The organism is Caballeronia sp. dw_19, from assembly GCF_018449515.1.
In the GTDB taxonomy this organism is placed as follows: Bacteria; Pseudomonadota; Gammaproteobacteria; order Burkholderiales; family Burkholderiaceae; genus Caballeronia.
The window spans coordinates 115,344-173,014 of sequence record NZ_JAAVUQ010000011.1 but is presented as its reverse complement, the minus strand read 5'-3'; the positions used below and the strand labels follow the sequence as shown (position 1 = coordinate 173,014).

Below are 57,671 nucleotides of genomic sequence, written 5' to 3'. Positions count from 1 at the left end.
GCATCCAGAGCCAAAGAATTTCGAGGCGGATCTTAGTCGACAAGCGATTGTTCGTCTTGAGCAATGAGACTATTCGCTTTACCCGACTTTATCTTCTTCCTAGCATCTCTTAAAGTCAGCGAACATTGCCGGTCAAGGCCAGCTAGCTGGATTGGTGCCCGGCACGTCTGCGAACTTCGTTTCTGGATATCCGACAAACATGCGCGCCTTCATACCAACGTCTCTCGTGGTTTTGTTGTTTTTTACCTGCTTGGCCCATGCTGAAGCCGTCGGGACCGCATCGGCCAAAGCCGGTACCACTCCCCTCACTGTCCAGAGCAACGCAGATCAAGCAGATGCGCGTGTCGCTCTCGAATCCAAAGCAACACATGTTTCGGACTACAGTTGGTTAGCCGAACAAAAAAACCGAAAGATTGTTGAGTATGCGACAGCACTTCCCACACGCTTGCCTGAATCCAGTGCGCGATAAGTCGACCATCCGCTTCAACAGTCATCTATCAAACATGGGCTATGCGTAGAATGAGCGTAATTGCCGACGACACATTTGAGGCACACTATGTCAACCCAGATGATCTCCGATAACGCCGCGTTGCTTGCTAAAGCCAAGTTGTTGAGCGTTGCACACGTAGCAGCTCAGCGAGCAATGAGGGCGGCTACCAGTCGCCTTAGCTCTGCACTTAAACCAGCAAAGATAACGCCAGCACAATTTTGTCTTCTTAGCCTTCTTTACAGGGACGAGCCGCCAACAGTAAAAGACGTCGCCGATGAGATCGGGATAGACCATCCGCAGGTCTCGGCCCAATACAGTATTCTCGCTCGAAAGTCGCTGATCACCGGTAGTTATGAATCAAGCGACCGAAAGCGCCGCTTGTCGCTGACTCAAAACGGTCGGCAAGTCTTGGACGCCGCCCTTCCGCTTTGGCTCGACGCCACAGCAGGAGAGCCACGGCTCGATGTTCTTAATGCAATCGTGGACCAATTCGCGCATGCCGCAAATCACTCCACGGAATCAGCTTAAGAAATTTACGCGACCGAAAACGCTCCTTAGAAGCTTGGCGGCGACCCATGCTAACGATGCATGTGCTTCCTGCCTGCATCACTCAAGCCAGAGTGACAAAGTGACGTTTGCAGCTAACGTTTAGCCTGCCGTTCCAATTGATAACGGTATGTTGCAACACAGCCACAAGTCATTAAAAACCTGCGACGTCCCCCCGTTCATCTGGAGTTTATATATAATCCACCGTGTCCTAACTCCTTGCAGTACGTTAACTATTTCGGCAACGGTATGTCTTCCCATCGCATAAGGTGAAGTTGCGATATAGAGAAACGTGCAAGTGTTAGGACGCCAAACTTGTATGTAAAACGAGATGTTAATTTGGACTAGTGCGAGTACTCGACCCGAGCGCGAACATAATTCCGCCGTTGAGTCTCGTCTCACAAAGGTGAATGGAGGAGACTTGAAAAAACATATCTTAGCTGGCGTAACCGCGCTCCTGGCCGGCACAGTGGCCCATGCTCAAAGTAGCGTAACCTTGTACGGCCGGATCGACGCTGGCTTGGAATACCTAAACGGCGCACCAACTGGCCCCAACAACGGAGCGCCGACAGGTTCAAGCAGCAGGTTTCGTGCTGAAAGTGGAGACTGGGGAACCAGTCTTTGGGGCATGAAAGGCGTCGAGGATATTGGTGGTGGCAACAAAGTTCTCTTTCATCTCGAGGGGTCCTTCAACACCGTGAACGGACAAGGGCCGTCCAACAACGGGCTGTTCGACCGATTCGCCACCATCGGGATATCTAACGACGTCTTCGGTACAGCCTTGTTAGGCAAAGAGCTGTTTATATCAAATGGTGTTTGGGATTTTGATCCCTTTGGCCAAAGCAATTGGTCGTCTGCATCACTCGTTCGCGGGCGTAACTGGAACCATTCGAGCAACAACATTTCGTATCAGTCGCCCAACATTGCTGGCTTTGATGTCTTTGGCCAATATGCGCTCTCCAACGCAACAAGTTGGAACGGCAATGGCACCACGGCCCAGGGTCGCGCAGACGGTATCCAACTGACCTATACGAATCCTTTTTTCCAGCTTCGCGGAATCTATGACGAGTGGAGAGATGCCGCAAATGGAACGTTAGACGACGTGTTTAACTATTCACGCGAATACTTTGGCGGCATCAACGTGTTCCTGGGACAGTTTAAACTGCAAGCGACCTACCAACAGGCGCATTCAAGCAGCGGCGCGAATTCCGGCGGCATAACAACGACGAAACAGGAATGGGGCGGAGTAACCTGGCAAGCGACGCCAGCGGCGGCGCTCATTGCAGCCGCGTACCACGTGAACGCAAACAACGGTGGTGGCAATGCCACCATCTACACGGTTGGCGGCACTTACAATCTTTCGAAGCGGACATTGCTCGATTTGCAGATTGCGACTGCACGAAACAGCTCGCACGCTAACTTTGGACTCAACTCGAACTCCTACGGGTCAACCACCGGCACAGACAACCCGTTGCCTGGACACTCTCAGTCAGGGGCCTATGCTGGTATCCAACATTTGTTCTAAAACCGAAGCGTTCTGACGGCAAAGGGGGCCTTTATAAGGGCCCCTTTTTTTCGCTGGTGGTCTGCTCCATTCGCAAGATGCCAGTACGCTCGAGATTTGTGAAAAGATCAGTTTCCCAGGCGTGATTCAAAGCGCATGGTGCCGGGAGCGACAAGAATAAAATTTTGAATAGTCCATGTCGCATTGCGACAAACCCGCTCGGCGAAATCGCGGATTCCACGGCAATGCCGGGTGCCGCGTCATCCGAAAATTCGCGCAAGGCTTCTTTGTTCGTGAAGGGTCTCTCGCTGACGGCGCGGCCGAACAAATTTTCTTTCCGTCTCACGTAGGGTTGTTTTGCGCCACATCTCTGAACTGCGCCTTAAAATTTATCGTCCAGTCTGGGCTTACGATGGACTCGATGCCAGCAGGTGACGTATCTCTTTACGGCGTTATGGATTATTCATTTTATCCAGAATGCCAATTTGACTTCCACGCCGTATCTCCTCGTTTGCGGTCCTTTGACGCGCTGTGACATTGTCGAGACGCAGTTGGGATCCCTGACTACGGATAGAACGTTCCGGCGCGACAACGCCGAGAAGAAATGACGGCCGTCACCGCTATTCGCCAGTGCCGAGAATACAAACAAATTTCCAGAGCTTGATCATTGGTTCAGCAACCCGAGACTTCGGGATCTCGGGGGAAACTATCTAGTCGATAGCTATCTTTTCCTTGACAACAGGATTATGATAATGATTTAGATTTTCAGGAACTACGGCGAAAGACATGGGACATTCTCAGGCTGAGAAACTTGCAACACATGCGAAAATCGTAGATGTGGCCGCTCGTCGCTTTCGGGAATTAGGTATTGAAGGCATCAGCGTGGCCGACATCATGAAAGAGGCAGGCCTGACGGTCGGCGGCTTCTACAAACATTTTGCTTCGCGGGATGACCTCGTCATTGAGGCACTGTCCCTCGCGTTCAAAGACCTTGACACGTGGGAGGGCGCCGCGACTGTCAGTCTGAGCAGATGTATCAGCGGATATCTTTCCGAAAGTCATCGTAACAATGTGTCGAGAAGCTGCCCGCTGTCCTCCCTTGTGAACGATGTAGCAAGAAGCAACGTTGCGACGCGTGAGGCCTACACAGCCCGCGTGAGCCGGGTGTTCGACGTTTTGGAAAAAATGCTCCCCCCGGCCCTCGCTGCTCGCCGCAGAGCAAAAGCGATGGTTCTTTTCAGCGCTTGCATGGGCGCCATCTCGGTATCACGTGCGATTTCGGATGAAAACCTATCCGCAGAGATACTCGAAGGCGTAGCGAGTGAGCTCATTGACCTTTATTCATTGCCAAAAGTAAATTTGCGCCAAATGGCCGAAGCATCGTAGCCACATTTTCCGCCACGAGCGTGAGGGCAGCCGCCTGAGAGCTTAGCGCGTGCTACAGGTCAGCGCGTCACCCTTCCAAGAATACGGCTGAGCGGCGCCTCGATGGACGCCGCGCCTCATCTGCTTAGCGGCTCAGTTGAGTGTGCGATAAGAGAGCGCAGTCCCTCGTTTGGGCGTTACGCTTCGCCGCTTGGATCTCACTGCTGCTTGGCAGCCACGCCGCGACGCCGGCACACGAAAATCAAGACTTAAGAACTAGTGTTGTAAGCCGCTTGCGAAAGAACATGCCAATATCGGTTAGCGCCCCAGGGTGGCTAGCCAAGGAATCGTGCGACGCGCTCTTATACCTCGTCACCTCTGTCGGCACACCCGCTGCAATGAGCTCGCTTCCATACTTCTCTGCCTCGACACGTAAGCGGTCATTTTCGGCGCTTGCAATTAATGCAGGGGGGAGACCCGAAAGCCGAAGAGATTCAATGGGTGCCGCGTACGGATGCATCAGTAACGATACGTACGGCAAGTAAGCGCGATAGCACCGTGAATACTCTTGTGCTGCAAAGTCCGCCCCCGCGAGGTCTTGGCTGCGAGCGATCCTGGTCATGCTTGGATCGAGAAGAGGCGCAATAAGTGCCTGCGCGAGAAACTCTATTGATTCGCGATCGCGCGCCATGGCAGCAATGCAGGTTGCCAGATTACCGCCAGCGTCATGCCCACAAATCCCGATGCGCCGCCCGTTGGCCCCCATCGCGCGAGCATTGGCAACGGCCCAGCGAGCCGCTCGGATGCCGTCTTCCAGCGCTGCCGGAAATGGAAACGCGGGTGACAAGGAATAGCCGACCGAGACTACCCAGGCAGGTGTGGTCCGGGCGATATGAGAAGCTGCTGCGTCGCCATCTTCAAGCGTTCCGCGTACGAACCCTCCACCGTGAAAATAGAGGATAACGGGAAGCTGTCTGCCATTGGACGAAGGCCGATAGCTTCTAAGCGTTACGGTTTGAACATGACCCGCAATGACTTCTTCCTCGACACATAGCGCGCCGTCCAGCTTCGACTTCATAAGTTTTGAGAGACGCGGCGCGCCGGCCCTCCGGGATTTCAACGTGCCTATTTTGCCCGAATACGCGAATCTGATAAATGGTTATAATCCAGATTATAATTCGGCTGCGTCGAACAATTGCCGAGCTTCGAGGCCGTTGACGTGCAGCAAGGATGCCGGAGCAACTCTCCAGCGTTGAGGAAACAGATATGGACCGCTTACAAGCGATGCAGGTTTTTACCAAGGTGGTAGAGCTTAACGGATTCTCGCGAGCGGCTGACGCGCTTGAACTGCCGCATGCGTCTGCGACAACCATCATCAAGAATTTGGAAGCACATCTCCAGGTTCGACTCATGCACCGGACAACCAGGCGCCTCAGTCTCACCCCGGAAGGAGCCGATTACTATGAACGCTGTCTTCGCATTTTGGCTGACATCAGCGAGACGGAAGAAGCGTTGGCTCATTCGGGTAAAGGCCCGCGTGGCAAGTTGCGCGTTGATATGCCCGGCTCGATCGGGAAGCTAATCGTAATTCCGAAGATAGCAGCGTTCCGCGAAAAATATCCGGACATTGATTTGATGATCGGATTCGGTGACAGACAGGTCGATCTCATTCAAGAAGGCGTAGACTGCGCCGTCCGCGTAGGACAACTCCAAGATTCCAGTCTTGTCTCGCGGCGCTTAGGAAACCTTCAGACCGTAACCGTTGCGAGTCCGGCGTACATTGGCCAATTTGGGTTACCAATCAAGCTGGCCGAAGCCGAAAAACACCACGGAATCCAGTACTTCTCCAGCCTTACAGGTCGAGTCTCACATATGAACTTCACGATCGATCGCGAGACGATCGAAGTCAAGGTTCCTGGCACTCTATATGTGAACGATGCGGAAGCGGCCGTGCTTTGCTGCCTGGAAGGTTGCGGCTTGATTCAAGCCCCACGCTTTATGGTCGCAACGCATTTGCTTTCCGGTGCGTTAGTTGAAGTGCTGCCGCGATGGAAGCCGCGTTCAATGCCAATTGCAGTGGTTTATCCCCACAATCGGCATTTAGCAGGAAAGGTACGTGTCTTCGTTGAGTGGCTCGCAGCCCTCTTTGAGCAGTGTCCACTGATGGCCGAGGGGAATGGCGATTCGCGCAACGTGGTTTCTCAAAGCGGACGCGCAGGCTCACGTAGCAAATCCCCATCGCTGACCGCCTTACCTTTGCGAAGGCAGGAACTCGTCGATGCGATTGATTTCGTGGTCAGCGATGTGAGTTAGCGCATAGTCCCGGTAAGCACGCAGATCGATGTCATTCAGATACAAGGCCTGTACGAATGCCGGCACCAAGAGACCAGCGAGATAAAAAAACGGCCTCGTGTGTCGAACCAATCCTGGGGCCGGATGCTCTGCTGAATCATTGAACATCACACTGGCACGCCAAGGGGTCCGGCACTTTGCAGCACGGCCTGCAGCAACACATTCGCCCCGGACGGCGTAATTGACTCGGCTTCGTTATGACTGATTCCGTCCACGCAGGGAATGAAAATCATCCCCGTGGGGACGATGCGAGCAAGATGGCAGGCATCATGTCCGGCACCCGAAACAATGTCGGCATGAGGAAGATCAAGCGCCCTCGCCGCGCGTCGCACGAAGCTGACGCATGTCGGCGTGAAACTCACCACTCGTCTGATGAAGCCTCACAACTCCGACACGCACCGCCAGCGTCATTGGAACCTTCGTGACCGTAGCATCAGACTCGACGCGCGTGATCCTGAATTGGCCGTGAGCAACTCCGTCACCCACGTCCGGAAGTTCTACCGATTTTCCGACACGGATTTTCTCAAGCGGCTCGGGAAGAACAACCTCACGAAAAGGAATTTCGGAAGAAATGCCGTGTGTGTCTGATAGATAAAACTTGTAGACGTATTCCATCGATTTGTTCTCTCTGATAAATCATTGAGATGCAATGGACAATGAGACCATTCGTACCTGCTCGTAATCAGTACGCCGGTCGCGCAAGGCGACGATGGTTGGCCATACCTGATGAACAGAGCTACTCGACAAACGGCGGTGTCTCCAAGGTATGTGCCGACTGGGCTCGGAAGGACGCTCTGTGTCATCACATGACATGCCGGTTCGCCCTCACGCTTCCCGTGCATTTCGTAGAGCCAAGATCCCATCCGAAGAACAGCGACCCGCACCCGGTACATCGTGGAAATGCGCAACCACGTAATAGGAACATCGCATCTATATACGGGCGCTATGATAACGATATTATCATGGTATCAACATGGCAATTTGTCGATTGCCGACGTTCCTCACCTTGTCCCTTGACGACGAAGGTAACTGCGGCCGATCAAGTTGAAGAGTCGCAAATGAATGCGTCAATATAGGCGCCGTAGTCACCGAAACGTCATGGGATGGTGTTATAGCCACAGAGGTAGAAGTTGCTGCGCAGTGAGACACACCGGCTGCGGCGCTTATCGGAGATGGTTGCTAACTCGTAGACGGATACCTTGTATTCCGTCTTTGATACGTTAGGGGACAAGCCGCGCAATAACAGAAAGGACTTGCGCTTGATCGACAAGCGGACCGATCTTGGGTGGGCCCCGAGAAGCGCCGCCAGGCCGAAGCTCAATAGGAACGCCTACGTGCCTTCAGGAACCGGAAAGCCGCACATCTGACGCTCGCGTTCACGCGTGCACTGGCTTTAACGAAGACGTGTAATTTACCTTGCATGCTGCAAAGGTAACCGCATGAAGGAGCACCCTGCGGCATTCAGTACGAACGGACGGTAACTTCTCAACCGGATCGCGTCATAGCCTGACGCCGGTGTACCTCAGGCCGTTTTCCGGCGTGGGCGCGCACCAACGGCGCTCTTTGTCTTGTAGGTGACACCGTGCTGCTCAAGGTATTCGCGAATCAGTTGCCGCACCACCTGTGAGGGCGTCAAATCCTGCGCAGCGCACAGTTTTTCGAATGCTTCCTTCTTCACAGGATCGATCAGAATCGTGAGTCGAGCGCTTTTTGTTTCCATGACAGGGCGAAGTCCAGATATGTTAATCGAATTATAATACATCGCCTGACCCGAGTCATCTTCGTGCCGCCAGAAGCGCTCAGCGGGGATTAATCGCCGTGCGCTTGCTGCGCTCAGCACTCGATCTGCTGGCGCCAACAACACATCGTGGCAGCGCCCTGAAGCTCTGCGCTCGCGTGTAGACATCCTGTCCGGAGTTGGTAATCAGGAGACCACCTCGTCTCCAGACGGATACCAGCCCCCACACGAATGGGTCACGGCACTGCTTTCGTTACCACACCCCGCTGCCCTCTTCCTTGCTCGAGAATGCTGCTGATCAAAAGGCCGGGAACATGCGCGTGCCGATATCCGCGCAATGCAGGCGAATACGATCAACACGTCTGCTCGTATCTGTTCCAGTTAAATCGCTTGCCGTATTCGATGCGCGTGGCCGTGGCATGAAGGTTAACTCCGTGTCCGGTCGCGAGCCCACGCGCCCGATCAAGCATGACTGCAAGCGAAGGAAGTCCGTCGGCGCTACCCTTCCATGCAAAGACGGTGACATTGTGTTGACTGCCCTCCGACGGCGCCAAGGTCACCGCGTTATCGAAGACGTCCTTGAGCGCGCGTAAATAGCGGTGGAAGTCCGGTTCGTCCGTTACCAGATTGGCCACCAGAATACCGTCATCGCTCAACCGTCGACGACAGGCTTCATAGAACGTCTTGCTACCCAGTTCGGCCGGCAAGCCATCGGCATTGAAGCCATCAATCAGCAGCACGTCGGGCTGATGACCGGGAACCAGCACAGTCACGTACTTCGCACCATCGGCACAAACCACCCTGAAGCGTTCATCGTCACGAGGCACATGAAACTGGTCGCGCAGCGCGATTACCTGCGGATTGATTTCGACAGCGGTAATGGCCGTGTCCGGCAAATGACGATAGCAATATTTAGCCAGCGAACCGCCGCCCAGACCGATCATCGAGATACGCCGCGGGGACGGCCGGAACAACAGGAAACCCATCATGGTGCGCGTATAACCCAGCGCAAGGGCATAAGGATCATGCCGCAGCATGGTGCTCTGGACCCCACGCGCATCGAAGTACAGCGAAACAACCTGTTCGTTCTGTATGACCACCGGCTTGTTCAGATTTATCTTTCTTTTCTTGGACATATTTGAGCGCGAGTGGTTGCGAGGCCGATCTACGGACGCGCACGTAGTGTCTTGCCTAGATCAGATCAGGAGGATTCCTGCGCACGCAGAATGGCCGAGAGTGCCTCAAGTGCCTCTACTTCGTCGGGACCCGTTGCCAGGATACGCACATGCGCGCCCGGCTTCGCCCGCAGCGACATGACCGACATAACATCCTTGGCGTTGACGGAACGGCCGTTCGCCATGCAGACGATATCGCTCAAAAACCGGGCGGCAGTCGCAGCAAGCCTTGCTGACCCGCGCCCGTTCAATGCCGATCGACCGCCTACCTGAATCAATGCCTCGACCAACCCGTTCCCCTCGTGCCTGATCCGTGACTCAGGGCGCGGCGCCCCTCCCGGTTGTGCTCAATGCATGGAACGCGCGACAACCTGTGCAAAAAAGGCGCGCAGCAATGGGTCCCACGTTTCGTCCCGCAAGGCGATGTCGGCCGTATCAAGCCGTCGCATTTCCGGATCCAGATACAACGCGCGAAGCGATTTTGGGTGAGGCGGACCGCGAAAGAATAGACCATCATCGTCCAGGAACAGACAGGGCCTTTGCCTGCATCGCGCGCCGAATAACGAAGGCGCATCCTGAACATGGCGCGCCGATTCCTTCCGATAGACAAAAATGACATTGACCCCGCGTTTTTCCAGGCGGTCGCAGATATCGGAGAATCTGTACAGCATCTGGAATCCACGCTCGCCTGTCTTGCCCACGCCAATAACGATCAATCCGCGACGGCCCGTCACCTCCCGTAAAAACAGGTGCGTGTAGTCATGGGACAACAACGGAACACTCGCATCAATCACGTCGATCTTCCCCTCAGGCGCCGGTGAACGCTCTGCTTCGCTCAATCTGATCATTCAGGTTCGATCAACTGGAAGCAGTCCAGTTGATTTCCGTCATTGGTATTGTAGCGTAAGTAAATGATGATCGTATTATCATCGTATGTGCATCACGGACTGTAATCCGCTCTCTCCACCGCGTCAGCGAACCGGCGCGAACGAGGAGTGGATCGGCGCCTGTTCAGTCAGCACTGAACGTGCGCGTTCGCGCATCCAGTTCCTTCATCTGCCCATTTATTTATAACTGCCGTACTAGCGGTCAAGCCGGTAGATCTGGCCGCGCAGATCATCAATCAATGGCACGATCGCCAGCACGGTTAACAGTCCTGCCAGGGGAATCGTTGCCGCGTATCCGATGTGCTTGAACCCCATCGCGCCCGTGACACCCCCGATGAAGAACATGGTCAGCATCGTCCCGAGCACTTTCAGCTTCGCCCGATTCGCGAGTACGGAAGGCGTGGCGGCGTCGACGCTGGAAGAATTCCAGTAGAAGAGCTTGCCGAGTTCGATGCCGATATCCGTCACGATGCCCGTCATGTGGGTGGTACGGATTTCTGCACCGGACAGCTTCGTGATCAGCGCGTTTTGCAACCCCATGATGAAGCAGAGCAGCACGACCGTCGTGGGCACGAACAGAGGTTCCCACAAGGCCAGGTGACTGCCGAGCAGCCCGAAACACAGGAGCAGGCCAGCTTCGATCAACAAGGGTGAAGCGTACTGGCTGTTCAACCGCCTGCGCCCTCCCCAATTGACGAGCACCGCGGAACAGGCGGCACCGAGCAGGAACGAGATCAGCGATCCGGCGCCCGCAAGCACGAGTGAAAGGTCCCCCAGTGCAGTCTGGTCAGCAATTGCAGATACCACGCCGCTCATATGGGACGTGTATTGCTTGACCGCGAGATAGCCGCCAGCATTGGTCGCACCTGCCACGAACGCGAGCGAAAAGCCAAGCTGCCTGTTGGCGTCAGTGCTGCGATGCTTTCCCGTCAAGGTCCGGAAATAGTGTGCTGGCATCAGGTATCGACTCGTGTGTTCGCGGGTCCGAAGCGCGCTTCGGCGCAAACAAGGACCGGTGCAACAAGCTGGTTTTCCAAAATTCCACATGCAGGGTGCAACCCTGCGTTCCCGACGCCTCGAACGAAGCCGGCGAGTTCTTCGCGAATGCCGACAGCTCATCACGTGTGCATCACGCGTGCATCACGTGTGGAATCGGGTCAATAAAGCTGCTAGGATGATAACGCAATTATCATCAACTGGTAACTTGATCCCCCGGGCGAACACCCCCTCCAGACGGTGAGCGGCGCGCGTGCCGCCACGGTTGCATACGCGGCGGCAACAGCGCAGAGTCAACGCGGTTCGTGGTGGCAGGAGGACGAAACCCGGCAGGCGACAGAATCCCGGTCGCCCCGCACGCCATTTTGAGGAGAAGTGCCATGTCGCTTGGCGACACGCTTGAAGAACACTGGATAGCGGGCGTCTCGTTGCGTAACGGAATGGGAATGCACAAGCGCGTGAGGCTTGTCGCGTCCGCATTTGGCAACGAACGATGCTGCGCGCTCGGACGCTGGATTCACGAAGACGCCCAACGGTGGGACGACGCTCCCGAACTTCTGCAACTGAAACTGGCGCACGCGAGCTTCCATACCGTGGCGCTGGTGATTGCCATTGCCATCACGCAAAAGCGCATCGCTGAAGCAGCGGTGATGCTTGAACCGGACGCGCTCTTCGAAAACGCAGCGCGTATGCTCGCTCATGCGGTGTCGTGTTTCGAAAATCGCCGGGTAACGGGGACGCTCCCCACGCCGGTCCGGCATGGGGAAATCCACTAAGACTGTCGCGGCTCACCGGTCGCGGCACCACGCCGGTTCGGGCAACCGGTCGCGCAGTTTCAGGAGAACATTGGATTGTCAGCCGATCACAACCAACTCAGGCATGCCCTCGCCGAGCAGTGGGGAGAAACGTTTGGAAAGCCCGTGGTACGCGATGAACCATGCACGCGGTCGCTGTGTTTCGACGCTTTCAGCATACAAAGCTCAATGCGCAGAGGTAATCCGCTGGAACTCGACCTCGCTTATACGCGGGCCATGATGTCATTCCAGCTTTTTCAGTCCGACCCCAAGGACATCCTGATCGTGGGTCTCGGCGGGGGATCACTGTCCAAATACTGCTTCCATAAGTTTCCGTCGGCACGCGTGACCACCGTTGAAATCGACGAGAGAGTGATTGCGTTACGCGAATCCTTTTTCATTCCGCCTGATTCAGAAAGATTCCAGATCGTGCACGCCGACGCGGTCGAGTACCTCTCGGACAAGGTTGACGTCGCCGATGTGATCCTGCTCGACGGCTTCGACGCGTTTGGCCTGCCCGCCGGCCTGTCGAGCCAGTACTTTTACGATTCCTGCTACAGCGCCCTGCGTAACGAAGGTGTGCTCGTAGCCAACCTGCTGAACAGCGACCCGCAGCTCACCACCTACCTCGGCCGGATACGTGGTGCCTGCAACGGAAAGCTGTTTCGCACCATGGCGCGACGCGAAGGCAACACCATCGCCATAGGCGTCAAGCAGGCAAACGTGCCAGGATGGCTTGACCTCTACGCTCGCGCGGAAGCCATCACGATATCGATGGGACTTGACCTGTACCGGTATGTCAAAAAAATGGAACGCCACCATCGCGGTGAGCCAACCTCACGACACCCTTCGTCCGACAAGGCAGCTGTTAGACAAGACATTTGACGGCACCGGAGAGAACGCCAATGGAACACTTGCTGATCATCCATTATGTGCTGCTGGTAGTCGCGGGCTGGCTGGTCGTTGGGGTGCTGGGGCTGGCCAATCTGCGCCGCACACGTGTGGTGGCGCACGGCCTGTTTCCTGTCGGTGCGGTGTTCGGCCTGCTGCTGTGCGTACTGGGCGTGGCTGGCGTTTTCGCAGGTCCCCAGGAAGCCATCCTGCCGCTCGGGTTGCCGAACCTGCCATTTCATTTAAGGCTTGACGGTCTGTCGTCGTATTTCGTGGCCGTACTAGGCGTGGTGAGCACAGGCGTGAGCGCGTTCTCCGCCGGCTATTTCCGCAAGGGCGAGGGCACTCCGCCCGGGTTGCTGTGTTTTGAGTATCACGTGTGCCTCGCGAGTCTGGCGGTCGTGCTGCTGGCAGACGATGCGTATTGCTTCATGGTTGCGTGGGAGACATTGACGCTGTCGGCCACCTTCCTGGTAATGACCAATCACCGCATAGCCGAGATTCGCCGGGCAGCCTACTTGTATTTCCTGATTTCGCATGTCGGCGCACTGGCATTGCTGTTGTGCTTCGGGCTGCTGCAGGCCAACACGGGCGACTACACGTTCGCCAACATGCGGCTCCAGCATCTGGATGTGTTCTGGGCTTCCGTCGCGTTCCTGCTGGCACTGTTTGGTTTCGGCGCGAAGGCGGGGATTTTTCCGCTCCATGTCTGGTTGCCCGAGGCGCATCCCGCAGCGCCCTCGCCGGTGTCTGCCCTCATGAGCGGCTTCGTGCTGAAGGCCGGCCTCTACGGCCTGCTTCGTACGGTGTTCGATCTGCTGCACGTCCAACTGTGGTGGTGGGGCGCGTTCATGCTGGCGCTCGGCCTCTTCACCGCCTTGTTCGGAGTGGTGTTCAGCACCGTCCAGACAGACATGAAGCGGCTGCTCGCCTACTCGTCCATCGACAACATCGGTCTGATGTTCGTCAGCATGGGACTCGCGATCCTGTTTCGCGCGTATGGCATGAACGCGCTGGCAGCACTGTCGTTGACGGCGCTGCTGTATCAGATCGCCAGCCACGCGACGTTCAAGAGCTTGTTATTCCTCGGGACCGGTTCAGTGCTCCACGCAACGGGCGAACGCAATCTCGGACACCTGGGCGGCCTGATCCGGTTCATGCCGTGGACCGCGTGGGTGGTCCTCGTGGGTGTGTTTGCCAGTGCGGGCCTGCCGCCATTGAGCGGCTTCGTCTCCGAATGGTTGCTGCTGCAAAGCTTTCTGTTTACCCCAGGCTTGCCGAACTCGTTCCTGAACATGGTAGTGCCGCTCGTTGCCGCGCTGATCGCGCTGGTGGCCGCGCTTGCGGGTTATACGATGGTCAAGTTCTTCGGCATCATCTTTCTCGGTCAGCCCCGCGAGGCGAAGCTGAGCGACGCACGGGATGCGAGCCCGTGGGAGCGGGTGGGCTTCGTGTGGCTCGCGGCAATATGCATGCTGCTAGGTCTGCTGCCGGTACAGTTCGTGATCGTTCTCGATCGCGTCACGCAGATGCTGGTCGGCGCCGGCATCGGACAAACTGTCGCGAAAAATGGCTGGCTGCTGCTGGCGCCCACTGGCGTAGACCGGGCCAGTTACATGCCGGTGGTGTTTTTGCTGTTCTTCTTCGCCTGTTGCGGGCTCGCGTGGCTGCTGGTCCGCCGTCTCTACCACGGGCGCCTGCGTCGGGCCATACCCTGGGCGTGCGGCTACCCGTTCGTGAACGCCCGCATGCAGGACACGGCCGAAGGGTTCGGACAGCCGATCCGCGAGATCTTCACGCCGTTGTTCAAGATCGATCGGCAACTCCCCTCGCCGTTCGACACGCACCCCGTATATAGCGTCACCGTGACAGATCGCACGTGGACCCTGATCTATGAGCCTGTGGCGCGGTTGGTCAAGCGCGTTGCTGCACTCGCCGGGTTGCTGCAGGCGGGCCGCATCGCGGTCTATCTGATGCATAGCTTCCTCGTGCTGATTGTCCTGCTGATCCTGGTGAGACGATGATCACGCCCTCCGGACTGCTCTCGCAGGGACTCGAGATCGTGCTTGCACTCGCGGCCGCGCCCTTGCTGACGGGTTGGGTCAACATGTGTCGCGCACGGTTGCAGAACCGGCGGGCGCCGAGCATCTGGCAACCCTACCGGATGCTGCACAAGCTGTTCAACAAGGAGTCCGTCGTGGCGGAGCACGCAAGTCCCGTGTTCCGCGGCGCGCCCTATATCGTGTGGGCGTGCATGACGCTCGCATGCGCGATCGTGCCGACGCTTTCAACGGACCTGCCGCTGTCGCCCGCCGCCGATGCCATCGCCCTGGTGGGCCTTTTCGCGCTGGCGCGGGTCTGGATCTCGCTGGCTGCGATGGACGTCGGCACCGCATTCGGCACGCTCGGCGCGCGCCGGGAGATGCTCGTCGGGTTCCTCGCGGAGCCGGCATTGTTGATGGTGTTGTTTTCGGCGTCCTTGCTCACGCAGTCCACCTTGCTGACCAGCATCGTGGCAACGCTCAGTCACCGCGAGTTGGCGATCTATCCGAGCCTCGCATTCGCGGGGATCGCATTCACGATGGTGTCGCTTGCCGAGAACGCGCGGCTTCCGGTCGATAACCCAACCACGCATCTTGAACTGACGATGATCCACGAGGCGCTGATTCTTGAGTACTCGGGCAGGCACCTCGCGCTGCTGGAATGGGCCGCGAGCCTCAAGTTATTCGCGTATTCCTGCATTGGCCTGGCCTTGTTCATCCCGTGGGGGATTGCCGAAGCGGGCAATCCGCTCGCCCTGCTTCTTGCAATACCGGTGCTTTTCATCAAGCTGTTTGTTGGCGGCATCGTGCTCGCGGTGATCGAGGCGAGCAATGCGAAGATGCGCATTTTCCGCGTGCCGGAATTTCTCACGACGGCTTTCCTCCTGGCGGTGATCGGGATGCTCGTTCACTTTCTGCTGGGGGCATGAATGCACGGCTTCGCCACGCAGATCATCAACTTCCTGGCCGCCATCCTGTTGCTGCTGTCGTTTGCGATGCTCAGCCAGCGCCGGATGCAGTCGTTGATTCACCTCTATACGCTGCAGGGCCTGACGCTTGTTTCAGCCAACCTGATATTGGGGTTCATCACGGCCGATACGCACCTCTATATCTCCGCTGCGCTGACCCTGTTGCTCAAGGTGGGCGTGATTCCCTCGATACTTTACAGGCTGGTGCGGCGTCTGAACGTGAAGACGGACGTCGAGCCGCTCCTCAATATTCCCGCCACCCTGCTGATAGGCATTGTGCTCGTCATCATCGCATTCAACGTGGCGTCGCCCATCAGTCAGCTTGCCTCGTCGGTTGCGCGCGGCACACTTGGCATTGCACTCGCCTGCGTGTTGTTGTCGTTCATGATGATGATTACGCGCGCAAGGGCGATCCCTCAGGTGATCGGTTTCCTGTCGATGGAAAACGGCCTGTTCTTTGCCGCCGCGGCTGCCACCAACGGCATGCCGATGATCGTCGAACTCGGTATCGGGTTAGACGTGCTGGTGGGCATCCTGATCCTCGGCGTATTCATGTTCCAGATTCGCGAGCAATTCGACAGCCTCGACATTCATCACCTCGAAAAACTCAAAGATGACTGATGCCTACGTCCTGCTGCTGGTTCTCGGCATCCCGCTGGTTGCAGGCGGATGTCTCGCGCTTGGCGGACAGCACCATTTCGCGCCGAACCTCAACGTCGGGTTCAGTTTCCTGACATTCACGGCCGCCATGCTGCTCGCCGTGCAAACCGTGGCGCACGGGCCGGCTTTCGCGCTAGGCAAGCTCTTCTTCGTCGATCCACTCAATGTGTTCCTGGTCACGCTGACGGCCTTCGTTGGCTGGACCACCTCGATTTTTTCGAGGCCATACATGCGGATCGAGCGTGACCGCGGCAAGATGACCGGTGGGCGCATGCGGCTCTATCACAGCATGTACCAACTGTTCATCTTCGCGATGCTGCTCGCGCTGCTCACCAACAACATGGGGATACTCTGGGTCGCCATGGAAGCCGCCACGCTCGCGACCGTGCTGCTGGTCAGCGTGTACCGGACTGCAGCAAGCCTGGAAGCCGCGTGGAAATACTTCATCCTGTGCGGCGTCGGCATTGCGCAGGCGTTGTTCGGCACGATCCTTCTCTACCTCGCCGCGAGCCGGCAACTCGGCGGCAACGATGCGCTGCTCTGGACCAGTCTGAACGCGGTCAAGGGAAGCCTCGATCCGACCATCATGTCACTCGCGTTCGTGTTCCTGCTGATCGGCTACGGCACGAAGGTCGGCCTGGTGCCCATGCACAACTGGCTGCCCGATGCGCATGCCGAAGGTCCGACGCCCATTTCAGCCGTGCTGTCCGGTTTGCTGCTCAACGTCGCGCTCTATGCGGTGTTGCGCTGCAAGGTGCTCGCGGATGGCGCGCTTCGGAACGGCTTGCCCGGGCGCCTGCTGATCGGCTTCGGGCTGGTTTCGGTGCTCGTCGCGACCTTTTCCATGTTCCGGCAGAAGGACGTCAAGCGGCTCTTTTCGTATTCATCGATCGAACACATGGGCCTGATGACGTTCGCTTTCGGGCTGGGTGGCCCCATCGCGACCTTCGCGGGTCTGCTGCACATGACGGTTCATTCGCTTGTCAAATCGGCCATTTTCTTCACCGTCGGGCACGCGGTTCAAAAGGCTGGTACGCAGACGATGGACGACATCCGGGGATTGTTGCGCGTGAGCCCAACCGTCGGGTGGGGCATGATGCTGGGCGCGCTCGCCATTTTGGGCATGCCGCCATTCGGCGTGTTCGCGAGCGAGTTCCTGATCCTGACCACCGCGATGAGCACGCTGCCATGGGCCACGCCCTTCCTGCTGCTCGCGCTTGCCGTGGCGTTCGCGGCCATCTTCGTGCGCGTGCAGGGCATGGTGTTCGGGGAAACGACGGCCAAGACGCTTGAACACTCGCCGGCATTGCTGCCGGTGTTCGTCCATCTCGGCATCGCCCTGATGCTGGGGCTCTACATTCCGCCGTATCTTGCGACGTGGTATAGGCAAGCGGCGGCCATGATCGCGGGGTAACACATGCGCATCGAGGCATTCGAGTTTCCCAATCAGGTCCGCCTGTCTGCATTCGCGGGCAAGTCTTCGGCTTTTCTGGCGCGAATCGATGCCGATACGTGGACCCGCACCGCCGGGACGGTGCGCGAGGCGGGCGGGCGGCTGATCTCCGTGTGGGGTGCCGAACAGGCCGCGGGCACATTCGTGATCTCTGCCGCGTACGCGCTGGAAGACGGCGTCCTGTGGCTTCAACTGCCCGTAGGCGACGGGGACGGATACCCGGATCTGTCGACCGTCTTTCCGTGCGCGGCGCGCATGCAACGGGCTGCCTACGATCTGCTGGGGCTGCGGGCGATCGGCGCCGACGATATCCGGCCGTGGCTGAACCATGGCAACTGGCCGGCCGACTACTATCCGCTACAAAAATTGTCCTCCGGTACCGAACGATTTGAGTCGCGGGAAGCGGACTATCCGTTCGTGCCGGTCGCCGGAGACGGTGTCCACGAGATTGCGGTGGGGCCGATCCACGCAGGCGTGATCGAACCGGGGCACTTCCGCTTCTCAGTTGTCGGCGAAAAAGTGCTGCGACTTGAGGAACGGCTGGGCTATGCGCACCGGGGCATCGAGCGGCTGTTCGAGCGCACGCCGCTGCTGCTCGGGCATCGTCTGGCGGGAAGGATCGCTGGAGACACCACAGTCGCCTTCTCATGGGCGTTTTGCATGGCCGTGGAGCAAGCGCTCGACGTCCGCGTTTCTTCGCGCGCGCTGTGGCTGCGGGCGCTGTTGCTTGAGCGTGAGCGCATCGCCAACCATCTGGGTGATCTCGGAGCGCTTGGCAACGACGCCGGGTTTGCGTACGGCCTCGCCCAGTTTTCGCGCCTGAAGGAAGACTGGCTGCGCATGAACGACCGGGCTTTTGGACATCGTTACCTGATGGATCGAATCGTGCCGGGAGGTATTGCAACGGACCTCGATCCGCGCTTCATCACCGCGATGTCGACGCAGTGCGACCAGGTTGACGCGCAGGTTCGTGTCATGCAAACCATTTACGACGACCAGTCGGGACTGCAGGATCGTTTCGCGGGTGCGGGCATTCTCTCTGCGAAGGTAGCGCAGCACTTCGATGTGTGTGGGCTGGTCGGACGTGCAAGCGGCCGGAAGATCGATGTGCGCGTTGATCACCCGTACGCGCCATACCATGAGGTTCAGGTGCAAATGGTCAGCGACGATCGGGGTGATGTGACGGCCCGGGTCGCTGTCCGGTTCAACGAGATCTACGAGTCCATCCGGCTGATCCGGACCCTCCTGAGCAATCTGCCGGACGGCGACATCGTTACACGGATCGAGCACGACGGCTCACCGTCCTGCGGGGTGGGCTGGATCGAAGGCTGGCGTGGCGATGTTTTCGTCGCACTCGAAACCGGCGCGGGCGGCACCATTACGCGCTGCCATTGCCATGACCCGTCGTGGCAGAACTGGCCGGCCCTTGAACATGCGATCATCGGAAATATCGTTCCTGATTTCCCGCTGATCAATAAGTCGTTCAATCTGAACTACGCTGGACACGACCTGTAATGTGGCAACTTCTCAAACAGATCGCCAGGACCGACGCGCCTACTCAACGTGTGCCCGAGGGCGATGACGCATGGCGTACCGAGGGCCATCGGATCCAGCAGGAAATCCTCGACGTGCTAGGCCGCGCGCTGTGCATTCGCGAGATCGACGCGGGCTCCTGCAACGGCTGCGAACTGGAGATCAATGCGCTTAGCAATCCGTACTACAACATCGAAGGCCTGGGAATCAAGTTCGTTGCCAGTCCCCGTCATGCCGACATGCTGCTGGTCACCGGACCGCTCACGCTGAACATGAAGGAAGCGGTGTGGCGGGCATACGAAGCAACGCCGCATCCCAAGCTGGTCGTCGCGGTCGGCGAATGCGCGTGCACGGGCGGCATTTTCACTGAAAGCTACGCGGTGTGCGGACCGCTCTCGAATCTGCTTCCCATCGACGTCACGATCCCAGGCTGCCCCCCGCCTCCCATCGATATCCTGAGGGGCATTCTCACCGCGCTTCGCGTGAAACACCTTTCTCCATGATCTCCACCGGCGATGTGCGCTGACTGTGGTCGTGGGCATGAGCTTCACGCTGGATGGACGACGAAGATTCCGTGCCGCCGCGGTGATGCTTTCGTGGATAAGAATCGAAAGGCCAACGATTGAGCAATCTGAAAGGAATCGGCCATACCCTGATGCGCATGGCATGGCCATACGTGCTGACGATAATCGTCTTCATCGTGACGATCAGCCTGCGCTTTCCGTTGTGGTTTGTCATCCTCTCGACCGCCGTCAACGGCGCGGCGGTGGCATACCTCGCGCAATGCTTGGCATCCCGGCAGTCGGGGGTTGGTGGCTGGGTAGCGGGCGCGTGGAATGAACACAGAGTGTGCTGAGCACAAGCCGGCGCAATGGCGCGATTGACGACATCGAGCGAGATGGCCGAGGCGAATGGGTAAAAGCCTGCCTTCACGGTCGATCATTGCGTTATCCCCCGCGCAGCGACCGCACTATTGCAACAACGCCCTGCGACAGCGCCGGTCCGGCGACGACCCCGGTGAGCCGGATCAGGATCAACAGCGCGCTCGCGCCAACGAAGCAGGCGCTGATCGGATGCTGGACGTACACCGTCAGATCTCCGCCCGAGAGCAGCATCGTGCGCCTGAAGTTCTCCTCGAACATCGGGCCAAGCACAAAACCCAATACGATCGGCGACACCGGAAAATCGAGCCATAAAAAGATTGCACCGATGATCCCGAACCCCGCCACCTCGCCAACCTCGAAGAGACTGTTCTGTGCGCTGTATACCCCGACCGCAATGAAGAACAGCGCAGTGGGAAACAATAACCGATAGGGGATCTGCAGCAGCTTCACCCACACGCCGATGAGCGGTACGTTGAGGATAACCAACAATACGTTGCCGATCCAGAAGCTCGCGACCAGACCCCAGAAAATGTCCGGATGCTGGGTAATCAGTTGCGGCCCGGGCTGAATGCCCTTGATGATCAATGCGCCGAGAATCAACGCCATGATCACGTCACCGGGCACGCCGAGCGATAGCGTCGGAATAAAGTCGACCTGGGTCTTTGAATGCGATGCGGCTTCGGGGGCGGCGACACCTTCGAGCATGCCGGTGCCGAAGCGTTCCGGGTGCCGCGAAACGCGCTGCTCCAGCGCATAGGCGAGGAACGACGTGATGGTCGGGCCGGTGCCTGGCATCGCACCAAATGCGGTCCCCACGGCCGTGCCGCGCACCATCGGCCAGAACGAGCGTTTGATTTCCGCCCAGGAAGGCCGCATGTCCTTCATGCTCACGCTGACCGCACTCGCATGCGCCACTGCGCCGGGCTGGTTCACCTTGCTCAGAAAATCCGCGACACCGAACAGCCCCATGCACAGCGCAACCAGTTCGACGCCGTCGGAGAGCTGTTCGATCCCGAACGCGTAGCGCACCGTGCCGCTCGTCACATCGGTGCCGACTACCCCGCAGAAGAGACCAAATACCATCATCGCCACGCCCTTCAACGGCGAGCCGCGCGACAGCGTCGAGCCGCACAGGAGACCGAGCAGCATGATCGAGCTGATCTCCGGCGGCCCGAAGTTGAAGGCGACTTTCACGATCAGCGGCGACAGGAAAATCATCACGACGATGCCGACCGACGCCGCGAAGAATGACGCCATCATCGTAATGCCGAGTGCGGTGCCCCCCTTGCCCATCCGCGTGAGCGGATAGCCGTCGAGGCAGGTCACCGCATGTGGCGGATGACTCGGCAGGTTCAGCAGGATCGCGCCGATCGCGCCACCATACGCGGAGCCGTAGAAGATGCCGGCCAGCATCAGGATGGCGGGAACCGGCGCGATTGCATAAGTCAGCGGCAACAGCATCGACATCGTCGACAGCGCGCCCATGCCGGGAAGCACCCCTACCAGATTGCCGATCAGCACGCCGAACACGCACCACACCAGATTGTGCGGCTGCAAGGCGACGCTAAAGCCGTACCACAGGCCCATCAGACTTTCATGCATGAAGTTTCAGCCCCACGAAAACAATGGCAATTGCAGGCGCAGTCCCCAATGGAACACGAGCACGGTGAAGGTCAGCATCGCCACCGCCAGCAGCGCGGCGTCGCGGACCGAGTTCTTTTTGTCGCCGAGCGCGGCGATGAACGTGCAGCCGAGCGTCGCCGGCACGAAACCGCCATAAATGCCGAAACCAACGAACGCGAACAAGCCTCCAAGTACGCACAGCCAGCCGCGCCACTGCGGTTGAAAGGGACGATGCTCGATCTCGGGCAGCACGGGCCGCTCGGCGATGGCAACGGCGGTCCCAGGGGCGCTTGTGCCCTGCGGAACAGCCGTCTCTCCCGGCGTATCAGCCGCCGCCGCGGGGTGTGCCGGCTGCACGCGATCCTCCGTCGAATAGCCCGCCTTGAGTCCGATCGCAGCCCCCACCAACATCAGGATCGCGCCGAGCACCACCGGCACGAAGCCCGCGCCCATGTCTGTCAGCGAGCCGGTACGATATTGCACGCCCTGCACGAGAATCCCGAGGCCCATCACCATCAGCAGCACAGCGCCGTAGTGGTCCTTGCTGAGATTGATCCGTTGTCGCATCGTCTTCCTCCTGGTTGCTGCGCTGGCTTGAGCGTCGCGGCTAGCCCAACGTCTCGCTGAGCAGGCGCAGCGTGCGCGCCATCGCCTGGCTCGCACTGGCGGCGTCGTACGCCGGACGATCGTCGCAATTGAAACCGTGGCCCGCCGGATAGCGGAACACTTCGAGATCCGGATGCCGGCTTTCGATCAGTTCGACATCGGCTGCGGGAATGTTCTTGTCCTGCTCACCGAAGTGCAGCATCACCGGCACGCCCGGTTGTTCGCTGACGTAGCCGGCAATACCCGTGCCGTAGTAGCAGACCGCTGCATCGATACCCGCCAGCCGCGTCGCGGCAAGCCATGCGAGCGTGCCGCCCCAGCAGAAACCGATCACGCCCACCCCGCTTTCGGCCACACCGCGCTGCTCGCCGACGTAGGCGATTGCGGCGGCCAGATCGCGCAGCGCGAGCGCGTCGCTGATCTGCTTGCGTATCGCGATTCCGCGTGCGACACCCTCCGGCCCGTACGGCAGTTCACAATCGCGCTCGACGCGGTCATACAGCGCCGGCGCGACCGCCAGATAACCCTCCCCCGCGAACCGCTCGCAGACTTGGCGGATGTGCTGGTTGACACCAAACACTTCCTGCACGATCACGACTGCGCCGCGCGGCGGGCTGTCGGGAGCCGCGCACCACGCCTGGAAAGCGTGCCCATCGTCGGCTTGCAGGTGGATTTGCTTGCTCATATCGATTCTCCTTTCCGGTTATTCGCGCACGGCGCCGTCACGGATGGGTACGCCGGTGCACTGTTCATAGAGCGTGACGACGCTCGCCAGATCCGCGCTGGTTCCTCCGAGCGCGGCGGTGGTCTGCCAGACGATATCCGCCGCCGCGCCGACAAATGCCGGGCAGCCTGCGTCACGGCACATCTGCAGATAAAGTTGCATGTCTTTCAGGATGATCGACAGATCCCCTTGCCCGATATGACCGCGCAGTACGGTGTCGGGAAACTTCGTCGACGTTGCCCAGTTGCGCCCGGTGCTCGCGTTCAGGAACTCGAGCAGACGGCTCGGATCGGCGCCTAGCTTCACGCCGGCTGCGATCGCTTCCGCGCTCAACACGACGCTTGCGAACGTCAGCCCCTGATTGACCAGCTTGTAGACCTGCGCGAGACCAGGCTCGTGGCCAGCATCGACGATCTTGTGCGCGTAGGTTCCAAGCAGCGGACGAATGGCCGTGAGCACGTCAGCCGCCGTGGCCACGGCGGTGCTCAGCGTTCCGGCATGGGCGCTTGCGACGCCGCCGCTGATCGGCGCGTCGGCCAGCTCGATGCCGTGCTGGCGCAATGCATCGGCCATCTCACGCATCGCACGGGGTCCAATCGTCGAGCATTCGACATACACCCGGATCGCGCGGCCATGCATGAGGCCGTTTTCACCGAGCGTCACGACACGGCAAACATCGGCCGACGGCAGGCAGCCGAAGCAGATTGACGCTTTGTCTGCGACTTCGCGCGGCGACGCGGCGACGCCCGCGCCCTGCGCCCGCAAGCGCGCGAGCGCAGCGGTGTCAGGATCCGCGGCAATCACGCTGTAGCCGGCGCTCAGCAATCGCTGCGCAATGGCGCTGCCCATCTGACCAACGCCGATAAAGCCGACCACTGTTTTGTCCATTCGCTTGTCTCCAGCTATCTTCAGCGCCTACAACAGGCTCACTGCGGCGTGATGCCCGCGTCCTTGATGATCTTGCCCCAGCGCTCGTTGTCGAGCTTGACCCGTTGCGTCAGTTCCTCAGGGGTCGAGGACTTCGCTTCCCACAGCCCCTTGGCGAACAGCGCCTTCACGTCGGGGTCGTTCACTGCGGTGGTGATCGCGGCGTTCAGTTTCTCGACGATCGGCCGCGGCAGATTCGGCGGCCCGAAATAGCCGTTCCAGCCGGGAAGATCGAGTCCGGGCACTCCCTGCTCGGAGAGTGTCGGCACGTCCGGCAATAACGGCGAGCGCTGGGCCGCGGTAATGCCGAGCATCCGCAGACGCCCGGTCGCGACGCTTTGCACCGCCGACGGCGCACCGTCGAATGCCAGTTGCACGCGCCCGCTCAACAGATCCGGCATGGCATCGCCGGCCCCCTTGTAGGGCACCTGCAGCAGATGGATATTTGCTTCCTGCATGAACTTCGCCGCATAGATGTAGGGCGACGAACCGACCCCCGGCGACGCGATCCGCAGCTTGCCGGGGTTGGCCTTCGCATACGCGACGAGCTCCTGCACGTTCTTGACCGGCAGCGCAACGTTCGACTCCAGCACCATCGGTCCGGTGGCGACCATGCCTATCGGCGTGAAATCCTTGAAGACGTTGTAGGGGATGTGCGCCATCGTGTAGGGGTACTGTGCAAATGTTCCGGCGAACGTGAAGAGCAACGTGTAGCCATCGGCTTTCGCGTGCACGACGTCCATTGCAGCAATCACGCCGTTCGCGCCCGGCTTGTCCTCGACCACCACCGTCGTACCCAGTGCCTTCGAGAGCGCCGGCGCGATTTCGCGCGCCATCAGGTCCACGGTGCCACCCGCCGCGAAGCCGACCATGACGATGATCGGGCGCCCCGGTTCTGGAAAGGTCTGTGCGAAGGACGGCGACACGGCGAGCGCGGCGCCTGCGAGCGCCCCGCCGCGCAGCAGGCGGCATGCACTGCTGCGGGAGAAGAAATTGAACATGACGATACGTCTCCTATTATTTTAGAGCCGGCATATTGGGCCAGCTTATGCCTGACGCGCTTGAAGCATGCGATCCGACGGCCGTGCAATGCCGTCGCGGCGGCCCGTCAAACCGCCCCGTTGTCAGATCGAGCCGGATGTGATCTGAATGGCCCAAGCGTCTTGAAGCTCAGTTCCGACCACGACCTCGCCATCGCATGCGTGGCGCTGAGCGTATTGAACTCGGGCCAGCGCAACGTCACGCCGAGCTCGCATAACGCGCGTTGCAAGCCGATCAGTCGTTCGGGATCCGAACGGATTGCCCGCGGCGGAAGATGCGCACGCACGGCATGCGCCGCGAGCGCGCCGGCTGCTTCGCCGATCACCCAGTCGATCGGATGATGACGCAGTGACGCCGTCGTCATCCGGGTGCCGCCCACCGTCTTGCAACAACCGGCGATCAGGTTCTCCACGCGCACCGGCAACAGGATGCCAAGCGGGATCTGATAAGGAAAGCAGTCAATATCGATCGCATCGCGCACGCGGGTCGGATGCACATTCAACCGGTATGCGGCGATGCCGACCGCGTCCGCAAACTGTTCGGCCGAGTCGGCGCCAGGACGCGCATCGACGCCGATATGCTGTTCGAGCAGCCGGAATTCGGACACGATGCGCCTGCCCTCGCGGGTGTACGGTTGCTTCGCGAGGCCGTCGGCAGTCTCGAACACATCGGGCCGCAGCCGCAGGCCTCGGTACCCGATGCCGCCATCGTGACGCGGCGCCTCGGTCTGCAGCCAATAAAGATACGACAGGCTCAACTGCTTTGCGTCTTGCAGCGCCGTTTGCATCGCTGTCGCGTCGACGCCGAGCAACGGCAGCCGCAGATACTCGTTCTGGATGCTGCAGAACACTGAGATATCGCTGTCGAAAAACCCCGTCGAGAAATTGCGGCGCCGTGCGATGCGCCTGAAGTGCCAGCCGTCGCGCAGCAGTTCCTCGTCGCTGTCGCCCGCGAAGAGCGGCCGTTGCTTCGGCTCGTGCGTGAAGTGATCGAGGCCGAGAAAACCCAGATGCGGGCCGGGCCAATACGGCAAGCGGAACGTGCGCCAGAAGTCGTAGTCGCGCGGGCGATCGGTCGTATAGTCTTCGTCGGGAAAATAGTCGGCGGCGAACGCCCAGTTGAAGCCCTGCTGCTCAAGCGGGTCGGCGACGTCCAACGCGTTCAGCTCGCCTGTATCGGCCTTCGATTCGGCGCCGACCACATGCTCGACGCCAGCCCGCTCGATCAATTCGCCGATCTCGGTCGAGTCGATCACGACCTGCGCGTGAATGGTGATGCGGTCGCCAGAACCGACATTCTCGACTGTCGCGCCGACCACTGCATCGCCGTTCAGATGAGCCTCGCTCAAGCGGTAGGGTTTGAGTATCCGGATCCGCCCGGGCAGCGTGTACACCGACAGCATGTCCTCCAGCACACGTGCCGAAACACGCGGATCATGCGACAGCGTACTGACGATTCCCATGCCCGGATTGAGCGGGAAACGCGTGCGCGCCTCGGGGGTCAACGGCAGGTTGTCGAGATAGTACTGGCGAATCCGTTCACGATAGGCCGAGTAGCTGCGCGACACGGTCAGCGATTCATTCCACGGGTATTCGTCGAACGGAATGCCCTGCGCGCTGGCCTGCCCTCCGAGCCAGTCGGTTTCCTCAACGAGCACCGTTTTCATGCCGAGCCGCGCGGCAGTCATCGCGCATGCAACGCCGCCCAGCCCACCCCCGATCACCAGGACCTCGGTATGCATTTCGCGTCCCGCGGACGCCTCGCCTACCCTCATCCTCACCTCCAGATATTCTGTTTTCTATCACGCTGCGCCGGAGCACAGGACGATATGAAAGGCTACCGGCGGCGCTGGAATACTGTAAGACAGTCAAACGTTGATGCGTTCACCAAAGGTATCCGACCGGTCGCGCGCATCTTTACCGGCGATACATCCTCGACACTCTGCGGAACTCCGTGGCAAGCGTCTCGGCTGACTGCGTCAATGGGCGCAATGTCGACGTGATCAGGCACTGGACCATCGGCGCAAACTTGATATCCACCGGGACGACCTCGAGCAGTCCGTGGGTACAGAATGTCTCGATGGCGGGATAGCTGCTCGCGGCAAGGAAATCCGTCTGCAACAGCATATGAAGCAGCGCACTGAATGAATCACGCTGGATCGTAAAGGTCGGCGCTGGCAGCCCTTGCGCCAGAAAAGCCGCCCGTATGGTTGTTTCGGCGTTGCTCTGTCGCGCGCCGATCACCCACGCGTAGGGGATGAGCTTTTCCAGACTCGTCGCACCCGAGATGGCGTGCCCCTTCCGCCCGACGACCACGATATCCGTACTCAATAAACGCTCGACGTTAATGTCATTGCCGATGTTTGCGGGTTGTGCCGGGCACACGGCAAAGTCGATGTGGCCTTCCCGGATCGCTTTGATAATGGAGGCGGGGGGACCGCCGATGATACTCACCATGGTATCGGGATAGTTCTTTTGAAACCTCATCAGTGCGCGCGGCATCAGCAATGCTTCCGCGGTCGAAGAAATACCGATCGAAACCACGCCGTGCCGCTTTCCAGACAGTTCGGACAACTCTTCGTCCAGCTTGCGAAGCTCCGCGTCAACGAGCCGCGCGCGCCGCAATACGAGCTTTCCGTATTCGGTTGGTTCAATACCACGCGCAGATCGCACCAGCAACTGGAGGCCGAAAGAACGTTCGAGCGCCGACAAGTTCTTGCTGACCGCAGCCTGGGTAAGCCCTAGGTGGCGCGCGGCAGACCGGACACTGCCGGTCTCGATGGCGGCAATGAAATCCCGTAGATGAGCTTCGCGCATCGGATACCTATGGTGAACGCATTAACACTTTCTGATCTTACCGGATCGCAAAAGCTGGGATAACCTTTTTATGCACGGTGAAGATAAGGGGATTCACGGACGTATTGCAGTGAGATCTCCTAAGCGGTAGCGCGCGATGAATGCAACGCGGGCGATGGGTGATTTGAAAGCTTGATGGGATCCGGCACAAGCAGCAAAGCGCCGCATAAAACCTGTTGTCTGCGCCGCGAGACCCACAGAGCTGCGCCTGAGTGTTCTATCTGACATCCCGTACCCGCGGCGATGGTGGACCCACTTGCCAAAAAATAAATGAAGTCAGGAGACGCAATGAAAAAGACCACTAAGGCGATCAGTTTTTTGGCCGCATGCCTCTCGTCCTCACTCGTTCACGCGCAGTCCAGCATCACCCTGTACGGACGAATCGAGGAATCGGTGAATCTTCAGGATTTCTCCGGGGGTAAACCCGGTTCCACTGACGGCACGCGGACAGCGTTAGCGAGTGACACATCGATTTGGGGAATGAAGGGAAGCGAAGATCTGGGTGCCGGCATGCGCGCCTATTTCAAGTTGGAGAACGGCTATAACGCGACCAATGGAGCCCTGAGCAACGCTACCGAGATCTGGAATCGCGAGTCGTACGTCGGGTTGTCGTCTCCGACTTACGGCTCCATCGAACTGGGCCGGCACTGGGCCCCTGGCGTGTGGCTCAGCTCACGGACCGATCCGTTCGGCCGCGCCGAGGTCGGCGCCCAAATCACGCTGCTTCAAGGCTCGAACGTGCGCGGCTATTCGATGTCGCTACCGAGCAGCGTCAAGTACATCACCCCGGATTTTCATGGGCTGTCGGCGAATTTTCTGGCCACCATCCCCGGCGGACAGGCGCTGAGCAGCAACCAGGCTGTTGCGATCGACTATAGCCACGGACCGCTCTATATCGGCTTTGAATACGACAACGCCGCCATTGCCGGTTCGACGGTGGGTCAGACCATCGGCGCGACCAGCAGCAAGACTGCGGCGCTCGGTGCGACTTACAAGTTCCAACCCGTCGAACTGTTCGGCTACGTGCAGCGCAACCACGTTGCGAACCTCCCGAATGTGCTCGGCTATCTGCTCGGCGTCACGATCCCGACCGGCCCGGGCGGCGAGTTTCGCGCATCGTTCGCGCATACGTCCAATCCGGGCGCGTCGGCTTCCCTGTTCGCAGTCGGCTATAACTACTTCGTATCGGTCAGGACCGAGGTGTATACGGCAGTTGCCCGGCTAAACAATGGCAGCAAGGCGACCTTTGGAATGTGGCCTGCCAGTCAAGTGTTCGGAACGAGCGCGCCAGGGCAGGACATCACAGGCTTCCAGGTCGGCATCCGCCACCTGTTCTGAGTGCGGGAGACGATCATGTCGAAACTGAAGCTTACGTTCGGATGCTGGAATTACGACCGCACGCGCGCATTGATGGACGGCGCTGTACAGCCCGAGGGAATCGACCTGAACTACCTGAACATGCCGGTCGAGGAAACCTTCTTCCGGATGCTGCGCCATCGCGAGTTCGACGTCTGTGAGATGTCGCTGTCGTCTTATACGGTCGCGCGCGGCAAACCAGACTGCCCGTTCATCGCTATTCCAGTCTTTCCTTCACGCTACTTCCGGCATTCGAGCATCTACGTGAACGCGGCGGCGGGCATCGACGCTCCGCGCGATCTGATCGGCAAGCGGGTTGGCTGCCCGGAATACCAGATGACCGCGCCAGTCTGGATACGCGGAATCCTGGCTGATCAATACGGCGTACCGGTCGATTCGGTCAGCTATTTTACCGGTGGCGAGGAGGAGCCGAACCGCTCCGAAAAACTGAAGCTCAATGTGCCGGCGAACATCTCCATCACATCGATCGGCCCGACGCAGACACTCTCACAGATGCTGCACGATGGTGAAATAGACGCGCTTTATACTGCGCGAATGCCTTCGTCGTTCAGGCAGAACGGACGCGTAAAGCGCCTGTTCAACGATTACCCGGAGGTCGAGCGCGAATATTTTCGACAGACGGGTATCTTCCCGATCATGCATACCATCGTGATTCGCGAAGACGTCTATCAGGCCAACCGCTGGATTGCGCGGTCGCTGTACAAGGCGTTTATCGACGCCCAGCAGCGAACCTACGCAGACCTTCGCGAAACAGCAGCGTTGAAGGTGATGCTGCCCTGGCTGCCGGCCCATGTCGACGCTGTCACGCGCGAAATGGGCGACGACTTCTGGCCATACGGGATCGACAGGAACCGCGACACCCTTCGCACCTTCTCGCGCTATGCGATTGAACAAGGATTGGCTACTCGCACGTTCGAGCCCGAGGATCTGTTTGCTCCCGAAACGTTTGAGTCGTTCCGGATCTGAGTCTGTGCAAACGGTTTCCTTGTCGAGCGCGCATCTGACACGACAGGAATCAGAGTCACGCTGTGGATCATTATCAAATATGACGGGCTCATACCTCAAGCTGTTCAAGGATTCGCCCTTTCGTCTCGACGCCCAGAAAATGAACCGCTACCGCGGCCAGCATCGGCACGATCGCGAGCAGGTACAAAGCCGTGTCGAGATGACCGCCGACGAGCGTCTTGCCAACCATCGCGGGGGCGAAGATGGCCGCCAGCTTCAACCACGCACCGGCTACGCCGCAACCGAACGCACGGATGCTGGTCGGATACAGTTCGGGCGTATAGACGTATGCCGTGATGAATCCGCACGACATGAACCCGATGGCAAACGCGCAGCACGCCGCGACCACATACACCGACTCGTTGTGGAACACACCGGCGAGCGCCAGTGAAACCGCGCACAACACGAACGACACGTTGATGACCGGTTTGCGGCCCACCTTATCCACTATCAGCGCACAGATCACGGACCCCACCACGCCAAGGAGCGACGCCGCCACGGCCAGATTCAGCGCCAGTTGCAGGGGCGAGTGATAGACAGTCTTGTAGATCGTCGGCAGCCAGGTCGACAGGCCATACTGAATGACGCCGCAGGTCATCCACAGCAACGCGACCGCGATCGTACGCTTGATATAAGCAGCCCCGAAGACATCACGTGCACGACGCTTGGGATGACGATGCGCCATTGCGTCGAACTCAGTCGTGGCCGACAGCGGCGGCAACGGTCCCTTGACCGTTGCTTCGAACGCCTTGAGCGCGTGGTCGGCGTCGTGCATACGATCTTTCGATGCCAGCCAGCGCGGCGATTCAGGCACGATCTTGCGCAGCGCGAAGAACAGGAGCAGAGGCACGCCACCAATGATATACATTACCTCCCAGCCAAAGCGCGGCACGATCCAGGCACCCAGTGCATTCGATGCCAGCAACCCTATCGGGAACACAATTTCATACAGCAGAACGAAACGTCCCCGGCCGTGTGCCCGCGTGATCTCGTTGATATAAGTTGCCGCGACCGGCAATTCGCCGCCCAGCCCCAGTCCTTGCGCAATCCGCAGCGCGACGAAAACGGCAAACGTCGGTGCGAATCCGCAGGCAATGCTCGTGATGCCGATGATCCCGGAACTCCACGCAATCGAGCGCACGCGGCCGAAACGTTCGGCCAGCGCCGGAAAGAGGAATGCCCCGATCAACTGGCCGATCGAACCCGAAGCAATCAGGAATCCGATCTGTCCAGGCGTGAGACCCCACTTCTGGATCAGCAGCGGCAGCGTGGTCGCGATGGTGATGACGTCGAAGCCATCGAAGAAAGTCGCCGCGCCGATCAGGAAGCGCGCACGCACCTGCATCGGGTTGGTCGGCAGACGCTCGATCCGCGCGATGATCGAACCGGCGGTAAGCGCCCCCGAGGCACTCGCCCCGCCCTGCGCTGCAATCGTATTGCCTAACGTATTGCCAAACGTTCTCATGTCTGTACCTCGTCCTCGTATGCCGTCCATGGGGTTAAGCGAGCGCCTTGCTCGTATCGGCGAGGGTCGCGACGTCGATCTCGCGGCCCTGGCTCATCCACTTGCGCGCGAGCTTCAGGTCGCGCGGCATGTTGATTGAAATCACGCCGCGGATAACGCCCGCTTCCAGAAAGAAAAGACTCGCGCGGCGCGCGTTCAGGTCGCCGCGTATGACCGGTTCGATACCGGCGGGAATGTCGCCGAGTATCTGCAGGTTCACGTCGTATTGGTCGGACCAGAACCACGGAATTTCCGCATAGGGCTCGCGCGTGCCCATCAGCGCGCGTGCGGTTGCTATCGCCTGGTTTTGCGCATTGGCCCATGATTCAAGCCTCACGCGACGCTTGAGCCACGCGTTCGGATGGTTCGAGACATCGCCGCAAGCGAAGATGAGCGGGTCGGACGTCGCGCCGAATTCATCGACCACGATGCCGTCGTTCACATCGAGCCCCACCTCTTGTGCAAGCACCGTATGAGGCGCCAGGCCAATCCCCGCGACCGCGAAATCCGCATCGAGCGTGCTGCCGTCCGCGAACGAGGCGCGCACCCCTTGCTCGTGATCGTCCAGCGCGACGAGCAACGCATCGAGCCTTACATCGACACCATTCGAGCGATGCAACGCCAACAGGAAATCCGACACCGTTTGCGGCAACGAACGGCCGCACAGACGCGCCGCACCTTCAATGACGGTCACCTCCACGCCCAGCTTGCGCGCCGTCGCCGCCACCTCGAGGCCGATCCAGCCGCCGCCGATCACAAGCACGCGCGCACTCTTTCGCAGTCTCGCGCCAAGCGACACGGCGTCGTCGAGCGTGCGCAGATAGGCGATGTGCGATGTCCTCACAAGCGATTCCGGCAAGCGCCGCGCAGCACCGCCGGTCGCAATCACCAACCGGTCGTACCGTACCTCGCGGCCCCGCGATGTGCGCACGATCCGTCGTTCGCGATCGATCGCCAGGGCGCGATCCGGCTGCCATGCTTCTACGTTCAGCGCCGCGAAGTCATCGGATGAAACCAGATGAACCGTGTCTATATCAGCATCGCCGGAAAGGACCGCCTTCGAGAGCGGCGGCCGCTCGTACGGCAAGTGAATCTCGTCGGCGATCATCACGAGGCGCCCCGTGAAGCCGTCCTTTCGCAGCGTCTTGACGATCCATCCCGCCGCCTGCCCGCCGCCGATCACCACAACCGTATGCAGCTCGCCCAATGCCAGATCGTCAGCCATTTTTACGCTCCGTCATGAACTTCCCTTCCGGCGCCTTCGCGTTCTTTTGCCGGCGCGTGTTGCCGTCGAGACCGCCGTCGACCGCCCATTCCGCGAACACCGTCGGACCGGGTTCGAAATCGCGCGGCTGCCAGTCGGGCGTGAGCACGTCTTCGTCGGCGTAGTACTCGATCAATCCGCCAGCGGGATTCTGGAAGTACCAGAAGTACGCGGACGACACCGGATGCCTGCCGGGCCCGAGTTGCGTCGTCCAGCCGCATCGGCTGATATGCAGGCCGCCGCCGAAGACTTCATGGATATCGCGCACGGTGAACGCGACGTGATTCAGCCCACGCTTGCCGTCGGGGAGTTGCAACAGGAACAGGTCGTGATGTCCGCCGTGCGGCGCGCAACGCATGAACGCGCCGCGCCCCGGATAGCGGTCCGACGTCTCGAAGCCAAGCAGGTCGTGATAGAACTTTTCCTGTTCGGCTACGCAATTCGTGAAGAACACGACGTGACCGACTTCGATAGGTTCAGCGCGTTCATACACGGGACTCGGCGTATTGATGCGGATATCCTGACCCCACACATTCGAGGGCGAACCCTTGATATCAAGCGTGCGCTTGCGCGTGACTTCAACGCGGATAGCCATGCCGTTCGGGTCGATGCAACCCACCGCATCGCTGGTTTCGAAGTGACCCGGTTGACCCGCGAACTTCCCGCGCAAAGCGTCGAGTTCCGCAGCAGTCGCGACACCCCATGTCACTTCGCGCAGCGTCGGACCCGGTTCGAAAGCGGGTGGGAGCGCTGGATCGTTTGCATCGACGACCATGATCGTGCAGCCGTTCTGCGCTTCGAAACGCGCGTGGGTTTCGTCGTGCGCGACTTCTTTCAGGCCCCAGTCGCTGAAAAATGTCCTGCACGTTGCGAGGTCGGTCACGCCGTAGGTGACCTGTTCAATGCCAAGAATAGTCATGACTCGTTTCCTAGTTGGCCCACGGCAGCGGAGCGTCGTTCATGCCCCAGTAAAGGCTCTTCTGCTGCATGTATTCGCGAATGCCGAGGTGGCCCTTTTCGCGTCCCATGCCGCTGTCCTTCCAGCCGCCGAATGGCGTCGAAATCGAAAATTGCTTGTACGTGTTGATCCAGACGGTGCCGGTTTCCAGCGCGCGGCCCACTCGCCATGCGCGTTTGTAGTCGTTCGTCCAGATGCCGGCTGCGAGCCCGAAGACGCTGTCGTTGGCTTCGCGCATGAGCGACGCTTCATCGTCGAAAGGCAGCACGACGAGGACCGGCCCGAAGATTTCTTCCTGGCAGATGCGCGCCTCGTTGGTCAGGCCGTCGAGGATCGTGGGCGAGTAGAAGAAGCCTTGTTCGCGGTTCTCGCCTGCGGGACGTTCTCCGCCGCACAGCAGCTTGCCGCCCTCTTCCAGTCCGAGCGCCACGTAGCGCTCGACCGACTCGCGATGCTGGCCCGTGATGAGCGGCCCCATCTGCGTATCCTCGCGCGACGGGTCGCCCACGCGCAGGCGTTTCGCGCCTTGCACCAGGCGCGTGACGAACGTGTCGTAGATCGAGCGCTGCACGAACAGGCGCGAACCCGCGATGCACGACTCGCCCGATGAACTGAAGATGCCGTACAGCACGCCATTCACGGCATGGTCGATATCGGCATCGGCGAAAACGATGGTCGGCGATTTGCCGCCCAGTTCCAGCGAGACCGGCATCAGCTTGTCCGCCGCCAGCCGCGCGATCCCGCGCCCCACTTCCGTACCGCCGGTGAACGCGATCTTCCTGACCAGCGGATGGCGCACCAGCGCGTCGCCGACAATCGATCCCTTGCCCGGCAGAACGCTCAGCACGCCCTTGGGCACGCCGGCCTCTTCGCAGATGCGGGCAAGCGCCAGTGAAGCCAGTGGCGTCACCTCAGCGGGCTTCAAAATGACTGCATTGCCGGCGGCCAGCGCCGGTGCCAGCTTTTGCGCATCGGAAGCGATGGGGGAATTCCACGGCGTGATCGCCGCCACCACGCCGAGCGGTTCATGCACGCTCATCGTCATGAAATCGCCGCGCGAAGGCGTGAGCGACTCTTCAAGCGTCTCGACGCACGCAGCGAAGTAGCGGAACGTGTTGGCCGCGCTCGTGACCAGTCCGCGCGTCTCGGTGATCGGCTTGCCGTTGTCGCGGCGTTGCAGTTGCGCGAGCGCTTCATGGCGCGCGGTGATCAGGTCAGCAATGCGATGCAGCACGGCCGCGCGCTGATGCGGTTTCAAACCCGCCCAGTTCGACTTGCGCCAGGCCGCATCGGCCGCTTCGACGGCCTCGCGGGCGTCGTCCGCGTTGGCGGCGCTGATCTCGGCGTTGATCGACTGGTCGGCCGGGTACAGGCTCGTGTAAGCCGTGCCGCGACCGGCGCGCCATTCGCCGCCGATCAGGATGTCGCTCGATACAAGAAGACTGGATTCGGGAGAGTTCATTAAAGTGTCCTTCGGATCAATCAAATTACGCAGCGCGCTGCACGGTTGCGCAGGGCACGGATCGCGCTGAACGCCGTCAGCGCGGACGTCTTGGGATTGTCAGGAAGCGGCTTGCCGCACATTTCCAGCGACATCTCGCCAAACGCGCCCCGCGCCACGATTCGATGCACGTTGCGTTCCACGCGCGGGTCCGCGATAAGCCGCACGATGGTCTGATCGAGACCGAGACCGGCCAGCGCGATGGTCGCCGCAACGTTCGCGTTCTTCGGATAGAGACGCGCCGCATCACGCGCACTGCCCTCGAAAATCACGCGTTCTTCAGTCATGTTCAGCAGATCGAACAAGTCTTCCGCCGGCGTGCCGAGCCAGCCCGAGGGGGGCTTGCGGCCCGTGTACAGCACTTCGTCAAGGCCGCCTTCGCGGGCGGCAGCCAGCGCATCGACGCCGCCGATAGCCCCGGACAACAGCGTCAACGTGGCCTCGCCTTCATCGGCGGCGCTCGACAACGCGTCGAGCAACAGCGAGTCCGATAACGCACCAATCGATGCCACCGCGCAGTCCGTCCCCGCTTTCAGCAGCGGCACCACGTGATCCAGCAGCGCGCCATGTCCCGCGCATTCCAGCGCGAAGTGCGGACGGCGGCTGAGCGCATCGACGGACGACACAACGTCGACGTCCCGGCCGACTTGCGCGCGCACTTCGGCCGCGTGGCGCGACGGCACGATCACATGCGACACGCGCACCATCGGATCGGACGCCATCGCGCGATACACCGCCGAGCCGATCGCGCCGAAACCGATCATCGCGACATCGACGGGTACGGTGTGGCCCTGGGCGTCACGCATATTCAGGCTCCTTCGGCTCTTCCTTCTTGACCGGCGGACCGGCGAACGCCGTCGCAAACGAACCCACGGACACCATGTCCACCTCGATCATCACCGGGCCGGTTTTCTCATAGCCTTGACGGATGATTTCTTCCGCCCGATCCAGCGAGGTAATACGGTGGTGGGTCATGCCGAAGCTTGCACAGAACTGTGCGAAATCGGGTTGATGCAGATCTACGAACATGCGCCGGCCGCCGTATTGCGCGTCCTGGATGTTGCGGATCACGCCATAGCACTGGTCGTTCATCAGCACGATCATCACGTTCGCGTCTTCCTGCACGGCCGTCACGAGTTCACCGACGTTTACCATCAAGCCGCCGTCACCGACGAGACACACCGTTTTCTTCGCCGCGTCCGCCAACGCCGCGCCGATCGCCATCTGCATCCCCTGGCCGATACCGCCGCCCAGCGCGTGCACGCCCGAGCGCGGCTCGAAGACTTTCAGGAGGCGATTGCCCCACGTGCTGTTGGAAATCGTGACGTCGCGCACCCAGTTGTAATCGCGGCCGATCACGCGTTGCAGTGATTCCACGAGACGCTTGTACGGGCCCAGGCCCTTGGCCACATCGGCTGTCGCGGTTTCGCGCGCGGCCGCCAGATCGCCGGCGAATGACGGATCAATTTTCAAATGGCCTTCAAGGCGCGTCGCGAGTTCATCGAGGATGGACAGCGAGTCGCCATGCACGAACAGTTCGTTCTTATAGCCACGATTGTCAGAGCACGCATCGGCATCGATTCGATACAACGGTGTCGGCAACGCCAGCTTGTACTTGAGCGTCTCATTGCCGCGCAGACGTGAACCGACCACAAGCATGGCGTCGCAGGTCTTGTAGAAGCTTTCCACGGCCGGATGCACATTGAACGCGCCGAGCGTGGCCGGGTGATCTTCCGGGACCACGCCGCGTCCCTGTACGCTCGTCACCACGCCAAACCCCAGCGCAACGAGCCGGTCCACAGCATGGCGTGCATGCCGCGTGCCGCCGCCAAGCCACAGCAACGGGCGCTTCGCACGCGTCAGCGCCTGGGCCAGTTGTTCGACACGCGCGCTGTCATGCGTGAGCGTACTCACGTGAGGAGCGGCGAGATCGGCCGGCCATTCGATTTCAGCAGCCTGGATATCGATGGGAATCTCGACGCTCACCGGTCCGCTCGGCGCGGTGAACGCGACGCGCACGGCCTCACGCACGGTGGCGAGCGCGGTGTCGACCGAGCGCACACGAAACGCCGCTTTTGAAATCGATGCCAGCATGGAAAGCTGGTCCGGCGCTTCGTGAATGTAAGCCAGGTCCTGATCGAGAAATTGCGTCTCGATCTGGCCGGTGATATGCAGGAGCGCGGTGCCCGCCGTCAGTGCTTCGACCATCGCACCGGCTGCGTTGCCGGCGGCCGTTCCCGTCGATGTAAACGCAACGCCGAGGCCGCCTGAGACACGCGCGAGGCCATCGGCCATGTTCAGCGCGCCTGCTTCGCCGCGCGCGCCGACGTAGCGAATCTTGCCGCGCGTACCAATGGCATCGAGGATCGGCATGTTGTGGATCGAGATCACGCCAAAGGCCGTGCGAACGTCGCATTGTTCGAGAAAAGCGGCGATCACTTCGCCAACGGTAGTGGTGTTAGACATGACGTGCAAACCCTCCGGAAACATCGATATGGCTCCCCGTCGTATAGGACGACAGGTTCGTGGCCAGATAAAAGAGTGCCTGCGCCGCTTCTTCGGGACGTCCGAAGCGGCCAAGCGGAATGTTTTTCTTGCGTGCCAGTTCAGCCGTCCATGCTTCCCAACTCTGACCGTCCTGCGCCTGAGCCGCGTGCCGACGCCGCCATTGACCCGACTCCACGATGCCGATCAGGATCGAATTGACGCGAATGCGTTGCGGCGCGAGTTCGGTGGCGAGCGACTTGACGAGACTCAACACCCCGGCGCGTGCCGACGATGTCGCGACCATATGCGGCTCAGGCTGCAGCGCAAGCAGCGAATTCACGCAGACAATTGACGGCGCCGGTGCGTCGCGCAGCATTGGCAGGAACGCGCGAGTCGGACGAATGATGCTGAAATACTTGAGGTCGAGTTCATCGCGCCAGGCTTCGTCGGTGGTATCGGCGAAGGTGGACACGCGGCCCTGACCTGCATTGTTCAGCAGCATGTCGGCGCGGCCGAAACGTTCAGATACCTTCGTGGCAAATGCTTCGACATCCTGTGCATCGAGTACGTCGCATTGCACAGCGAGCAATTGAGCATCGGAGAACTGACTGCTCAACTGTGCTTTCGCAGCATCGAGCCGCGTGGCGTCACGTCCGCAAATTGCTACCGATGCCCCGGCGCGCAGGAACAGCTCCGCTGTCGCCAGGCCGATGCCCGACGAGCCGCCGGTGATCACGGCCACCTGGCCGGTGAGGTCGATCTGGATCATGATTTCAGTCCTAGCGATTTCAGATATTGGCTTTGCGCACCCGGCCGGTAGTTCAGGCGGGAAGACAACTCGGCCGCTGCATGACGCACCTTGTCCACCAAGCCGGTATCGAGCAGCGTTGCATCGATTTCCGGCCGTGGAATCGTGGTCGTGATTACCGCGACAATGCGGCCCGTGTCGTTGCGCACCGGCGCCGTGACAACAGATATGCCGCGCTCAAACGATGACTGGCTGATCGCATAACCGCGCTCGGCATCGGCGCGAACCATGTCGTAAAGCGCCTCGACCGTTTCCGGCGTGAGCCGCGTAAAGCGATCGAGCACGGGCTCGGGATACAACGCACGCAGTTCATCGAGGGAAAGATCTCCCATCAACACGTGACCGTGCGTGGTCGCGTGGGCAGGCAACCGCGTACCGACATTGACCTTGACCGAACTGAAAATCGGCTCCTGGCTTTGGGCCTTCGCCACGAACACGACGTCGCGGCCATCGCGAATCAGGATGTGGCTCGTGAGCCCGGTCGAAGTGCGCAAGGCTTCGATGATCGGCAAGCCAAGATCGGTCAATTCCAGCGAGCTGAGATACTCGAAACCCAACCGCAATACTGCAACGCCCAGTCTGTAGTTACGGTCTTTGTCAGCCCGTTCGAGAAAGCCCAGCGATTCAAGCGTCTGCAATAGACGGAACACGGTTGTGCGCGGAATCTTCAGGCGCTTCGATAGTTCCGGCGCACCTAGCACCGGTTCGCGCGGTGAGAATTCGGCCAGTATCTTCAAGCCGCGTTCGAGTCCGGGCACGATGTAATTGCCATCGTCCTTCTCAGCGTCGTCAGCCGTTCTGGCGAGGGTCCCGAGTGTCATTGCGTAACTCCATTACATTGCGCGCTGAACGCCTCGATCAAGGCGCTGTAGCGCACTGGCGCTTCGATGTAGCCCGCATGACCCGCACCCGGAATCACTTGCAAGCTGACGTTGGCGGCTTTCGAGATCTGTTCGCAGGCAGCGGGCGGCGTGATCGTGTCTTCGGCGCCAACCGCGACCGCTATGCGGCCGTTGTAGTGCGTCAGGTCAGACGCCAGATCCGCGTTGGCGAGAAGATGCGTCGCCTGTGCGTAGCCGGCCGGGTTGATACGCGCCATGTTCCATCGCACCCACTCTCGCGCTTCATCGTCCGCACCGGCCGACACCATGTTCGCGCTGCGCTTTTCAGCCAAGCCCTGCGGCCCGAGTTCAGCGAGCATCGCAAGGCGCGCATCACGCTTCTCTTCACGCACGTGCGCCGGTGCCGCGCCGTATCCCGCTGCCGGCGACAACAGCAATAGTCCTGCTACGCGCGCCGCCTCGCGGGCCGCGAACGAACCCGCGATGAGTGAGCCGAGCGAATGGCCCACGAGGACGCAGCGCTCGATCCCGAGTGCATCGAGCCAGTCGCTCAACGCGTCTGCATAGTCCGATGCCACAGGTGATGCAGGCTCAACGTGGCTCGACTTTCCATACCCCGGCGCGTCCCACGCAAACACCTGATGTGCGTTTCCCAGCGTCTCCAACTGGCGCACCCAGGATGCCGCGCCCGAGCCAATACCGTGCAGCATCACGATCGGCATGGCGCTCAGGTGCTTGCCACCTTTGTCACCCGCCTCGCGATAACCGATCGTGCGTTGCGCGGTATCAACGCGTTGCTCGGGGAAACGAACGAGCGCGTCAGCGTGAGTGAGCTTGAAAGCAGACGATGTCATCGCCTTAACGCTTCAGCTTGGCCAGCGGAGAATCGGGCGGATACGTCGGCGTGATCGGCTTGGCAGCGCCGAGCATCACGCACATGAGCGCGTCTTCGTCGCCAATATTGATTTCCGTGCGATACACGCCCGGCGGCACCGAGATCAGGTCGCGCTCGCCAACAACCGTTTCCCACGACTCGCCGTCCTTCTCGCACACCACTTTCATCTTTCCGCGAATCACGAAGAAAATTTCTTCGACGTCCATATGAATATGGCTCGGGCCGATGTTGCCGGCCGGAATGACCATGGTGGAGAACGTGAAGCCGCCGGCCGGAACCGTGTTCACATCCTTCGCTACTCCGGTGCCGCCCGTGCCGACATAACGCATCTGCGCCCGGCGATACTTCGGGTCGTAATCCGCCTGGAACTTCAGTGCGTCCCAGTCGTACTTGCGCGTTTCAAGACGCGCGACGCGTGAGTCCATCCATTGGGCAAAGCTCACTTCTTCCGGCTGTTCCCACGACTTGCGTTCGATATCCGTATCGGCCATTGATTGCTCCTTCAAGGTGTTGAGTTCGTTACTGCCTGAGTGAGTGACTGAATCAGTTCATGACGAAGCCGCCGTTCACCGGCAATAGCTGGCCGGTGACGAAGCGCGCTGCATCGGACAAGAGAAACAGGACGGGGCCGTTGACGTCATCGGGAACCTGCGCACGATTGAGCGCGCGGCCCTTGAGGTAATACTCGTGGCGTTCGGCCGGCACGTAGGCGGTCGCCTCGACTTCGGTCAGACCGGGCGCAATGGCATTCACCGTGATGCCATGCGCGCCGAACTCGCGGGCAAGCGTCCGGGTCATCGCGATAACGGCGCCCTTGCTCGCCACATAGGCGAGCAGTTTCGGCGCGCCCCACAGGGCCGTATCGGACGCAATATTCACGATGCTGCCCCGCCCTGAGTCACGCAGATGCGACATGGCAGCAACACTCATGAGCCACGTTCCGCGAACGTTGACGTTCATGACGGCATCCCACGTCGCGGTGCTCAGTTCGTCGGCGCTCTTGCCGCCCGAATTCGTGATCGCCGCATTATTGATAAGCCCATCAATACCGCCCATCAATTCAGCGCTCGTTGCGACGCACGCCTGAATGCTCGCCGGATTGTTCAGATCGAGCGGCACGAAGTCCACGCGATGACCCGCTTCGCTCAGCGTTTTCGCAAGCGCCCAGCCTTCGCCTTCCAGCACGTCGCCAAACGCCACGCGCGCACCGGCTTGAGCCAGAGACGTGACGAACGCAGCGCCTAATCCGCGCGCGCCGCCGGTGACAAGAATGCGGCGTCCGGCGAGCGCGTCACGCATGACCGTGCTCCGGCTGTTGCTCTTTCAGCGCATCGAGCGCTGCAAGATGTTGTTGCGCGCGTTGCTTGAACAGGCGGCGCACGCGCGTCATGCCAACATCGTGCTGATACAGAAACTCGTGGTCGCGCGCGTTCGGCGCCATGCTTTCGAGTACGTATCTGTCCTGTTCCAGCACCGCCCAGTGCAGTCCTTCGAGGCGATTGCGATACATGAATTTCCACGCGTCACGCTGCCAGCCTGAGACCTTGCGGGTACGCCAGAAATAGACCTGGCAATGGTTTTCATCGACAGGAACCGCGAAGCCGATGATTCCAAAGTTGCCGCCCGGACCAAACTTCTTCTTGTACGGAATCGCAAGACGCATCCACAGACAACCCGTTTCACCGATCTCGACCCAGTCGAAATTCACGTCGCGCTGGCCGACCTTTTCGAACATCAAACCGGTCTCCGTCTTGCGCACGCGCATGTCGGCCTGCTTGTCGCCATCGGCCATGGAGTGGGACGTGGCGTGCAGATACGCGCCATGCATCGGGTCCATGACGTTGTCGATTGCGTACTGGTAATTGCACTTCCAGTGCGACATGCACAGGAAGCTCGCGTATTCCTCGCCGACCAGTTCTTCCGGCAATTGCAGCGGCGCAGGTTCCTTGTTGGCGTCGTCGCCGAACCAGAGGAAGATCGCGCCCGCATGTTCTTGCGCCGGATACGACTTCACGCATGTCTGCCCTTCAAGCGGACACGCGGACACGGCTGGCACCTTCTGCACGGTGCCGCTGCCATCCACCTCGATGCCGTGATACCAGCACGCCACGCTGCCGCCGAGATTCCATCCAAGCGACAGACGCGCGCCGCGATGCGGGCAACGATCTTCAAGCGCATGAACGTGGCCTTCGTTGTCACGCCACAGCACGATCTGATCACCCAGGCGCGTCAGGCCGATCGGCGCGTTCGCCACTTGCCAGCTCGGCGCGACGGGGTACCAGTAATTACGCAAGCCTCGATCGAGATACGCCTGAACCGGTTCGATCTCAACGTTCGCGCTATTTGTATTGGGGGACGTCATTCAATACTCCTGATATTGATAGAGGCGGCGTTCAATCGGCCAGCGTGCGGAACTCGGCGGCGAGCCGCTCTTCGGTCCACGCAGCACCTTCGGGCGTGCGAAAGCCGATACCGTTCAAGCCGTCGGCAACCTGATCGAGCTCGACTGCGCCTGCATCGAACACACGTTCGAGTGCGTCGCCGAAGTCGTTTTCGTATTGCGTGGGCTCGGCCTTGCGCGTTTGCCAGATAAAGTTTTCAGTCTCGCCCGGCTTTTCGATCACGCCCTTGCCGGCCACGTTGTTCGGCTGCGGCGCAAGCCACGGCTTGAGCGAGGGATTGAAGTTGATGGTTACTTCGCGCGCATCATTCGTTGCCATGTCATTCCACCTTGATCTGGATTTCTTCACCGGCGAGCCGGACCGCGTAGGTCTTCAAGTCGCGGCCACCGGGCTCTTTCAGGCACTTGCCCGTCGGAATATGAAAAACGGCTTCGTGCAGCGGACATTCGACCGTGTCGCCATCGACAAAACCTTGCGTCAGCAGCGCGTAAGCGTGCGGACACACGTTCTCAAGCGCATACAACTCGTCGCCCACGCGATAGATACCGACCTCCGCGCCGCCCTCGATCTTGTATTCGATCGGAGAGTCCTCCGACAGATCACCGGCATGTCCGGCGCAACGCCATTGCTCAGCCATTGCTCACTTCCTCCGGGGTTTGTTTTGTTCCATATAAGGAACATTGATTTACATGTGGTTATTATAGGAGTGGTTTCTCGCTGGTCAAAAATAAAAATGCGGCTCTTAGTGAAAACACTGAGACGAGCTTGAATCAGACAATTCCCCTCTCTTGTGCGATATGCGCGTCTATCCCGCTTTTTCTTTCAAAACAGTCAGTTACGGCCCATTTTTGGTGCCTGCCAAGTTCCCCGGGTCACAATTTCCGATCGCACGAATTTATTTTTTCCCAGCTTGAAAACTCAATATACTTTCCATAGGCAAGACGTTGATCCATAGGTGGAACACACCAATCGATCATTCGACTTGAGGGAAAGGGAATGCGTTGCGGGCTGGTTATCAGCGCCCGCGAATCAATCGGACGATTAGGAGAACGTAAGGTGAAACACATCATCGCGGCGGGGTTGATCGGAGCGGGCGCTGCATCGGGCGCGTGGGCGCAAAGCACCGTGACGCTGTACGGCAGCCTGGATGCCGGCGTTGCATACGTCAGTAACAGCGGCGGCCATGCCAAGTGGATGGAAGAGCAAGGCAACATGCAGCCGGACCGCTGGGGCATTCGCGCGGTCGAGGATCTGGGCGGCGGGCTGAAGTCAATCGTGCAGTTGGAGAATGGCTTCTACACGACCACTGGTGCGTTTGCGAAGAGCGGTGTCGAGTGGAACCGGCAGGCTTTCGTGGGTCTCAGTTCAGACCAGTTCGGCAAGGTCACCTTGGGGCATCAAACACCGTTTTCGTTTGACTACCTCGGGCCGCTTTCCACGGGGTATCAAGCGGCAAGCTGGTATGCGTTCCATCCGGGAAATATCGACGAGCTCGCGGATACCGGCGTGGTTCCCTACGACAACTCGGTGAAGTTCACCTCGGCGAGTTATCACGGGCTCACCATCGGCACGATGATGGGGTTGGGCAACACGACCAACTTCTCCACGGGCAAGTCAGAGGGATTCGGCGTGAATTACGTGAACGGTCCCTTTACCGCGGCCGCGACTTACTCGAATGAACATAACCGCTCGGTCTCGGTCTCGACACTCGGCTATGTGACTTTTCAGAACCAGCCGGCCGCGACTTATACCGCCGATAAAGTCGAGAACATGGGCGCAGGCGTTTCCTATACGCTCGGCAACGTGCTCATGCATGCGTTGTACACACGCGTGAAACTGGAATCGGGTAGCGTGTCCGACGTGTTCCAGAGCTACGATGCGGGCGCGACCTGGAAGGTGGTTCCGGATAACTGGATCGCGGGCGGCGCAGCCACAACGACATTCGCCGGCGAGCGTTATACGCAGTTCGAGATTGGCGACATCTATCTGCTGTCGAAGATGACGCAGGTGTATGTGAATGCGTTGTTCGAGCGCGCCAGCTCAGGGGCGAATGCGGCGCTTTACACGGCGGGCGTATCGAGTAATCGCAATCAGGTGGCATTGCTCGCCGGCATCCATCACTCGTTCTAGGCGGGGTCCAAGCGGGGTTTAAGCAGAGTCGTCAAACAGCGTCGCGCATCTACGCGACGCTTGCCCTTTCAATCCGATTTTTCGGTGCGGCGCGCGGCCAGCTTCGCGGTGGGGTCCCCGTCAGCGGGCCGGTATCCCATTCGCATCGACAATTCGATTGCCGCGCCGCACACCGCGGTAACGAGGTCGTCCTTCTCACGCGCGGTCCCGAATTCCGAACGCGGCACCGTGACCGTGACCGCGGCGACTATGCCTCCCGAGCGTTCACGCACCGGCGCCGTCACCACCGAGATTCCCCGCTCAAACGCCCCTTCGCTCGACCCATATCCCTGCGATGCACATACCCGCACCCGCGCTTCCAGTTCGCTTACCGTGCCCGGCGTCCGGTCCGTGAACTGCTCAAGACGTTTTTCCGGATAAAGCGCGCGCAGCTGCGCCAAACCCAGATCGCTCATCAGCACGTGACCGTGCGTGGTTGCATGCGCAGGAAAACGCGTGCCGACATGCACCCGCACCGAACTGAACATGGCGTCGTGACTCTGGGCCTTGGCGACGAACACCACATCGCGCTGATCGCGGATAAGCAAATGGGCATTCAGGCCGGTCGCGTCCCGAAGACGTTCGAGGATCGGCGCCGCGAAGTCAGTCAACTCGAGCGAACTCAGGTATTCGAATCCAAGCCGCAATACCGCGACGCCCAGCCTGAAATTGCGATCGTCATTGACACGCTCCAGGAAACCCAGCGATTCGAGCGTCTGCAGCAATCGGAATGTCGTCGTGCGCGGAATGCCGATACGCTTCGATAATTCCGGCGCACCCAGGATCGGTTCGCGAGCGGAAAACTCCGCGAGGATCCGCAAGCCGCGTTCGAGGCCTGGGACCAGATAGGACGCGCCGGCGGTGGTGTCTTCGGCGCTCTCGGCAGCGTCGTTCTGTCCGTCAAGCGCGGACGTTTTTTCAGTGATGGGTTGTTTGGGCATACCGTCTTACTCGGAATCTCGTCGGCAACTATCATAACCGACGCGATTGGCAGTTTAGACGGATCGTTGAAGCGCTTCCATGCCCGTCAGGCCACCACGTGAAAACCGGCGTCGGCGTAGATGGTTGAACCTGTCAGCGTCATGCCGGCGTCGCTGGCGAGCACGGCCGCGATACGCCCGATTTCCTCGATCGTGACAAGATGCTGCGCCGGCGTGCGTGCGCGGACCTCGTCGAGAAGCGCATCGAAGTGGTCAATGCCGGACGCCGCACGTGTCATCACCGCGCCGGCGGAGATGGCGTGAACATGAACCCGGTGAGTCGCGAGATCGGCCGCCAGATAACGCACGCTTGATTCGAGCGCAGCCTTGACCGGACCCATCAGGTTGTAATGGTCGACCGCCCGTTCGGCGCCGTAGAAACTCACCGTCATCAGGCTGCCGCCGTCAGTCATCAGCGGCAACGCCAGCTTCGCCGTGCGGATGAATGAATGGCAGGACACGTCCATCGCAAGCGCGAAGCCCTCGGCGGAGCAATCGACAAGGCTCGCGTGAAGATCGGCAGCGGGCGCGAAGGCGATCGAGTGAAGCACGAAGTCGAGCTTTCCCCATTCCCGCTTGATCCGCGCGAAGACGGCTTCGAGCTGACCCGGCACGCTGACGTCGCAAGCCATGATGAGGGCTGCCGGCAGGGTCTCGGCGACAGCGCGCACATACGGTTCGGCTTTTTCGTTAAGGTAGGTAATCGCGAGTTCGGCACCGGCCGCGCGGAACATGTGAGCACATCCTGCGGCGATGCTATGTTCATTAGCAATGCCAATGACCAGACCACGTTTTCCGGATAGATCGATGAGCGCATTCATGCAGTGACTCCTTGGCCATGAAGAATGGAAACAGCTTCGTCCGCGATGATCTGCTCTTCATCGGTCGCGAGCACTAACACGGTGACGCGACTGCTGGCGGCGCTGATAATGGTCGCATTGGCGGCGTTCGCCTGGTCGTCCAGTTCAACGCCGATCCACGCGAGACGCGCGCATACCGCTGCACGGACCTGAGGCTGGTGTTCGCCGATCCCGGCGGTGAACAGGAGGCAGTCCAGGCCACCGAGCGTGGTCGCGAGCCGAGCTGCTTCTCCCGCGATTCGAAATGCGAAGAGATCGAGCGCTTCGCGCGCTTCCGGCCGTGTGCTGGCCGCGAGTTCGCGACTGTCCGCGCTGATCCCCGAAACGCCGAGCAAGCCGGACTGTTCGTACAGGATCTTTTCAATCGCTGCAGCGCTCAAGCCTTCCTGCTGCATGAAATGAAGGACAACGCCCGCATCGAGCGCACCGCAGCGCGTAGCCATCGGAATGCCATCAAGAGTCGAGAAGCCCATGCTGGTGTCGCGGCTCGCGCCTGCGTTCATCGCGCACAGGCTTGCGCCGCTGCCAAGGTGTGCCGCGATCAACTTACTATTGGCGAGCTGAGGAAACTGATGCGCAAAAGCGCGGGCAATAAAGCTATACGAGAGACCGTGAAAGCCGTAGCGTTTGACGCCATTATCGAAGAAACGGCGTGGCAGCGCGAAGCGGCGCACAAGGTCCGTTTGCGTGCGATGAAAGGCGGTGTCGAATGAGGCCGACTGCACAAGGTGAGGCCGCAGGTGTCGAATAGCACGAATCAGCCGGACACTTTGCGGCTGATGCAACGGGGCGAGGGGCGTGAGCTGGACGATCGCGGCAAGCGCTTCATCGGTGATGGCGACCGGTCCGGAAAAGGTGTCGCCGCCATGCACGACCCGATGCCCGACCGAGACCAGATCCGTCAGCGAAAAATGCGTCGCAAACCAATTGAGCGTTTCGTCCAGCACCTCGTGCAGGTTCTCTGTGACAACGGCCTTCAGAGGGATATCGTGAACGGCGCCCTCATTCACCAGATGCAGCGAGAGCGGCACGCGCCGGAAATCGATCATGCCCTGGCCAATCCTCGTCGCGCCACTGGACGAGACGCTGAACAGGCCGATCTTGATCGTCGATGAGCCGGGATTGAAGGTAAGCAATAGCGGCGCGCTCATGATGGCAACGCCTTGCTGAGCAGCGTGCGTTGCGCGACTATCCTGGCCAGCGCCACCGACGCGAGCCGCACCCGCAGGCTGTCGGCGCGGCTGGTCAGGATGATCGGCAGGCGTGCGCCGAGTACCAGCCCGGCGGCATCGGCGCCGCTGAAGTACATCAATTGCTTGGCCAGCATGTTGCCCGCTTCCAGGTCGGGCACGAGCAGGATGTCCGCCTGCCCCGCGACCGGCGAGACGATCCCTTTCGTCTTGGCCGCCGCCATGCTGATGGCGTTGTCGAAGGCGAGCGGGCCGTCGACAATCGCACCACGAATCTGGCCGCGCGCAGCCATCACGGTGAGCGCGGCTGCGTCGAGCGTGGTCTGCATGTGCGGGTTGACGAGTTCCACCGCGGCGAGCACGGCTACCCGGGGTTGCGCGATGCCGAGCAGATGCAGCAGGTCGATCGTGTTCTGGCAGATATCGCGTTTCTGTTCGAGCGAGGGCGCGATGTTGACGGCGGCGTCAGTGATGAACAAGGGCTTGGGATAGGCGGGCACGTCCATCGCATAGACATGGCTGATACGCCGTTCGGTCCGCAGGCCGGACGCCGAGCCGACGATCGCCGCGAGCAACTCGTCCGTTTCCAGGCTGCCCTTCATGAGGGCGGCGACCTTGCCTGCCGCACCCATTTCGACGGCGCGCGCGGCGGCCGCATGGCTGTGTTCGACCGCTTCGATCGTCACCCCGGCGAGGCTGACCTCCGCCAATTCGGCGGCGGCACGAATCTTCGCTTCCGGGCCGATCAGCACGGGATCGATCATCCCTTCGTTGCGGGCCTCGATCGCCGCCTTGATCGCCTCCGCGGAGCACGGGTGCACGATCGCCGTGCGCAAGGATGGCATGCTCTGGGCTTCGCGGATAAAAGCGTCATAACGACCGTGGCTTCGCACCGAAACATCCGGACGGGCAAGCCGCGGCCATACGATAGTCTCGGCCGGCGCAATCACCGTCGCCAGGCCGATCAGGACCACCTCGCCCCGCTGGTTGGTGCAACGCGTATCGAGCAGCACAATCCGTTTGTCCGCGCGTTTTTCCTTGACGATCACCGTTGCTGTCACCACGTCGCCCGGTACGACCGGATGACGGAACTGCAGGTCCTGGTCGAGATAGATCGTGCCCGGTCCGGGCAGTCTCGTACCCAGCAACGCAGAGATGAGCCCGGCCGTCCACATGCCCTGCACGACAACATGACCGAACATGTCATGCGCGGCGAAAGCCGCATCGACGTGGGCGGGATTGACGTCGCCCGACATGGCGGCAAACAACTGGATATCGTCGAGCCCGGCGGTGCGTACGAGCGATGCCGACTCACCGATCGCGAGTTCATCGAAGGTACGGTTGTGAAGGAGGTTGTCGTCCATGGGTCGCTCTCAGTCCTGAAGTACGTAGGTGCCGGGTGCATCGACAAGGGTCACGCGCTCTTCAGCAGCGAGCCCCATGTGCGGTGGTGCGACAAGATCCTTTGCTGAACGGCTGGCGAGCCAGGCGGTCCATTCGGTCCACCATGAACCGTCGCGCGGTTCGGCGGCGGCGATCCATTCGTCCGGGCCGACGCGAAGATCCCCTCCCGCTGCGTATTCGATCCTGAACTGCCGGTTCGCGTGCCCCGGTTCGCTGACGATGCCGGCATTGTGGCCGCCGCTCGTCAGCACGAACGTGATCTCCGTGCTGGACAGGTAGTGGATCTTGTAGACCGAACGCCACGGCGCGATATGGTCGCGGTCAGTGCCGACCACGAACATCGGCGCCCGGATGTTGCGCAGCGAGATGGGCCGTCCATCGACTTGATACCGGCTCGACGCGAGGTCGTTGTCGAGAAACAACTTGCGCAGATACTCCGAGTGCATCCGATAGGGCATGCGGGTCGAATCGGCATCCCAGGCCATCAGGTCGAACATGGGCGTGCGATCACCCAGCATGTAGTCGTGAATGACATGGGACCAGATCAGGTCGTTCGACTCCAGCATCTGAAACGCGCCCGACATCTGGCTGGCGTCGAGATAACCCTTCGACCACATCATGCTTTCGATGAAGTAGACCTCGCTGTCGTCGATGAACAATTGCAGCTCACCGGGTTCCGTGAAATCCGTTTGCGCGGCAAGCAGCGATACGGAGGCAAGCCGCTCGTCGCCGACGCCCGCCATTGCCGCTGCGGCTATCGACAACAATGTGCCGCCGAGGCAATAGCCCGTCGCATGGATCCGCTGATCCGGCACGATTTCGCCGATGGTATCGAGCGCGGCCATGACGCCGAGCGTCCGGTAATCATCGAGACTCAGGTCCCGGTCTTCTGCGCCCACGTTGCGCCACGAGATGCAGAACACCGTGTAGCCCTGGCCGACCAGGAAGCGGATCAGCGAGTTGTGCGGCGAGAGATCTAGTATGTAGTACTTCATGATCCAGGCGGGCACGATCAGGATCGGCTCGGCGACGACCTTTTCGGTCGTGGGACTGTACTGAATAAGCTCAATCAGATGATTGCGAAAGACCACCTTGCCGGGCGTCACCGCGAGAGCAACGCCGACCTTGAACTGATCGACGCCGGCGAGAGGCTGGCCGTTCGCCTGGCGTCGCGCGTCTTCGAGCAAGTTGCACGCGCCCTGCAGAAGATTGGCGCCCAGCGTAGCCTGGGTGCGCTGTATGACCTCGGGGTTGGTGAACGGGGAATTCGTCGGCGAGGACATATCGAGCAACTGGCGCGCGCCAAAACTCACGACGTTTTCGTGATGTTTCGTCGCGCCCGGTACGTCACGGGTTGCGGCTTGCCACCATTGTTCGGTCAGCAGGAACATCTGCTGCAAAAGTCGATAAGGCTCGGTCTGCCAGACCTCCGCGCGAAAACGGTGATCTCCGGGTGCTGGCTGCGCAAGTGGCGCGGCCGCGTTACCCGTCAGGCTGCGCAGCACGTAGTCACCGATCTGGCCTGCATTCGCGGCGGCTAGCGACGCCAGCTCCACCCGTTTCCCCGGTGCCGACGCGAGATGGATGAACCAGTCAGCAAAAGCCAGCGATTGCGCTGCAGGGGACAGACCGCCTGTGAAACGAGCGATCGTTGCCTCCTTCGTGTGATCGAGCGCGCGAAAGGCGTTGGTGGCAGCAGGGGAAACCGGTTGCTGCGGGAGTGCGGGGTTACCGGTGGAAACAATCCTGGAGCGAGTGTCCATGAAGATCCTTCAGGTCAGTCTTGCTTACCTTGCAGCGACGTGTACGAACCCATGCGAGAGTCTTCTTCAAAACGTGAATGACTACGCGCAGAGGGTGATGTTGTTCGTGAGACCCGATGAAGCCCGGTGAAGCCCGGTGAGACCTTTAAGGGCAAGGCCCACCCATCGCGGCCGTTGTGACTTGCCTCGGGAACAGCGATTCAAAACGACTGTAGCGGTATCTTTTTCGGCGCAATTGATCTGCGTCAAGTCGACGGTGTCGAGGTTTTCGTCAGGCCGATGCTGCGTTCAGATGTCAGCGGGATCAAGATGCTTTCGCTCGACTAACGTTGTAGAACGACTGGAAATAGAAGATCAGAGAATTGCACCAGGACCGCCCGTGGCGCTGGCGATATCTTTGATCTACATCACTCCCGGAAACCGCTAAAGGCACAGTATCTGGACACACCGTCTTGGAGTGCGTCGTGCCATCCAACTCTCCCGCATCATCGCGTACCGACTGTTTTCACCCCGCGTTCATTGTCGCCTGGGTGTTCTGCCTGATCTTCTATTTCGGGCAGTACGCATTGCGCTCGGCTCCGGGCGTCATGGTTCCAGAGTTGACCCATGCCTTCGCGCTTTCCGCGCTCGGCGTAAGTTCGCTCGTCGGGCTCTACTACTACACGTATTCATTATTCTCTCTCGTTGCCGGCGCCTCGCTGGATCGGTACGGCGCGAAATACGTCATCCCGCTAGGCGTCGCCATGCTCGCGGGCGGGGCCGCGCTATTCGGAGCCGGATGGGTCGCTTCCGCGGAGTTCGGCCGCTTGCTCCAGGGCGCCGGTGGTGCATTCGCCTTCACCGGTGCCGTATACCTCGCCACCCACGGCTTTCCGCCACGCTATCTGGCTACAGCCGTCGGCTTCACCCAATGCTTCGGCATGTTGGGCGGATCGGCGGGTCAGTTCGTCGTCGCGCCGTTGATTCATGGTGGAATTGTCTGGCAGCAGTTCTGGCTGTATGCGGGCTTAGCAGGCGTGATTGTCGCGGCCCTCATCCTGATCCTGACCCCTGCGGATCACGATGCCCGGACAGCGGAACAGTCGTCAATCTGGTCGATGTTCACACCGTACAAGACCGTACTGACAAATCCGCAATCGTATCTGTGCGGGTTCGCCGCAGGCTTGCTGTTCCTGCCCACGACTATCGGCGACATGATCTGGGGTGTCGCCTTTTTGCGCGACGGCTGGCATATCGACTATGCGCAAGCTGTCAATCGCGCGTCAATGGTGCCGCTTGGCTGGGTAATCGGCTGTCCCGTGCTCGGGTACATTGCCGACCGGATCGGCCGCCGCAAGCCCATGTTGATCGCTGGCGCTCTCGTGATGCTGGCAGCCGCACTCTCCATACTCTACCTGCCGCAGAACACCCTGCCGCCCTACCTGGCTGGCTTCATTCTTGGATTTGGGTCTGGCGCCGCGATGATTCCCTACACCATCATCAAAGAAGTCAATCCGGATCATGTGAAAGGCAGCGCGACGGGCGCCATCAACTTTCTCGTGTTCACGTTCAGCGCGGTGATGGCGCCGCTATACGGCTGGCTTTTGACAAGAATTTCAGGTGGCGCGGAACTGTCGCTGCCGGTCTTTCAAAAGGCGGGAACCGTGGGCATCGCCGCCATCGTGCTTGCAATCGTCTTGTCGTTGTTCTTGAAAGAGACAGGCAGCGCAGTGAAGGCCCGGTCCGGCACGACCGGCGAATCTACGCCGCCGGTGCCAAATCCGTCTGCGATCACGGAGCATTGAAATGACCTATCCTAAGCACACCGACATGACGCCAAGGGTCGAGTTGACAAGCGTCACGGGCGCGGGGCCCAGGCGTTCCAAACGCCCCGTCTACGTGGACCTGTTGCCGCCGTGCAATGCCGCGTGTCCCGCGGGCGAAGACATTCAGGCATGGATGGCTCATGCGCAGGCGGGCAACTTCCGGGCGGCCTGGGAAACGCTGGTGCGCGACAATCCGATGCCCGCCATACACGGGCGCGTCTGCTACCACCCGTGCGAGTCCCATTGCAACCGTGCGGAGTTGGACAGTACGGTCGGCATTCATGCTGTCGAGCGCTTTCTGGGTGACAAGGCGATCGAAGGCGGCTGGACCTTGCCGGTCGACATGCCGCCTTCCGGCAAGCGCGTATTGATCGTCGGCGCCGGCCCAAGCGGCCTGTCGGCCGCTTATCACCTGGCACGACGCGGCCATGCTGTCGAGATCCATGACGCCGGTCCGCTTCCCGGCGGGATGCTCCACTTCGGGATCCCCGCGTATCGCCTGCCACGCGACATCCTGATGCGTGAAATCGCGCGTATCGAAGCGCTTGGCGTAAAGCTCGTGCTGAACCACAAGGTCGAGGATCTGCTCGCGGAGAAACGGGCGGGCAACTTCGACGCCGTCTTCGTGGCGATCGGCGCCCACCTTTCCCGGCACGTTGACATTCCCGCGCGCGATGCAGCCAGGGTATTCGACGCCGTGTCATTGCTAAGTGACGTCGAGCAGGGAACCACGCCGTTGCTCGGCCGACGCGTGATCATCTATGGCGGCGGCAATACGGCGATGGACGCGGCGCGCACCGCCAAGCGACTAGGCGCGAACGACGCATTGATCGTCTACCGGCGCGATCGCGAGCATATGAGCGCCCATGGGTTCGAAGCGGACGAAGCGCTCGCCGAAGGCATCAAGATCAAATGGCTGACTACGATCACGGCGATCGACGCAAGCGCCCTGACAGTCGAAAGGATGCGCATCGACGAGCACGGGCATCCACAGCCGACAGGACAATTCGAAACGCTCCATACTGACGCCGTTGTGCTGGCGCTCGGGCAGGACGCGGACAGCCAATTTCTCAGGCAGATACCCGGCATTGAGTTTCAAGCTGACGGCACGATGATCGTCGGTCCCAACATGATGACGGGCGAAGCGGGCATCTTCGGGGGCGGCGACCTTGTACCGGGCGAGCGCAGCGTGACCGTTGCGACGGGCCATGGCAAAAAGGCGGCCGCGCATATCGACGCCTGGCTCAACGGCCTCGTGCGCGAGTCCGCACCGAAGCATCCCATAGCCGATTTCGCGCTGCTCAACCTGTTGATCTACAGCGACGCCGAACCATCGCGGCAAAACGAGCGCAGCGCCGCGGATCGAATCCAGTCGTTCGATGAGGTGGTCAGCGGTCTCAGCGAACGCGAAGCGGTACACGAGGCCAAGCGCTGTCTTTCATGCGGCAACTGTTTCGAATGCGACAACTGTCTCGCCGCGTGTCCTGAAGATGCGATCGTCAAGCTCGGGCCGAACCAAGGGTACCGCGTCGACTTCGAGCGCTGCACCGGCTGTGCGGTCTGCTTCGATCAGTGCCCTAGTCACGCGATCGACATGTTTGCAGAACCATCGGGCGCGGTCTTGCCTGACGTAGCTGAAGTTCCACGTTAGAGGAAACGATAATGGGCAACAGAACCACGATGGATGGCAACACGGCAGCCGCCCACGTCGCCTACCGCGTCAACGAGATCTGCGCGATATTTCCGATCACGCCCTCTTCGACCATGGCGGAACTCGCCGACGAATGGGCCGCCAAAGGTGTCAAGAACATCTGGGGCAACGTTCCGGTCGTGCAGGAAATGCAAAGCGAAGGTGGTGCAGCCGGCGCGGTCCATGGCGCGCTGCAATCCGGCGCGTTGACGACCACGTTTACCGCGTCGCAGGGTCTCATGCTGATGCTGCCGAACATGCTGAAAATCGCGGGTGAATTGACGGCGACCGTGTTCCATGTCGCTGCGCGTTCGCTGGCAACCTCCGCACTATCGATCTTCGGTGACCACTCTGACGTGATGACCGTGCGTACCACCGGCTTCGCCTTGCTATCGTCCGCGTCGGTGCAGGAAGCGCATGACTTCGCCTTGATATCCCAGGCGGCAACGCTTGAGTCGCGGGTGCCCTTCCTGCATTTCTTCGACGGCTTTCGCACCTCGCACGAACTGAACACACTCGAGCTTCTGCCTGACGAACACATCCGCGCGATGATCGACGACCGCCTGGTCCGCGAGCATCGTGAACGCGCGCTCAGTCCCGAGCACCCTTTCATTCGCGGCACGGCCCACAATCCGGACACCTACTTTCAGGCGCGCGAGGCATCCAATCCTTTCTACGAGAAAGTACCCGCCGTTGTCGACGCTGTCATGGCTCGCTTTGCCGCATTGACCGGACGCCAGTACCGCCTGTTCGAATACGAAGGCGCGCAAGACGCCACACGCGTGGTCATCGCCATGGGGTCAGGTGCGGAAACGGTTCGTGAGACAGTCAAGGCGCTTTGCGCGAAGGGCGAGAAAGTCGGCGCGCTCCAGGTACGTCTGTACCGGCCGTTTTCCGCCGCGCACTTTCTCGCACAACTGCCCGCGACGGTGCGCTCCATTGGCGTGATCGAACAGACAAAGGAATCGGGCGCTCCGGGCGAACCGCTCTATCTCGATGTCGTCAGTACGCTTGCTCAAGCATTCACGAGCGGCGAGCGCAGCACGATGCCGCGCGTGATCGGCGGACGCTATGGCATTTCATCGAAAAATTTCTCGCCGGCAATGGCACGCGCAGTCTTCGATGAACTGAGCAAGCCGAATCCGAAAAACAGCTTCACGGTTGGTATTGATGACGACCTGTCTCACACCAGCCTCACTTACGATCCAGCTTTCTCCATCGAGCCGCCGAGCGTCAAGACCGCGGTCTTCTACGGACTGGGCGCCGACGGGACTGTCGGCGCCAACAAGAACACCGTGAAGATCATCGCCGAGGATGCGGGGCTCTATGCACAGGGCTATTTCGTCTACGATTCGCACAAGTCAGGCGCTCAAACGGCATCACATCTTCGCTTTGGGAACGAGCCGATCCGGGCACCATATCTGATCGCATCGGCGTCGTTTGTCGCCTGCCACCAGTTCGGCTTTCTGGAGCGGCAGGACATGTTGCGACTGGCCGCGCGAGGCGCCGTGTTTCTGCTCAACAGCCCGTTCGGGCCCGAGCAAGTGTGGGACCAGTTGCCCCACTCGGTGCAGCAAACGCTCATCGACAAACAGCTGCGTTTTTTTGTCATCGATGCGACCAGCGTGGCGCGCGACGCGGGCCTTGGGAACCTCACCAACACGATCCTGCAGACCTGTTTCTTTGCGATTTCAGGCGTGCTTCCGCGAGACGAGGCCCTGCGCCACATCAAAGAATCAATCACCAAGACCTACAGCCGCAAGGGCGAGGAGACTGTCGAAAAGAACAATGCGGCGGTCGACGCCGCCCTAAGCCATCTTCATGAGGTACCCCTGCCCGCCCGCGCCACCAATGCGCACGACCTTGCAGCGCAGGTGCCGGCAACCGCCCCTGAATTCGTTCGGCGTGTGACCGCAAAGATGTTCGCGGGCATGGGCGACATGATCCCCGTCAGCGCGATGCCTGCCGATGGCACGTTTCCATCGGGGACGGCCGCATTCGAGAAACGCAACGTCTCCGATATCGTCGCAAGCTGGGATGCGCAATCGTGCATTCAGTGCGGGCAATGCGCATTCGTGTGCCCTCACAGCGTGATCCGCTCGCGCTACTACAACGAGGACCAGCTCAACGGCGCGCCGTCGTCGTTCAAGTCGGCGCCCGTCAATGCGCGAGGCTACCCCGAAGAACGTTTCACCCTTGAGGTGTATGCGGAAGACTGTACCGGTTGCGGCCTATGCGTCGAAGCGTGCCCGGTTCAAAGTTCCACGCAAGCCGATGTCAAGGCGATCAACCTCACCGCGAAAGCACCCTTGCTCGCCGAGTCTCTCGCGAACATTGCGTTCTTCGAGACCCTTGCGGTCAACGATCGCTCACGCGTCGACTTCAAGAACGTGCGCGGCGTCCAGTTTTTGCAGCCGCTATTCGAATTCCCCGGTGCGTGCGCCGGATGCGGCGAAACGCCTTATCTCAAGCTGCTGTCGCAGTTGTTCGGCGACCGGGCGCAGATCGCCAATGCGACCGGATGCTCATCGATTTACGGCGGCAATCTGCCCGTGACACCCTGGACGCTGAACCACGAAGGCCGGGGCCCGGCGTGGTCGAACTCGCTGTTCGAAGACAACGCCGAGTTCGGCCTTGGCTTTCGCCTCGCCGCCGACAAACACCTCGACATGGCACTCACGCTGCTGCGCTCTCTCGCGCCGCAAGTAGGCGA

Annotated in this window: 52 protein-coding genes and 1 pseudogene (1 of these 53 only partly in view); 19 read left to right on the top strand and 34 right to left on the bottom strand. The window is 60.3% G+C overall.

The window, feature by feature from the left end; all coding sequences use genetic code 11:
* The first annotated feature begins 556 nt into the window (after positions 1 to 556).
* From HB376_RS17590 to HB376_RS17580, 3 genes are all read left to right on the top strand, one after another.
* The gene (locus HB376_RS17590; protein ID WP_213764941.1) at positions 557 to 1,018 is read left to right on the top strand and encodes a MarR family transcriptional regulator; all 462 of its coding nucleotides are present in this window, start codon (positions 557 to 559) and stop codon (positions 1,016 to 1,018) included.
* 439 nt (positions 1,019 to 1,457) lie between these two features.
* Positions 1,458 to 2,561 carry a porin gene (locus HB376_RS17585; RefSeq protein ID WP_213764940.1) on the top strand — a complete coding sequence of 368 codons (1,104 nt, stop codon included), beginning with the start codon at positions 1,458 to 1,460 and terminating at the stop codon, positions 2,559 to 2,561.
* 765 nt (positions 2,562 to 3,326) lie between these two features.
* Positions 3,327 to 3,926, top strand: a complete 600-nt coding sequence (locus tag HB376_RS17580; RefSeq protein WP_213764939.1) for a TetR/AcrR family transcriptional regulator — start codon at positions 3,327 to 3,329, stop codon at positions 3,924 to 3,926.
* Positions 3,927 to 4,167: 241 nt separating this feature from the next.
* Here the strand turns inward: HB376_RS17580 and HB376_RS17575 are convergent, their stop codons facing one another.
* Positions 4,168 to 4,983, bottom strand: coding sequence for an alpha/beta hydrolase (locus tag HB376_RS17575; protein WP_213764938.1), 816 nt, complete (start codon positions 4,981 to 4,983; stop codon positions 4,168 to 4,170).
* A gap of 188 nt (positions 4,984 to 5,171) precedes the next feature.
* Between HB376_RS17575 and HB376_RS17570 the strand changes: the two genes are divergently transcribed.
* Entirely contained in the window at positions 5,172 to 6,218 is a 1,047-nt protein-coding gene (locus HB376_RS17570; protein ID WP_213764937.1) for a LysR family transcriptional regulator, read from the top strand.
* A 146-nt stretch (positions 6,219 to 6,364) separates the two neighbouring features.
* Here the strand turns inward: HB376_RS17570 and HB376_RS17565 are convergent.
* The 7 genes and pseudogenes from HB376_RS17565 to HB376_RS17535 form a co-directional block, all read right to left on the bottom strand.
* Positions 6,365 to 6,589, bottom strand: a pseudogene (locus tag HB376_RS17565) (M20/M25/M40 family metallo-hydrolase); the annotation flags it as partial.
* Positions 6,564 to 6,872: a hypothetical protein gene (locus HB376_RS17560; RefSeq protein ID WP_213764936.1), complete on the bottom strand. Its 309-nt coding sequence runs from the start codon at positions 6,870 to 6,872 to the stop codon at positions 6,564 to 6,566. The pseudogene HB376_RS17565 and the gene HB376_RS17560, both read right to left, overlap by 26 nt.
* Positions 6,873 to 7,779: 907 nt before the next feature.
* On the bottom strand, positions 7,780 to 7,977 hold the full coding sequence (locus HB376_RS17555; protein ID WP_213764989.1) for a ribbon-helix-helix protein, CopG family: 198 nt from the start codon (positions 7,975 to 7,977) through the stop codon (positions 7,780 to 7,782).
* Between the two features lie 371 nt (positions 7,978 to 8,348).
* Positions 8,349 to 9,131 carry a fused MFS/spermidine synthase gene (locus tag HB376_RS17550; protein WP_213764935.1) on the bottom strand — a complete coding sequence of 261 codons (783 nt, stop codon included), beginning with the start codon at positions 9,129 to 9,131 and terminating at the stop codon, positions 8,349 to 8,351.
* 65 nt (positions 9,132 to 9,196) lie between these two features.
* Positions 9,197 to 9,460: an HPr family phosphocarrier protein gene (locus tag HB376_RS17545; protein ID WP_213764934.1), complete on the bottom strand. Its 264-nt coding sequence runs from the start codon at positions 9,458 to 9,460 to the stop codon at positions 9,197 to 9,199.
* A gap of 57 nt (positions 9,461 to 9,517) precedes the next feature.
* Entirely contained in the window at positions 9,518 to 9,964 is a 447-nt protein-coding gene (locus HB376_RS17540) for a hypothetical protein (RefSeq protein WP_213764988.1), read from the bottom strand.
* A gap of 288 nt (positions 9,965 to 10,252) precedes the next feature.
* Positions 10,253 to 11,014: a YoaK family protein gene (locus HB376_RS17535; RefSeq protein ID WP_213764933.1), complete on the bottom strand. Its 762-nt coding sequence runs from the start codon at positions 11,012 to 11,014 to the stop codon at positions 10,253 to 10,255.
* 419 nt (positions 11,015 to 11,433) lie between these two features.
* Here HB376_RS17535 and HB376_RS17530 point away from each other — a divergent pair, with 419 nt between their 5' ends.
* The 9 genes from HB376_RS17530 (at position 11,434) to HB376_RS17490 (ending at position 20,250) form a co-directional block, all read left to right on the top strand.
* Positions 11,434 to 11,829 (top strand): hypothetical protein, encoded by a 396-nt coding sequence (locus HB376_RS17530; protein ID WP_213764932.1) that lies wholly within the window; start codon positions 11,434 to 11,436, stop codon positions 11,827 to 11,829.
* Positions 11,830 to 11,904: 75 nt separating this feature from the next.
* On the top strand, positions 11,905 to 12,732 hold the full coding sequence (locus HB376_RS17525; protein WP_213764931.1) for a fused MFS/spermidine synthase: 828 nt from the start codon (positions 11,905 to 11,907) through the stop codon (positions 12,730 to 12,732).
* A gap of 20 nt (positions 12,733 to 12,752) precedes the next feature.
* Positions 12,753 to 14,762 carry a hydrogenase 4 subunit B gene (gene hyfB / locus HB376_RS17520; protein WP_213764930.1) on the top strand — a complete coding sequence of 670 codons (2,010 nt, stop codon included), beginning with the start codon at positions 12,753 to 12,755 and terminating at the stop codon, positions 14,760 to 14,762.
* A complete protein-coding gene (locus HB376_RS17515; protein WP_213764929.1) occupies positions 14,759 to 15,709 on the top strand; it encodes an NADH-quinone oxidoreductase subunit H in 951 nt (316 codons plus the stop codon). Before hyfB ends, HB376_RS17515 begins: the two co-directional genes overlap by 4 nt.
* On the top strand, positions 15,710 to 16,369 hold the full coding sequence (locus HB376_RS17510; RefSeq protein WP_213764928.1) for a formate hydrogenlyase: 660 nt from the start codon (positions 15,710 to 15,712) through the stop codon (positions 16,367 to 16,369).
* Positions 16,362 to 17,822 carry a hydrogenase 4 subunit F gene (locus HB376_RS17505; protein ID WP_213764927.1) on the top strand — a complete coding sequence of 487 codons (1,461 nt, stop codon included), beginning with the start codon at positions 16,362 to 16,364 and terminating at the stop codon, positions 17,820 to 17,822. Before HB376_RS17510 ends, HB376_RS17505 begins: the two co-directional genes overlap by 8 nt.
* Before the next feature lie 3 nt (positions 17,823 to 17,825).
* On the top strand, positions 17,826 to 19,376 hold the full coding sequence (locus HB376_RS17500; RefSeq protein WP_213764926.1) for an NADH-quinone oxidoreductase subunit C: 1,551 nt from the start codon (positions 17,826 to 17,828) through the stop codon (positions 19,374 to 19,376).
* Positions 19,376 to 19,897, top strand: coding sequence for an NADH-quinone oxidoreductase subunit B family protein (locus tag HB376_RS17495; protein ID WP_213764925.1), 522 nt, complete (start codon positions 19,376 to 19,378; stop codon positions 19,895 to 19,897). Before HB376_RS17500 ends, HB376_RS17495 begins: the two co-directional genes overlap by 1 nt.
* Positions 19,898 to 20,016: 119 nt before the next feature.
* Positions 20,017 to 20,250, top strand: coding sequence for a hypothetical protein (locus tag HB376_RS17490; protein ID WP_213764924.1), 234 nt, complete (start codon positions 20,017 to 20,019; stop codon positions 20,248 to 20,250).
* Positions 20,251 to 20,341: 91 nt separating this feature from the next.
* On the opposite strand, the gene HB376_RS17485 is transcribed toward HB376_RS17490, so the two are convergent.
* The 7 genes from HB376_RS17485 to HB376_RS17455 all read right to left on the bottom strand — a co-directional run bounded on the left by HB376_RS17485 (position 20,342) and on the right by HB376_RS17455 (position 28,015).
* Positions 20,342 to 21,880 carry a tripartite tricarboxylate transporter permease gene (locus HB376_RS17485; protein ID WP_213764923.1) on the bottom strand — a complete coding sequence of 513 codons (1,539 nt, stop codon included), beginning with the start codon at positions 21,878 to 21,880 and terminating at the stop codon, positions 20,342 to 20,344.
* A gap of 6 nt (positions 21,881 to 21,886) precedes the next feature.
* Positions 21,887 to 22,468, bottom strand: coding sequence for a tripartite tricarboxylate transporter TctB family protein (locus HB376_RS17480; RefSeq protein ID WP_213764922.1), 582 nt, complete (start codon positions 22,466 to 22,468; stop codon positions 21,887 to 21,889).
* A gap of 40 nt (positions 22,469 to 22,508) precedes the next feature.
* Positions 22,509 to 23,192, bottom strand: coding sequence for a dienelactone hydrolase family protein (locus tag HB376_RS17475; RefSeq protein WP_213764921.1), 684 nt, complete (start codon positions 23,190 to 23,192; stop codon positions 22,509 to 22,511).
* 18 nt (positions 23,193 to 23,210) lie between these two features.
* The gene (locus HB376_RS17470) at positions 23,211 to 24,119 is read right to left on the bottom strand and encodes an NAD(P)-dependent oxidoreductase (protein WP_213764920.1); all 909 of its coding nucleotides are present in this window, start codon (positions 24,117 to 24,119) and stop codon (positions 23,211 to 23,213) included.
* Positions 24,120 to 24,157: 38 nt separating this feature from the next.
* Positions 24,158 to 25,159, bottom strand: coding sequence for a tripartite tricarboxylate transporter substrate binding protein (locus HB376_RS17465; protein ID WP_213764919.1), 1,002 nt, complete (start codon positions 25,157 to 25,159; stop codon positions 24,158 to 24,160).
* Positions 25,160 to 25,266: 107 nt separating this feature from the next.
* Complete coding sequence (locus tag HB376_RS17460; protein WP_213764918.1) at positions 25,267 to 26,940, bottom strand: FAD-dependent oxidoreductase; 1,674 nt, start codon at positions 26,938 to 26,940, stop codon at positions 25,267 to 25,269.
* Positions 26,941 to 27,115: 175 nt separating this feature from the next.
* Entirely contained in the window at positions 27,116 to 28,015 is a 900-nt protein-coding gene (locus tag HB376_RS17455; protein ID WP_213764917.1) for a LysR substrate-binding domain-containing protein, read from the bottom strand.
* A 327-nt stretch (positions 28,016 to 28,342) separates the two neighbouring features.
* Here HB376_RS17455 and HB376_RS17450 point away from each other — a divergent pair, with 327 nt between their 5' ends.
* Positions 28,343 to 29,392 carry a porin gene (locus tag HB376_RS17450; RefSeq protein WP_213764916.1) on the top strand — a complete coding sequence of 350 codons (1,050 nt, stop codon included), beginning with the start codon at positions 28,343 to 28,345 and terminating at the stop codon, positions 29,390 to 29,392.
* Between the two features lie 15 nt (positions 29,393 to 29,407).
* A complete protein-coding gene (locus HB376_RS17445; protein ID WP_213764915.1) occupies positions 29,408 to 30,397 on the top strand; it encodes an ABC transporter substrate-binding protein in 990 nt (329 codons plus the stop codon).
* A gap of 88 nt (positions 30,398 to 30,485) precedes the next feature.
* Here the strand turns inward: HB376_RS17445 and HB376_RS17440 are convergent, their stop codons facing one another.
* From HB376_RS17440 to HB376_RS17375, 14 genes are read right to left on the bottom strand one after another with little or no spacing between them, the layout of a single operon-like run.
* Positions 30,486 to 31,901, bottom strand: coding sequence for an MFS transporter (locus tag HB376_RS17440; RefSeq protein WP_213764914.1), 1,416 nt, complete (start codon positions 31,899 to 31,901; stop codon positions 30,486 to 30,488).
* Between the two features lie 34 nt (positions 31,902 to 31,935).
* Positions 31,936 to 33,165, bottom strand: a complete 1,230-nt coding sequence (locus HB376_RS17435; protein WP_213764913.1) for an FAD-dependent oxidoreductase — start codon at positions 33,163 to 33,165, stop codon at positions 31,936 to 31,938.
* Entirely contained in the window at positions 33,158 to 34,123 is a 966-nt protein-coding gene (locus tag HB376_RS17430) for a VOC family protein (RefSeq protein ID WP_213764912.1), read from the bottom strand. Before HB376_RS17430 ends, HB376_RS17435 begins: the two co-directional genes overlap by 8 nt.
* A gap of 10 nt (positions 34,124 to 34,133) precedes the next feature.
* The gene (locus tag HB376_RS17425) at positions 34,134 to 35,624 is read right to left on the bottom strand and encodes an aldehyde dehydrogenase (protein ID WP_213764911.1); all 1,491 of its coding nucleotides are present in this window, start codon (positions 35,622 to 35,624) and stop codon (positions 34,134 to 34,136) included.
* 20 nt (positions 35,625 to 35,644) lie between these two features.
* Complete coding sequence (locus HB376_RS17420) at positions 35,645 to 36,469, bottom strand: aspartate dehydrogenase (protein ID WP_213764910.1); 825 nt, start codon at positions 36,467 to 36,469, stop codon at positions 35,645 to 35,647.
* On the bottom strand, positions 36,462 to 38,129 hold the full coding sequence (locus HB376_RS17415; protein ID WP_213764909.1) for a thiamine pyrophosphate-binding protein: 1,668 nt from the start codon (positions 38,127 to 38,129) through the stop codon (positions 36,462 to 36,464). The genes HB376_RS17420 and HB376_RS17415 overlap by 8 nt, the downstream gene beginning before the upstream one ends.
* Positions 38,122 to 38,919: an SDR family oxidoreductase gene (locus HB376_RS17410; RefSeq protein WP_213764908.1), complete on the bottom strand. Its 798-nt coding sequence runs from the start codon at positions 38,917 to 38,919 to the stop codon at positions 38,122 to 38,124. Before HB376_RS17410 ends, HB376_RS17415 begins: the two co-directional genes overlap by 8 nt.
* Positions 38,916 to 39,779 carry an IclR family transcriptional regulator gene (locus HB376_RS17405; RefSeq protein WP_213764907.1) on the bottom strand — a complete coding sequence of 288 codons (864 nt, stop codon included), beginning with the start codon at positions 39,777 to 39,779 and terminating at the stop codon, positions 38,916 to 38,918. The genes HB376_RS17410 and HB376_RS17405 overlap by 4 nt, the downstream gene beginning before the upstream one ends.
* Positions 39,776 to 40,654 (bottom strand): alpha/beta hydrolase, encoded by an 879-nt coding sequence (locus HB376_RS17400; protein ID WP_213764906.1) that lies wholly within the window; start codon positions 40,652 to 40,654, stop codon positions 39,776 to 39,778. The genes HB376_RS17405 and HB376_RS17400 overlap by 4 nt, the downstream gene beginning before the upstream one ends.
* A gap of 4 nt (positions 40,655 to 40,658) precedes the next feature.
* Positions 40,659 to 41,186 (bottom strand): cupin domain-containing protein, encoded by a 528-nt coding sequence (locus tag HB376_RS17395; protein WP_213764905.1) that lies wholly within the window; start codon positions 41,184 to 41,186, stop codon positions 40,659 to 40,661.
* A gap of 52 nt (positions 41,187 to 41,238) precedes the next feature.
* On the bottom strand, positions 41,239 to 41,994 hold the full coding sequence (locus tag HB376_RS17390; RefSeq protein ID WP_213764904.1) for an SDR family oxidoreductase: 756 nt from the start codon (positions 41,992 to 41,994) through the stop codon (positions 41,239 to 41,241).
* On the bottom strand, positions 41,987 to 43,057 hold the full coding sequence (locus HB376_RS17385) for an aromatic ring-hydroxylating dioxygenase subunit alpha (RefSeq protein WP_213764903.1): 1,071 nt from the start codon (positions 43,055 to 43,057) through the stop codon (positions 41,987 to 41,989). The genes HB376_RS17390 and HB376_RS17385 overlap by 8 nt, the downstream gene beginning before the upstream one ends.
* 31 nt (positions 43,058 to 43,088) lie before the next feature.
* Positions 43,089 to 43,415, bottom strand: coding sequence for a recombinase-like helix-turn-helix domain-containing protein (locus HB376_RS17380; protein WP_213764902.1), 327 nt, complete (start codon positions 43,413 to 43,415; stop codon positions 43,089 to 43,091).
* Between the two features lies 1 nt (position 43,416).
* On the bottom strand, positions 43,417 to 43,734 hold the full coding sequence (locus HB376_RS17375; RefSeq protein WP_122179916.1) for a non-heme iron oxygenase ferredoxin subunit: 318 nt from the start codon (positions 43,732 to 43,734) through the stop codon (positions 43,417 to 43,419).
* Between the two features lie 419 nt (positions 43,735 to 44,153).
* On the opposite strand from HB376_RS17375, the gene HB376_RS17370 reads away from it, so the two are divergent.
* Positions 44,154 to 45,227, top strand: a complete 1,074-nt coding sequence (locus tag HB376_RS17370) for a porin (RefSeq protein WP_213764901.1) — start codon at positions 44,154 to 44,156, stop codon at positions 45,225 to 45,227.
* A 68-nt stretch (positions 45,228 to 45,295) separates the two neighbouring features.
* On the opposite strand, the gene HB376_RS17365 is transcribed toward HB376_RS17370, so the two are convergent.
* From HB376_RS17365 to HB376_RS17345, 5 genes are all read right to left on the bottom strand, one after another.
* Entirely contained in the window at positions 45,296 to 46,207 is a 912-nt protein-coding gene (locus HB376_RS17365; RefSeq protein ID WP_213764900.1) for an IclR family transcriptional regulator, read from the bottom strand.
* A gap of 86 nt (positions 46,208 to 46,293) precedes the next feature.
* Positions 46,294 to 47,055 carry an enoyl-ACP reductase FabI gene (gene fabI, locus HB376_RS17360; RefSeq protein ID WP_213764987.1) on the bottom strand — a complete coding sequence of 254 codons (762 nt, stop codon included), beginning with the start codon at positions 47,053 to 47,055 and terminating at the stop codon, positions 46,294 to 46,296.
* 8 nt (positions 47,056 to 47,063) lie between these two features.
* Positions 47,064 to 48,257 carry an acetate/propionate family kinase gene (locus tag HB376_RS17355; protein ID WP_213764899.1) on the bottom strand — a complete coding sequence of 398 codons (1,194 nt, stop codon included), beginning with the start codon at positions 48,255 to 48,257 and terminating at the stop codon, positions 47,064 to 47,066.
* On the bottom strand, positions 48,254 to 49,660 hold the full coding sequence (locus HB376_RS17350) for a bifunctional enoyl-CoA hydratase/phosphate acetyltransferase (RefSeq protein ID WP_213764898.1): 1,407 nt from the start codon (positions 49,658 to 49,660) through the stop codon (positions 48,254 to 48,256). Before HB376_RS17350 ends, HB376_RS17355 begins: the two co-directional genes overlap by 4 nt.
* 9 nt (positions 49,661 to 49,669) lie before the next feature.
* The gene (locus HB376_RS17345) at positions 49,670 to 51,463 is read right to left on the bottom strand and encodes an alpha/beta fold hydrolase (RefSeq protein ID WP_213764897.1); all 1,794 of its coding nucleotides are present in this window, start codon (positions 51,461 to 51,463) and stop codon (positions 49,670 to 49,672) included.
* 464 nt (positions 51,464 to 51,927) lie between these two features.
* Here HB376_RS17345 and HB376_RS17340 point away from each other — a divergent pair, with 464 nt between their 5' ends.
* The 3 genes in view from HB376_RS17340 to nifJ are tightly spaced (at most 11 nt apart) and all read left to right on the top strand, a layout consistent with a single transcriptional unit that may run on beyond the window.
* Positions 51,928 to 53,247 (top strand): MFS transporter, encoded by a 1,320-nt coding sequence (locus HB376_RS17340; protein ID WP_213764896.1) that lies wholly within the window; start codon positions 51,928 to 51,930, stop codon positions 53,245 to 53,247.
* 1 nt (position 53,248) lies between these two features.
* Positions 53,249 to 54,919: an NAD(P)-binding protein gene (locus tag HB376_RS17335; protein ID WP_213764895.1), complete on the top strand. Its 1,671-nt coding sequence runs from the start codon at positions 53,249 to 53,251 to the stop codon at positions 54,917 to 54,919.
* A gap of 11 nt (positions 54,920 to 54,930) precedes the next feature.
* Positions 54,931 to 57,671, top strand: the 5' portion of a protein-coding gene (nifJ, locus tag HB376_RS17330; protein WP_213764894.1) for a pyruvate:ferredoxin (flavodoxin) oxidoreductase. 850 nt of this gene lie beyond the right edge of the window; the window shows 2,741 of its 3,591 coding nt (coding positions 1-2,741); the start codon lies at positions 54,931 to 54,933; its stop codon lies off the right edge, out of view.

Bases quoted from the DNA above. Each gene is read 5' to 3' on its own strand.
- HB376_RS17535 (WP_213764933.1), bottom strand. From the start codon at position 11,014: ATGCCAGCACACTATTTCCGGACCTTGACGGGAAAGCATCGCAGCACT.
- HB376_RS17410 (WP_213764908.1), bottom strand. From the start codon at position 38,919: ATGATCCAGATCGACCTCACCGGCCAGGTGGCCGTGATCACCGGCGGC.
- HB376_RS17375 (WP_122179916.1), bottom strand. From the start codon at position 43,734: ATGGCTGAGCAATGGCGTTGCGCCGGACATGCCGGTGATCTGTCGGAG.
- HB376_RS17500 (WP_213764926.1), top strand. From the start codon at position 17,826: ATGCGCATCGAGGCATTCGAGTTTCCCAATCAGGTCCGCCTGTCTGCA.
- HB376_RS17465 (WP_213764919.1), bottom strand. From the start codon at position 25,159: ATGTTCAATTTCTTCTCCCGCAGCAGTGCATGCCGCCTGCTGCGCGGC.
- HB376_RS17495 (WP_213764925.1), top strand. From the start codon at position 19,376: ATGTGGCAACTTCTCAAACAGATCGCCAGGACCGACGCGCCTACTCAA.
- HB376_RS17445 (WP_213764915.1), top strand. From the start codon at position 29,408: ATGTCGAAACTGAAGCTTACGTTCGGATGCTGGAATTACGACCGCACG.
- HB376_RS17455 (WP_213764917.1), bottom strand. From the start codon at position 28,015: ATGCGCGAAGCTCATCTACGGGATTTCATTGCCGCCATCGAGACCGGC.
- HB376_RS17420 (WP_213764910.1), bottom strand. From the start codon at position 36,469: ATGCGTGACGCCCAGGGCCACACCGTACCCGTCGATGTCGCGATGATC.
- HB376_RS17400 (WP_213764906.1), bottom strand. From the start codon at position 40,654: ATGACATCGTCTGCTTTCAAGCTCACTCACGCTGACGCGCTCGTTCGT.
- HB376_RS17385 (WP_213764903.1), bottom strand. From the start codon at position 43,057: ATGACGTCCCCCAATACAAATAGCGCGAACGTTGAGATCGAACCGGTT.
- HB376_RS17555 (WP_213764989.1), bottom strand. From the start codon at position 7,977: ATGGAAACAAAAAGCGCTCGACTCACGATTCTGATCGATCCTGTGAAG.
- HB376_RS17575 (WP_213764938.1), bottom strand. From the start codon at position 4,983: ATGAAGTCGAAGCTGGACGGCGCGCTATGTGTCGAGGAAGAAGTCATT.
- HB376_RS17395 (WP_213764905.1), bottom strand. From the start codon at position 41,186: ATGGCCGATACGGATATCGAACGCAAGTCGTGGGAACAGCCGGAAGAA.
- HB376_RS17505 (WP_213764927.1), top strand. From the start codon at position 16,362: ATGACTGATGCCTACGTCCTGCTGCTGGTTCTCGGCATCCCGCTGGTT.
- HB376_RS17510 (WP_213764928.1), top strand. From the start codon at position 15,710: ATGCACGGCTTCGCCACGCAGATCATCAACTTCCTGGCCGCCATCCTG.
- HB376_RS17335 (WP_213764895.1), top strand. From the start codon at position 53,249: ATGACCTATCCTAAGCACACCGACATGACGCCAAGGGTCGAGTTGACA.
- HB376_RS17425 (WP_213764911.1), bottom strand. From the start codon at position 35,624: ATGAACTCTCCCGAATCCAGTCTTCTTGTATCGAGCGACATCCTGATC.
- HB376_RS17440 (WP_213764914.1), bottom strand. From the start codon at position 31,901: ATGAGAACGTTTGGCAATACGTTAGGCAATACGATTGCAGCGCAGGGC.
- HB376_RS17350 (WP_213764898.1), bottom strand. From the start codon at position 49,660: ATGGACGACAACCTCCTTCACAACCGTACCTTCGATGAACTCGCGATC.
- HB376_RS17345 (WP_213764897.1), bottom strand. From the start codon at position 51,463: ATGGACACTCGCTCCAGGATTGTTTCCACCGGTAACCCCGCACTCCCG.
- HB376_RS17485 (WP_213764923.1), bottom strand. From the start codon at position 21,880: ATGCATGAAAGTCTGATGGGCCTGTGGTACGGCTTTAGCGTCGCCTTG.
- HB376_RS17480 (WP_213764922.1), bottom strand. From the start codon at position 22,468: ATGCGACAACGGATCAATCTCAGCAAGGACCACTACGGCGCTGTGCTG.
- HB376_RS17580 (WP_213764939.1), top strand. From the start codon at position 3,327: ATGGGACATTCTCAGGCTGAGAAACTTGCAACACATGCGAAAATCGTA.
- HB376_RS17435 (WP_213764913.1), bottom strand. From the start codon at position 33,165: ATGGCTGACGATCTGGCATTGGGCGAGCTGCATACGGTTGTGGTGATC.
- HB376_RS17415 (WP_213764909.1), bottom strand. From the start codon at position 38,129: ATGTCTAACACCACTACCGTTGGCGAAGTGATCGCCGCTTTTCTCGAA.
- HB376_RS17590 (WP_213764941.1), top strand. From the start codon at position 557: ATGTCAACCCAGATGATCTCCGATAACGCCGCGTTGCTTGCTAAAGCC.
- hyfB (WP_213764930.1), top strand. From the start codon at position 12,753: ATGGAACACTTGCTGATCATCCATTATGTGCTGCTGGTAGTCGCGGGC.
- HB376_RS17380 (WP_213764902.1), bottom strand. From the start codon at position 43,415: ATGGCAACGAATGATGCGCGCGAAGTAACCATCAACTTCAATCCCTCG.
- HB376_RS17560 (WP_213764936.1), bottom strand. From the start codon at position 6,872: ATGGAATACGTCTACAAGTTTTATCTATCAGACACACACGGCATTTCT.
- HB376_RS17460 (WP_213764918.1), bottom strand. From the start codon at position 26,940: ATGCATACCGAGGTCCTGGTGATCGGGGGTGGGCTGGGCGGCGTTGCA.
- HB376_RS17570 (WP_213764937.1), top strand. From the start codon at position 5,172: ATGGACCGCTTACAAGCGATGCAGGTTTTTACCAAGGTGGTAGAGCTT.
- HB376_RS17550 (WP_213764935.1), bottom strand. From the start codon at position 9,131: ATGTCCAAGAAAAGAAAGATAAATCTGAACAAGCCGGTGGTCATACAG.
- HB376_RS17355 (WP_213764899.1), bottom strand. From the start codon at position 48,257: ATGAGCGCGCCGCTATTGCTTACCTTCAATCCCGGCTCATCGACGATC.
- HB376_RS17450 (WP_213764916.1), top strand. From the start codon at position 28,343: ATGAAAAAGACCACTAAGGCGATCAGTTTTTTGGCCGCATGCCTCTCG.
- HB376_RS17530 (WP_213764932.1), top strand. From the start codon at position 11,434: ATGTCGCTTGGCGACACGCTTGAAGAACACTGGATAGCGGGCGTCTCG.
- HB376_RS17390 (WP_213764904.1), bottom strand. From the start codon at position 41,994: ATGCGTGACGCGCTCGCCGGACGCCGCATTCTTGTCACCGGCGGCGCG.
- HB376_RS17365 (WP_213764900.1), bottom strand. From the start codon at position 46,207: ATGCCCAAACAACCCATCACTGAAAAAACGTCCGCGCTTGACGGACAG.
- HB376_RS17475 (WP_213764921.1), bottom strand. From the start codon at position 23,192: ATGAGCAAGCAAATCCACCTGCAAGCCGACGATGGGCACGCTTTCCAG.
- HB376_RS17430 (WP_213764912.1), bottom strand. From the start codon at position 34,123: ATGACTATTCTTGGCATTGAACAGGTCACCTACGGCGTGACCGACCTC.
- HB376_RS17405 (WP_213764907.1), bottom strand. From the start codon at position 39,779: ATGACACTCGGGACCCTCGCCAGAACGGCTGACGACGCTGAGAAGGAC.
- HB376_RS17470 (WP_213764920.1), bottom strand. From the start codon at position 24,119: ATGGACAAAACAGTGGTCGGCTTTATCGGCGTTGGTCAGATGGGCAGC.
- HB376_RS17515 (WP_213764929.1), top strand. From the start codon at position 14,759: ATGATCACGCCCTCCGGACTGCTCTCGCAGGGACTCGAGATCGTGCTT.